Source organism: Salegentibacter lacus (genome assembly GCF_020164555.1).
GTDB classification, from domain to species: Bacteria; Bacteroidota; Bacteroidia; order Flavobacteriales; family Flavobacteriaceae; genus Salegentibacter; species Salegentibacter lacus.
The window spans coordinates 115,343-173,013 of sequence record NZ_JAIQZB010000009.1; the positions used below are offsets into that span (position 1 = coordinate 115,343).

A 57,671-nucleotide genomic window follows, 5' to 3' on the forward strand; every position below is an offset into this window, starting at 1 on the left:
AATATCGAATAATTTGTATATAAAAACACAATAGAATGGAAGATATAATAGCTTATTTTGAGCAGTTAGACCCGGTATTAGCCGCTTTACTGGCTACGATTTTTACCTGGTTACTTACCGCAGCCGGAGCTTCCTTAGTATTTCTTTTTAAGAATATGAATAGGAAGTTGTTTGATGGAATGCTGGGTTTTACGGGTGGAGTAATGGTGGCGGCAAGTTTTTGGAGCTTACTTGCGCCTGGGATAGAAATGAGCCCGGGAGAGGGTTTTGAAAAAACAGTTCCCCCACTCATCGGGTTTGGTTTAGGAGCACTTTTTCTTTTTGGACTTGATAAAATATTACCACACTTGCACGTTAACTTTAAAATGAGTGAAAAGGAAGGAATTAAAACCCCCTGGCATAAATCGGTTTTACTCACCCTGGCCATTACTTTGCATAATATCCCTGAAGGCCTTGCCGTAGGTGTACTTTTTGGAGCAGCAGGAGCAGGTATGGAAGGTGCTAGTATTGGTGGTGCTGTGGCCCTTGCTATCGGGATTGGATTACAGAATTTCCCAGAAGGTTTTGCCGTTGCCATGCCTTTGCGGGGGCTGGGAATGAGTCGTTTTAAAAGTTTTAACTATGGTCAGCTTTCCGCGATTGTAGAGCCTTTTGCGGCAGTACTGGGCGCCTGGGCGGTAATGACCTTTGAGCCAATTTTACCTTATGCACTTTCGTTCGCGGCAGGTGCAATGATCTTTGTAGTGGTTGAAGAAGTAGTCCCCGAATCACAAAAAGGCAATTATACAGATATCGCTACTATCGGATTTATCGTAGGGTTTATGGTCATGATGACGCTGGATGTTGGTTTGGGATAAATTCCTGCAACATTTAGCTTGTGGCATAGTCTTTACAGTTAAAGGCTTATGCAAGAAGAACTATATATTATAAAGAGCAACCCAATTAAAAGATATTATTTATTAAAATCAGTTTTATTAATCTCGGTATTTTTTCTTTTCACAATCTCTGCATCAGCGCAGGAAGAAGTTAAAGTGATAGAACATACTGCTAAAACCTATGTAGGGGAAGCTTTTAATTTTGACGGAAAAACAATTCGGTTTAAAAAGGTGGTTTCAGATTCAAGATGCCCAAGCGATGTAACCTGTGTTTGGGCCGGCGAGGCAAAAATCCTGATTGAGATATTTAAAAATGGAAAGCCGATAGGAGAAGAAATTATTAGTACCCGCTCGCAAAACTTTTCGCTTTCGAAATTCTTTCAGGGAGATTTTTCACTGCATACAATTGCACTTTCACCATATCCTAAGACTTCCCGAAAGATAAAAGCATCAGATTACCAGCTTCAGTTTAAAATAACCGAAACGCATTAATCACAACCACAACCTGAAACTCCACAGGCTTTGGTTTTTTCAGTTTTCTTCTTTAAAAAAGCAGGTTTCCATATGAATTTTGTGGTTAAATATCCTAACGCGATTGCGAAAGTGATAAAAACGAGAATTTCCTGTAATAGTTCCATAATTCTTAAGTCGTTTTTTGAGTTTTAACTTACATTTATTTTAATAATTGAAAAGCTACTAAAGCCACAAAGTAGGCAAAGAGTGTCATCACCACTAATTGTAAAACCGGCCATTTCCAGGTGTTGGTTTCCCTTTTTACAATGGCCAACGTACTCATACATTGCATGGCAAAAGCATAAAATAACAAAAGGCTTACTCCGCTTGCAAATGTAAATAAGGGTCCGCCCAGAATGGGATTTATCTCTGCAGCCATCCTGTTTTTAATGGTTTCTTCTTCATCGCTGCCAACACTATAAATTGTGGCCAGAGTTCCTACAAAAACTTCCCGGGCAGCAAAAGAACTTATTATGGCGATCCCGATTTTCCAGTCATAACCCAAAGGTGCTACAACAGGTTCAATACCTCTGCCCATAATTCCGATATAGGAATTCCTAAGTTTAAAGGAGGCGATTTCTTCTTCTAATTCTACTTCAGAAATTTGAGTATTTTGTGAATATTCTGAAGTAACTATTTCTTCAGCTTTGTTGAAATTGTCTCCAGGACCGTAGCTTGCCAAAACCCAGAGAATAATTGAAATAGCAAGAATAATTTTTCCGGCGCCAAAAACAAACGATTTGGTTTTTTCTACCACATTAATGGCAATATTTTTTCCCATCGGCATTTTGTAATTGGGCATTTCAATCACAAAATGACTTCGGTTTTTGATATTCAGAATTGCGTTTAAGATCCAGGCAGAACCAATGGCTACACCAAATCCTAAAAGATAAAGCAACATTAGCGTAAGTCCCTGTAGATTAAAACCCCAAAAGGCACGGTCTGGTATTACCAATGCGATTATTATTAAATAAACCGGCAAACGTGCGGAACAGGTAGTGAACGGAACCACTAAAATCGTGATTAAACGCTCTTTCCAACTTTCGATATTCCTGGTGGCCATTACAGCGGGAATCGCGCAGGCAGTTCCTGAAACCAATGGCACCACACTTTTACCGCTAAGTCCGAATTTTCGCATTATTCGGTCCATTAAAAATACTACCCGGCTCATATAGCCGGTTTCTTCAAGGATGGAAATAAAGAAAAACAGGAAAGCGATTTGCGGAATAAATATAACGATCCCTCCAAGCCCGGGAATAATACCTTCAGCAATAAGATTGGTAAAAGCTCCAGCCGGCAAAGTAGTTTTTGTCCATTCGCTTAAAAAAGCAAAAGTTTCGTCTATAAGATCCATTGGGTAGCTAGACCAGCTATAAATTGCCTGAAATATCAATAAAAGAATACCAAAAAATATCGCGTAACCCCAAATTTTGTGGGTGAGCACACGATCTAAACGAGAGCGCAGATCCTTAGCAGAACTCGCGTCTACCTTCATCGTTTCCTTTAAAACCCCATTTATAAACTGGTATCTTAAAATGGTTTCTTTATGCTGAAGTTGCTTTAATTCAGTATGTGATTTGGTGTCGAAAAGATCAGAACTACTGATCTCATTTCTGTTAATATTGCCGAAGTTTACATCCTGAGTAATTACCAGCCAAAGTTTATAAAGGGATTGTTTTGGAAATGCTTTCCGAAGACGATCAAAATATTCAGGAGCAATAATAGAAGCATTCACACAAGGTTCATCTGAAATATGACGATAATTGATTATAGCTTTCTTAAGCTCATCAATTCCGGTATTTTTACGGGCACTTACTAAAGTCACTTTTGTTTTTAAACGCTCTTCAAGTAAATCTACATCTAGAGAAATGCCTTTACGTTCCATCCTGTCGGCCATATTTATAACCAGGATTGTTGGAATTCCAAGATCTTTAATTTGGGTGAAAAGGAGTAGATTTCGTTTTAGATTTTCTACATCGCTAACCACAACGGCAACATCGGGATAATCTTTATCGCTTTTATTAAGCAATAATTCTATCACTACGTTTTCATCTAAAGAAGATGCGTTAAGGCTGTAAGTTCCCGGAAGGTCTAAAATATGGGCTTTAAGTCCGCGGGGAAGTTTACAGATTCCTTCTTTTTTCTCAACCGTAATGCCGGGATAATTTCCCACTTTTTGGTTAAGCCCCGTGAGCTGATTAAAAACAGAAGTTTTACCAGTATTGGGGTTCCCTATTAAGGCGACATTTATTTGTTTAGCCATGTTAGCTTATAAGGTCAATTTCTATAAGTAAAGCAATCTCTTTTCTAATGGCCAGGTGGCTACCGTTTATGTTAAGATACATTGGATCTCTAAAAGGAGCCATTTGCAACATTTGAACTTCATTGCCCGGCAAACAACCCATTTCGAGCAATTTTAGTGGAATATTTTCGGCAGAAAAATCTTTGATAATTCCGCGTTCACCACGCTTTAAGTCGGCCAGGGTTAGTCTCACTTTTATTTAGATTGATTTTAAACAAGACAAAAGTAAGGTAAAATTTCAGCAGGAAAAAATTTCAATGAAAAAAGTCGGTGTGCTCGTTAGATGTGACTTAAAGCTCTGATTGGTGAGTTGAAGGTTTTAGAATTATTTATTTATATTCTCCTTTAAGCACTTTAATATCGTGCATTAGGTCCTTTATGGCCTCTGCATCGGTACCATCGTAAAATCCGCGAATACGTTTTTCTTTATCTACCAGTACAAAGTTTTCGGTATGAATCATATCATAAGGCCCGCCATCGCCATTACTTTTTGAAGCGAGATAAGACTTTCTTGCCAATTCGTAAATATGTTTTTTATCGCCCGTAACCAAATTCCATTTTTCATCAATCACCCCTTTTTCTTCAGCATATTTCTTTAAAACCGGCACTGAATCGGTTTTTGGGAAAACAGTATGGGAGAGTAATAAAACTTCAGGATCATCCTTAATTTCCTGCTGTATTTCTATCATATGATCGGTCATTACCGGGCAAATGGTGAGGCAGGTGGTAAAAAAGAAATCGGCTACATAAATTTTATCCTCGTAAAAATCCTGGGTTATGGTATCACCATTTTGGTTGATAAGCTCAAAATCTTTAACGGTATGGTATTTACGAACGTGCTGCACTGTAGAATCTACCAATTCGGCATTTACCATATCTGGTTGAAAAACAGGCAAACGTTCTTCTGGGGTTAAGAGCGTATAAATACTATAAATTATAATTACCGAAAGTATAAACAGGACAATGGCAAATTTTTTGAGCCAGGAAAAAAGATCACGCATACTTGGAAAATTTATTGCAAAATTAAGGGCTAACAATCAATTAGTCGCAGTTTAAAACTTAAAATTTCCGCTTCCTAAAACAGGAGGGCTTTTAAACTTTTTTAGGAGATTATAAAAGTTTACTTTTGTGCGATTTAAAATTTGAAGCATTACGCATGGATCCATTTATAGTTAAAGCCATACAGTTACTGTTAAGCTTGTCTTTACTTATAGTTTTACACGAACTTGGGCATTTTATTCCCGCCAAAATATTTAAAACCAGGGTAGAAAAATTCTTTCTCTTTTTTGATGTGAAATTCGCGCTTTTCAAGAAGAAGATCGGCGGAACCGAATATGGTATTGGATGGCTGCCCCTGGGTGGTTATGTGAAAATATCGGGAATGATAGACGAAAGTATGGATAAGGAGCAAATGGCGAAACCACCGGAGCCCTGGGAATTTAGAAGTAAACCGGCCTGGCAGCGACTTATTATTATGTTGGGTGGAGTTACCGTAAACCTGGTACTTGGGTTTCTTATTTATATGATGATTATGTTTGTTTGGGGTAAAAATTATGTTGGCCCCGATGAAATGCCCGAAGGTTTTGCAATTGCTGAAGAATTTAAACAATATGGTTTTGAAGATGGCGACCGTGTATTACAACTTAACGGCGAAGACTTGCAAAACAGTACCGATGTAAACAGGCATTTATTTATGCGTGATGTAAATACTATTACGGTATTACATCAAGACGGCGAAAAGGAGACTATTGAGGTGCCTGAAGATATTGGAGAGCGAATGTGGGAAGAGGGCGTTATGTTACCTTTTATTCCTATTCAAAATCCGGTTATAGAAAAAGTTGCCGCCGATAAAGCTGCAGAGATTGCTGGTCTGCAAAAAGGTGATAGTATTATTTCTGTGAACGAACAGGAGATTGGTTATTGGCATGAGATAGGTAAGATTACCAAGGAAAATAAGGAAAAAGAATTGGAGTTGGTCTTTATGCGAGACAATGATATTAAAAGCATTATGATCACACCAGACGAAGAGGGAATGTTAGGGTTTAGTATAAAATCTAACTATGAAATAAAACAGCAAAAATATGGTTTCGTTGAAAGTATAAAACAAGGTTTTGATTATGGTTACTGGACACTACACGATTATGTAGCACAATTTAAATATGTTTTTACACAAAAGGGCGCTACACAATTAGGCGGATTTGGCGCTATTGGAGATATGTTTCCCGATACCTGGAACTGGAAAGGATTCTGGCATACGACAGCCTTGATTTCTATAATTCTGGCATTTATGAACATTTTACCAATCCCGGCCCTAGATGGTGGACACGTAATGTTTCTTTTATATGAAATGATAACCGGAAGAACTCCTAACGATAAATTTATGGAAGTTGCCCAAATGGTTGGCTTTTTTATCTTAATTGCATTGGTGCTTTATGCCAATGGAAATGATGTATATCGCTGGTTATTTGAATGATAGAATTGGATTGAATTTTTGAAACAAAAAAACCTAAAAAAAATTCAATTTTTGTTTTGCGGTGATTTAAAATTTGGTTTATATTTGCAACCGCAAAAGAGCGAAACACTCCTCCTTAGCTCAGTTGGTTAGAGCATCTGACTGTTAATCAGAGGGTCCTTGGTTCGAGCCCAAGAGGGGGAGCTTAGTAAAGACAAGCCATTCAAGAAATTGAATGGCTTTGTTTTTTTACTGGGTACAACATAGGTACAACATTTTTGGATCAATCCCAATTGTTGTGTTTATGCAAAAATTGTAGTTAATCTGTACAGGAAGAATTCCACATTTTTCACTCCTCTGAACTGAGCCCTAAACCCTTTTATTTTTGCATTAAAGGATTCTGCTGATGCGTTTGTACTTCTGTTGATAAAGTAATTGAGTATAGACCTGTAGTTTAGAGTTATGGTGTTGGCAATGGTATTAAAGGCCTTAAATCCTGTATCCTCCACATCCTTGTACCAATGGGTGAGTTTTGTATATGCCACTTCTTTTGATTTTGCTTTGTTGAATATATTTCTAAGTCTTTGTGTAAGCTTAACTCGAGTAAATAAAGAATAGCAGTTTACTTACCGATTACAACCCTGTAAAATTATATTGGTTAATTGGGAAATTAATAGGAAGAAGATATATTAAGAAAACTCTAAAAAAGTCCTTAACCTTCAAATTACACCGAAAGATTTATTATGATGTAGTTTTATTTTCCATCCAATTAATGCGAAGGACCTAAAACGTTTTATTATTTTTGTATAAATAGTAGTAAAAACTCAATACCTACTGCTATTATTCTCAGAAATAATAGTTTTATCATGAAAAAAAAGCGCTACTCACTTAAAGATATTGCCAATAGTCTGAACGTTTCTGCAACCACGGTTTCTTTCGTTTTAAGCGGTAAGGGAAAAGAAAAAGGAATTTCAGACGGCTTGATTCAAAAAATTACAGACTTTGCAAAAAAAATTGATTATAAGCCTAATCAGGTTGCTCGAAGTTTGCGAACGGGAAAATCTAAAATAATTGTTTGCATGGTAGAGGATATATCCAACGTTTTTTTTGCCAAAATAGCGCGTTTAATTGAAGATATCGCATACGAAAAAGGTTACAAAGTATTGTTTTGTAGTAATGAGAATAAGGATGAAAAAGCCAAAGAACTGATCTCCTTGTTTAGTGATAGACAGGTAGATGGTTATATTATTACCCCCACCATTGGAATTAGAGATACTATAAAATCTCTAATGGATGAAGAGGTCCCGGTGGTTTTATTTGACAGGTACTTTCCCGATTTGGAAACAAATTATGTGGTAGTTAATAACCAGGACTCTGCTTATAATGCAACTATCCACCTTATAAATAATCAATTTAAAAATATAGCGCTTGTAACCACTGACGTCGAGCAAACCTCTATTTCTCAACGAATTAAAGGGTATAAGGAAGCAATTAATGAATATGGATATAATCAATGTGTTTTATCAGTTTCATATGAAGAGAAATCACCGGAAAATAAGAAGAAGATTATAAGAAACTTTTTTTTAGAAAATCCGCAATTGGATGCCGTGCTATTTGCAACAAATCATTTAACACAAGCGGGTTTGGAAGTTTTTAAGAAAGATTTCCCAGACCGAATGAAGAAACTCGGAATCTTAACATTTGATGATAATGTGTTTTTTAAGATTCATACCCCTTCTATTTCTGCAGTATCCCAACCACTCAAGCAAATGGCAGAAGAACTTATGAATATTGTGTTAAATTCAATGAAAAAGCCTAGTCGCTCTATACCATTAAGACAAGTGGTATTCCTTACTGAGCTTAAGATAAGGGATTCTTCATTTGTGGTAGATTAATATAAGTTTAATGCAATTTTTCAACTCCATTTTTGCTGAATAATTATTTTTTTTCGCAAAAAAATTGTTTTTTGTTTTTAAATCTAAATCGATTTAGTAGATTAGCAATTCTTAAATGAATCTTAAAAACTAATCAATATGAAAAAACAATTATTTTTAGATCGATTTTCTTTTTTTCAGGCAAACCTCATTATGCTCGGTCTGGATAAAAGAAAATTCCTTCTTGTAACGTGTTTAATATTTTTTCTTTTTCAAGCGGAAAACACGTATTCTATTAATACCGAAATTGTTCTGCAAGAAACAGTATCTGGTACAGTGACTGATTCTAATGGTATGCCACTTCCAGGTGTATCAATAATTGAAAAGGGTACTAATAACGGGGTAGTAACTGATTTTGATGGAAACTTCGAAATAGAGGTTGGTCAGGAAAATACTGTTTTAGTGTTTTCCTTTATGGGATTTCAGACTTCTGAAGTCAATGTTAATGGTGGAGAGAGTCTAAGCATTCAGCTAGAAGAAGATACAGCTAGTCTTGATGAAATTGTAATTGTGGGATATGGTGAAACAAGACGCCGTGATCTTACTGGAGCCATCAGTTCTATGACTACCGAAACAATAGAAAGAGCAAATAAAGTCACGGCTTTCGAAGCTATACAAGGCCAGGTGGCAGGTGTAAATGTTCAAACGGCGGGTAACAAACCTGGCGAAGGTTTTAACGTCCGAATTCGTGGTGCTAATACAATAAATTCTGGAGAGACTATTGGTAATGCAGGTTACAATGCAGGGCAAAATCCATTGTTTGTGGTTGATGGAATGTTCGTTAATGATATTAATTTTCTGAACCCTAATGATATCAAAAGGATGGATGTTCTAAAGGATGCCTCGGCTACAGCAATTTATGGGTCTCGAGGAAGTAATGGGGTGATTCTTATTCAAACAAAAGATGGTGTGAAAGGTGAGTTGAAGGTAACCTATGATGGTTATATTGGAGTAAAACAACGTTATAACCTGCCTGATATTTACACGGGTGAAGATTTTGTGCAGCTTCAGAGAGATGCCGTAGTTGGTTTAAATTATGCTTCTGGTAATTTTGATTTTACTCCGGATGATGTAGACCTAACAAATTTTATGAGGCCTAATGAACTCCAAAATGTTGCCGATGGTAATTATACAGATTGGGTAGAATTAATTCGTAATGATGGATTTCAAACCAACCATTCAGTAGGTTTGAGTGGTGGGAGTGAAAAAACTGTTTACGGCGGTGGTATTTCTTATACAGAGGATGAAGGAACCTTCGAAGGGGAAATGTTTGAAAGAGTCAACGCTCGAGCAAATTTATCTTCTAAACTTTCTGACTATGTGACCCTTGGAATCAATAACTATGCAACCTATTCTAAGCGAGATGTAGGTAGTCTTGAAGGGTTTAGAAGCGCTTATAGACTCAGACCCACAGCTACTCCTTTTGACGAAAATGGAGAGCCTATCTTTTTTCCCTTGGAAGGGGAGACCTTTATAACTAATCCTTTGTTCGAACCTGCCAATATGCTTAGGGAAGTAAGAACTTTAAACTACTTAGGTAATTTTTCGCTAAAAATTAGTCCATTTGAAAATTTAGATTTCACTACAAGTTTCGCGCCCAATATTGAATTTTACCGTTCTGGTGAGTATAGAGGACGTTATTCAAAATCTACTAGTGGACAAATTGGTAATACTCGCGCAGAGGTGATTAATGGTAACAGAATATCTTACACTTTTGACAATGTTGTAAATTACAGTTTTGAACTTAATGAAGATCATGCCTTTGAAGCGATGGGTGTTTATTCACGTTTTCTGGATAGGTATGAGAATAATCTAATGCAAAGACGAGGTTTTTCTACCGATGAATTTTTGTTTTATAATATCGATGCTGGTCCTGATGTTCGAAATGTAGAAGGAGATTTTTCTCAGCAGACATTGGAATCATTTGCAGGACGTCTCAATTACCGTTTTAAGGATAGATACTTGTTCACCATAACCGGGCGATATGATGGTGCATCTATTCTTTCCGATGAGAATAAATGGTCCTTTTTTCCTTCAGCGGCTTTTGCTTGGAGAGCAATCGAAGAGGATTTTATGCAGGAACAGGATTTGTTCAATGATCTTAAACTGCGCATTAGTTATGGGGAGACAGGAAATAATGGTTCGGGGGGTGGATTAGTTCCTCTAGGATCTCAATCTTTAATTCAGACCGGCTTTACGAATTTGGGGGATATTACTACTGAAACCGCTTCGGTAACAAATCTTCCCAATCCGAATCTGACTTGGGAGCGTACTGCGGAGTACAACTTTGGTCTTGATTTTGGTCTTCTACAAGGAAGAATAAATGGTTCAATTGACTTGTACAGTCGTGAAACTACAGGCATTATTTTTTACAGGCCTTTACCTCTAGTTAGTGGGTACCCTGGTATCTTCGATAATGTAGGAGCTGCTACAAACAAAGGTATTGAGGTGGGACTTAGTTCTGTTAATATTGAGTCTGAAGATTTTAATTGGACTACCTCAATAAATTTTGCGAGAAACGTAAACGAAGTCACCGAGCTTTATGGTGGGTTAGACGAAATCCTTTTCCGAGCCAGGGATGCCAATCATATTCATAGAGTGGGAGAGCCAATTGGTTCAGTTTATACTTATGTTTTTGATGGAATATGGCAGATGGACGAAGCAGAAGAGGCACAGAGCTATGGGCAGCAGCCTGGACAGGTCAGAGTGAGAGACCTTAATGGTGATGGTGTTATTGATGCTGAAAATGATCGAACAGTGGTTGGTGCAAACATGCCAGAATGGACTGCAGGAGTTACCAATACTTTCAATTATCGGAATTTGGATTTCTCCTTCTTTGTCTATGCAAATCAAGGAGCAACATCTCCCAGTTATTTCCATCAGCAATTTGGAGCGCCTGGGGGATCAGGTTCGTTCTTTAATGGATTAAAGACGGATTATTGGACTCCAAATGACCCATCCAACGAAGTCCCTCAACCGGGAAATGCGGGGCCTTTTGCTGAAGTTTTAAATTTTCAGGATGTTTCTTTTGTGAGAGTAGGTTTTGCTACTCTCGGGTATACGTTTTCTAAGTCAGTAGTGGATGCTCTAGGAATTAAAGAAAATGGGTTAAGGATTTACGCCACTGCTCAGAATCCTTTTGTTTTTACCGACTATGAAGGTTGGGATCCGGAAAATGCAGCGAGGAACAGTTATGGTTCTGCTTATCTAGCCAGAACTTTTCTTGCTGGATTAAATTTTAACTTTTAAAAAATTAAGAAAATGAGAAAAAATATAATTTATTTTTGGATGATTTGTGCGACTTCTCTATTCGCATTATCAGCTTGTCAGAAGGATTTTTTGGAGGAGGAAAACAGGAGTGCATTGGATTCCGAAACCATTTTTGCTGATCCTGAATCTTTTAATTTATTAGTTGCTAATGTCTATGAAGCTATGCGCCCTGCTACGGGTGCTTATGACCGAGGCCCTGAGAACATCGGTTTTCATGACCTTAATTTTACGGGTACCGATATCTTTACAAGACAAACTGCTATATTGGGTACGGATGAATTAAATGATTATGTGAATTTAAATCCAGTTAACCCTGCTCTTGAACAAAATTGGAAGAATTATTATGCAGTTATAGCAGCTGCCAATTCAGCGATAGACCGTTCTGAAGAAATCACAAACCTTTCAGAGGAAACAAGGAGTATTGGAATTGGGGAGGTTAAATTTATGAGAGCTTACGCTTACTTTCATCTTGTAGAACAATTTGGAGATGTACCTCTGGTTCTTAATGAGATTAGAGGTGCCCAAACAGACTTTTCCAGAGCGCCTGAAGTGGAGGTTTATATGCAAATCACTCAAGACTTGAACGATGCTTTAGCTGTTGTAGATGAAAACCCAGAACAATATGGAAAAGTATCAAAGGATGCTGTTAGACATCTTAAAGCACTCGTTTTACTTACAAGAGGGTATAAAAGCTTTGCAGGGTCCGGGGACTTTGAGGAGGCCGCTTCCCTTGCTGAAGTTGTTATTGATAATCATTCTCTTGTTTCCGAATTTGAAAATCTGTTTGCGTTAGAAAATCAAAGAAATTCTGAAATTATTTGGTCCATACTGTATGGATCAAATCCAGTCACTCAAGGAATAGGAAATAATAGACATCAATTATTCAAATTTGCATATGATGTTTATCCGGGAATGACCAGGTCTACGAACCTGCACAGAGGAATCGGACCGGCCCCAACGCCTTTCTTCTATTCACTTTTCGAAGAGAACGATGAGCGGGACGAAGCTACATTTAGAAGAGTTATTTATGCGGAATTAGATTATTTGGATGCCGAGGAAAACGTTGTTATTGCTGCGGGAGATACTGCAATCTATTTTCCTGAAAGACAATGGTCCGATGCTGAGAAAGAAGCAGTGCCTTATCAAGTAATAAATCCTGATGAGTATTTCGTAAATGATGGAATAACCCAGGTACATTTCCCCATGTTTAAAAAGTTTGATGATCCTGGAGTTCCTTATACCACTGGGGGGCAAGCTTTTCTTGGCGAACGGGATGCTGTTATCTTCCGCTCTGGGGGAACCAGGTTGATAGCTGCCGAAGCCTATTTCATGGCTGGTAATCCTGACGAGGCGGCCAATCATCTTAATGCAATTAGATCCCGTGCTGGAATTACAACTTTACTGGAAGCAGGTGATGTTGATATTGACCTTATTTTGAACGAAAGAGCTAAAGAACTGGCAGGGGAAACCAGTAGATGGATGACCCTTAAAAGAACAGAGAATTTAATAGAAAGAGTGCTGACTTACAATCCTCATGCTGCCCTTAATAATGCCATTACAGAAAAGCACTTGGTAAGACCAATTCCACAAAGTGAAATACAAGTCACAGAGGGACAAATTGAGCAAAACCCGGGGTATTAAAATTTAAGTTTGGTTAGCTAACAAGACCCGGCAAAAGAAGACCGGGTTTTGTTTAACCAGAACAAGCAATTGAAGAGCAATTTTAAGCTTTTTCTCAGTAAAATAAGCTTCACGAAATATTTTTTCTTAATTACCAACAAAGTATCATGAAAAAAATCTCCCGCAATACATTTTTAAAACAAACTCTGGGGGCTAGTGCTCTAACCATGGTTTCTCCTTATGATCTGTTCGCCAGTATTGATAGGAATCCTGCTGTAGGCTTTTCTTCCAGTGATGAACTTTACAATCAGTTAGTATCAGCAAACGACAGTAGTGTAAAGGAAATCAAGCATTCTCTTAGTGCAGATATAGAATTTCTTAGGAGAGATTTAGGTTATGATTTCGCTATTTTGTCTGCATCCTATAATGAGCCTAAATCTCAGTTTCATTTGGATGATGAATTGACACAAATAATGAATAAAATCATCGAATTTCTGCTGGAGGTACAATGGCCGGATGGAACTCTTGATTTTGGTAATCTTGGTTCGCCGCCTGATACTGCTTTTATTTTAGAACCCTTATGTGCGGGAACTTCGATCTTATTGAAGAATGACAAATCCGAACTCAGAGAATTAAAAGCTAAGACCAAAGAATTTATCACCAAATCCGGAGATGCGCTCTCCGTTGGTGGAGTTCATACCCCTAACCATAGATGGGTGGTCTCGGCAGCACTAGCAAGGATTAATGCCCTTTATCCAGATGAGAAGTATACTAAACGAATAGAAGACTGGCTCGGGGAAGGAGTATTCATAGATAGTGACGGACATTACCAGGAGAGAAGCAGGAATTATTCGGAAGTCATCAACAGAGCTTTTATTACTATGTCGAGGCATCTCGAAATGCCAGAGCTATTAGAGCCGGTGAGGAAAAATCTTGAGATGACCTATTACTATTTAGAACCGAATGGGGATTTAGTAACAGTTGATTCTAGAAGGCAAGACCAATTCTCCTCAAAAGACATCTTAGATTATTACCATCATTATCGTTATCTGGCCATAAAGGATAATAATGGAGAATTTGCCGCTATTACTAAGTATATAGAGAATTTAGTGGGGTTTGAAGATCGAATCTTAAATCATTCCTTATTTTATTTTATGGAAGAACCTTTATTGAGACAGGAACTTCCCAAACTGGATCCCCCTCCAATACATTATGAGAAATTTTTCGAGACTACCGATTTAGCCAGAATAAGACATGATGATACCACCGCCACTATCTTCGGTGGAGTAGACTGGCCATTAATTATTGCATCGGGTAGATCAACTAGCCCTAATTTTTTCTCTTATAGAAAAGGGGAGGCAATTTTGAAATACATGAGGATGTCGGCCAACTTCTTTAGCACAGGATATTTCAGAAGTGAAGGATTGAGAAAGGAAGGTGATAATTACATCTTATCAAAAAAAATAGAGGTACCTTATTATCAACCTCTGCCGGAAGAAAAGAGGAGAGCTGACGGAGATTATGAGCTTTCCCGTAGTATTGATGGAAGATTTTGGAATAAAATGGACTTTGAGGACAGACCCCTTAGTAATGTAAAAACCTTGGAGTATGTGGTTACGGTGAAGAATAATGATGGAAAAGTAGATCTGCTATTTGAAGTAGGCGGGACAGATGATGTCAACGTTACCATCGAGCTTTGTTTTAAAGAAGGAGGAGAGCTTTCTGGTGTAACCAAAGCAAAGGATCAAACAGACAACAGTTTTCTTCAAAAAGGAATGGGTGAGTACCGGTATGGTAAGGATATTATTGTTTTTGGTCCCGGTATAGTGGAACATGAAAGAGTTAATAACCTGGACGGAGAAATGTATACTTCTCACTTTGGGAGTTTAAGAACAGAGGGTGAACATGTGTACCTTACCGGGAAAACTCCTTTCAGTCACAAAATAACACTTCAGTAATGATTTTCTTGTACAAAAAGATGGCCTGGAACAAACCTATATATTCAGCACTTTTTAGTGCAATGCTTATTTCTGCTTCAACATTTTTTGTTTCCTGCCAATCGAGGCAGGGAAAATCAGAGGATGATGTCCAAAAGAAATTGGAAATCAGGTTGAAAAACTTGTCTCCCATTGCTTTGGAGGAAAAAGCGATAAGCATTCCACGTGATTCCCTACGTCAGATCGATAAGAGTAATGTCTATCCTTTGGTGCTTGGTGAGAAGGGAGATACGATTCCGGCACAACTGGATGATCTTGATGGGGATGGAGAATGGGATGAGTTGTTCTTCCTTTTAGACTTTGCTGCTAAAGAACAAACCAAAATATCTTTAGATTGGATCTCTGAGAAAATAGATTTTCAGAAGCGCACGAATATAAGATTTGGTGTTCGGGACTCTCTTGACAGCCAGGTGAAGCCTGCTAGCAGTGACACTTTCTATGCTGATGAACTTCCTGGCGTAATGGGCTATCAACCTTACCAAACAGATGGACCGTCCTGGGAAAACGATAAGGTGGGTTTCCGGCACTATCTGGATGGAAGAAATTCTAAGGATGTTTTTGGAAAGAAAATATCTGCAATGTCACCTGATAGCGTTGGTATCAATAAAGAGGGTGTTACTGAGGATGACTACCATGTAATGGAAGATTGGGGAAGAGATATTCTCTCTGTTGGAAAATCCGTAGGAATAGGTGGTTTTGGATTAAAAATAGGAGATACACTTGCGAGAATAGGCGTAACTCAAGCCGATTCACTTAACAACGTGGACCAAACGAGATTTGAAATTTTATCTGACGGTCACATTAGAGCTTTGATGCAATACGAATATAAAAACTGGCAACCGGAAGCGTTTGAACGAAGTTACGAGGTAAATGAACTTTCATCGATCTGGCCCGGTATGTATGCTTTTAAAAATCAAGTAAGCTTTAACGGCTTAAAAGGAGATGAAATCGCTGTGGTGGGATTGGTGAATTCTAATACAGAAAAACCTTTGACCAGTCTTAAAGTAGGAGATTATACAGTGCTGTTCACTCATGATAAGCAGACGTATGATAAAGAATGGTATCTTGGACTGGCTTTACTTGTGCCCAATGAAATTTTTATCGGATACTCGGAAGCTCCTAAAGAAGGCCGTTTTTCGCAGACTTATGTAGCCGAATTAGAATTGCAAGACACTAAACCTATCGAATATTTCGCGATAGCTGCCTGGGAGCTTTCTGATCCCGGTTTCGCAAAGGAATCATACTTCAAGGATTATCTTATTGGTTTAGCCAATCAACTAAGTGCTGAAATCGAATTCTCAGTTCAATGACCTTACTATAATCAACAACAATCTAATAACTGTATATGTTTTTTAATCAAAAAAGAAATACTTCAATTTTCCTTCTAGTAATGAAAGGAGTGGCCGTTCTGCTCTTGTGCATTTTCCCTGCGATGGCACCAGCGTACGGGCAGGAGAATGAAAAAATGACCGATTCCAACACTCCATTACACCTAATAAAACCAGGCTATCCAATTCCTTATGGAGAAGTTTCTAAAAGTTCTATTACCTCAGATCTGGAAAAAATTCATAGTTATCTGGATAGGGTGACTCCTTTTGAATTGAAAGACCAGAATGGACAGCTGGTTCGTGCAAAAAAAGCTGATGAAAATTCAGAATGGGAAAAAGGGGATTTTCGACTTTTTAGTTATGAATGGGGTGTCACTTACGCAGGGATGTTATCTGCCTCAGAAGCAACAGGTGATCCAAAATTCAAGGAATATACCTTTAATAGATTAGCGGCCCTTGCTGAAGTTTCCCCCACATATGCTAAGCAGTATAAAAAGGATCCTACAGCTAAAACACCTATTAAATCGGTTATACATCCGGAAGCGCTTGACGATGCCGGTTCCATTTCTTGGGCAATGATTAAAGCTGATCATGCCGGATTGGATTCCTCTTTGGATGAGATGATTAATAACTTCAGCGAGTTTATTATGAAGGAGCAATATCGCCTTCAGGACGGAACTTTTGCAAGGAAACGTCCTGTGCACAATACCGTTTGGCTAGACGATCTTTTTATGAGTGTGCCTGCACTTGCAAGAATGGGGAAAAAAACAGGTGACGATCGGTATTTTGATGAAGCCGTGAAACAGGTCCTTCTTTTCGCAGAAAAAATGTATAATTCACAAAAAAATATTTTCATGCATGGATGGGTACAAGGTACGGAAACCTATCCTCAGTTCCATTGGGCAAGGGCCAATGGCTGGGCAATTATGGCTATAGTTGAATTATTAGACGTCCTGCCTAAAGATCATACAGGGAGAGCAGAGGTCCTGAAACTTTTTAAAGATCATTCAGTAGGTCTTGTGAAATATCAGTCAGGAAAGGGTTTTTGGCACCAGTTAGTTGATAAAAATGATTCTTATTTAGAAACCTCGGCAACGGCCATTTTTACTTATGCTTTTGCTAAAGGAATTAACAAGGGATGGTTGGATCATAGGGTTTTTGGGCCCGTGACCCTTTTAGGTTGGTCAGCTGTGTCTACACAAATTAATGATACTGGACAAGTAGAGGGCACTTGTGTTGGTACGGGCATGGCTTTTGACCCTGCTTTTTACTACTACAGGCCTCAGAGCCCATACGCTGCTCATGGATATGGTCCCACCATTTTGGCAGGTGCAGAAGTAATAAAATTGCTCGATCATTATGAGTACGAAATAGAGGAAACTGCTGTTCAGTTTTTCGACTAGAAATTTGATTAATCTTTGATTTTGTTAATTACAATTAAATGAATAAAACGATAAAACTTTCAAATTTTGAGTTTTATAAAACATAGAAATTTCTTTTATGAAGTGCTTGCGATTTATATTTTTTACTGTTTTGATTTTCGCATTTGGATCGTGCGAAAAAAAGGTTCACGAAAAAGAACAAATCAGGTTTGCAGTGATGGCAGATATTCATTTTCAGGATGTTTATGGAGAGTTACAAGATATAGAATACAAAGGCATTGAAAATAAAGGAAATAAAAAGTCAGCAATTGTAAGGTCTATGGCTGCTCAATTACACTCCACGAGATTATTTAATGAAAATTATTTTGCTTTTCTGTCGGCTTTGGATGATGTAGTTGAAAAAGGTATTAAATATGTTATTCTACCAGGGGATTTTAGTGATGATGGACAACCATTTAACGTGAGGGGCCTTAAACAAATATTAGACAAGTATTCTGAAGAAAAAGAAATAAATTTTTTTCTAACTACCGGGAATCATGATCCTGTCGGTCCTTTTTCTCAAAAAGCTGGAAAGGCAGACTTTCTGGGAGAGGGAGGTATGAACCAACCCATAATGAGTGAAAATAACTTATACTCTTCGAATTCAGATTTTGAGCACGAACCGTTAATCTCTGAAGATATTCGAAAAATGGGGTATAAAGGAATAACTACAACCCTAAGTGCCTACGGGTTTTCACCAAAAAGAGAGTATTTGTATTGGGAAACTCCCTTTTCCGAATATTCTTTGAACTCCTACAGCTATAAAAAAGCAAAAAAAGCTGCTTCTTTAGATGAAAGAACTTATTCCATGCCGTCTGGGAGTTCGTTAATTCCCGATGTAAGTTATTTAGTAGAACCTGTTGAAGGAGTTTGGTTATTGGCCATTGATGCAAATGTATATTTACCGAAAGCAAATAGAAATCGAAATAATAAAACTTCAGAAAATTACTCCGGATCCAGCATAGGATATAATAATGTTTTATCACACAAGAAACATCTCCTGCTGTGGGTAGGAAGAGTAACTCAAAGGGCCAAAAAGGAAAATAAAACTCTTATTGCTTTTAGTCACTATCCAATGGTGGATTTTAATAATAATGCTTCGCAAAAAATGGAAAGTTTTTTTGGTGAAGGAAAAATGCAGTTGCACCGGGTACCAAATGAAGAAGTTGCTGAAGCCTTTGCAAATGCTGGGGTTAGGCTTCACATTGGAGGGCATATGCATATTAATAACACAGGAAAACGAACAACTAAAAAAGGAAACTCCATTGTGAATATTCAAACACCTTCTTTGGCAAGTTATATACCGGCCTATAAAATTCTTACTATTAAGGAAAATAAGGCTGTAGAAGTGGAAACGAAAATATTAGATTCAGTTCCTGGATTTAATGAGTTCTTCGAATTGTATAAACAGGAACATGATTTTTTGAAGGGGATTGGAACTGAAAATGTTTGGGATAAGGAAATCCTTTTATCTGATAGTTATATAACCTTTACAAAATGGCATTTGAAGGAGCTTACTAGATTAAGATTTATACCAGAAGATTGGCCTATAAAATTTCAAACTTTTTTTCCTGAACTTTCTGGCAAAGATTTATTGGTGTTTGCATTGATAAAGAGAAATATTTCTCTGAAGGAGTTTGTTGAGCTCAAAAAATTTTCCCAAACCTCTACTGAGCTTGAAAAAGCTACTAAAAAAGCAAAAGAAGAAATTAATCATATAGGTTTGGAATTTAAAGATCTGAACGAATGGAATGGCTTAGACTATATATATGATTTTTATCGGTTAAAAAATGCAGGCGAACTTGCGAAACAGGATATAGGAAGGGAAAGGATAATGCAATATAAACTTATTATTGAAGCATTTAAACAAAACAAGAATAAAAAGTCTGTTGATGATTTTGAGGCATTGGCATCTATTTTTGAAGCTTTTTTAGAAGGCTTACCTTCAGATCACTTTGAAGTGAATATAGAAACAGGAAGTATTAAAAATTTTAATTCACAAAATTAGATATTTAATCATGAAAGTCTCTAATACGATGTTTTTAGTGTTTGAAAAATAACCTTATAACACCCAATTGTAGTATATGAAATTTATAAACAATAAAGATAAGTCTAAAAATAACTACCGATTCGTCATCGAAGAATTGTTAAATTAATTACTAATTAAAAATATATCATTATGAAGTCTGAGTTTTCTAAAAAAGAAATTGCGCCCTTGAGAAGTATTGAAGATTGGGAAGATGATTTAATCGCCCGTTATCCAAATCCAAAATCAGCTACCAAAAAGAAAGAAGAATACCGAAACTATGAAGATTCCGAGAGAGTAAGTACGGTGAAAGAATTCTACCGGCTCAACCACACTTACCAGACCTATGATTTTGTAGAAAGCAAAGAGAAAGAATTTTTGAAGTTTGATAAAAGGGAAATGTCTTTTTGGGATGCAATAGACTTTTTGAATACCTTAGTTGATGATTCAGATCCTGACACCCATCTGGATCAGCTTCAACATCTATTACAGACCTCTGAAGCCATTAGAGCAGACGGACACCCCGATTGGTTTATTCTAACCGGTTTTATGCATGATTTAGGTAAGGTGTTGTGTTTATTTGGCGAACCGCAATGGGCTGTAGTAGGCGATACTTTTCCTGTGGGCTGTAGACATTCGGAAAAAATAGTTTATCCCGAATTTTTTGAAGCTAATCCCGACTCCAAAGATGAACGATTCAACAGTAAATACGGTGTGTATGAACCCAATTGTGGACTTGATAATGTAAAGATGTCCTGGGGTCATGATGAGTATCTTTACCACATGATGAAGGATTATCTTCCTGAACCCGCTCTCTACATGATTAGGTATCACTCCTTTTATCCTCAACATAGAGATAATGCATATGATCATTTATTAAACGACCATGACCGTGAAATGTTTAAATGGGTTGATAAATTTAACCCCTACGATCTCTATTCTAAAGTACCGGTACCACCAGATGCAAAAGCACTTCGCCCTTACTACGAAGATCTGGTTGCTAAATACCTGCCTGCTACTTTAAAATTTTGAATATTTTTCAGAAAAAGGAGTAGACTTACTTTATATTCACGTTTTTATAAAAACCCAAATTTATTTAATTTGAAAAAAATTATATTATATTTCGTTCCATTCTATAGTTTTCTTCCAAGGTGCTAATTCTTTTTACTTTTATAGGTTTCACTGTTTTTGTAGCATTCTTTTCATGGTACAAATTACGTAAGGATAATATAAGTACTAAAGATGGTTATTTCCTGGGAGGAAGAAGCTTAACAGGCCTGGTTATAGCTGGATCAATGATCATGACCAATATATCTACTGAACATCTTGTAGGTATGAATGGATCAGCCTATAAAAATGGTATGATAATTATAGGGTGGGAAGTAACATCGGCTATTGCTTTAGTTATTGCAGCGCTTTATTTTCTACCTACTTATTTGAGAATGGGACTGACAACCATTCCAGAGTATATTGAAAACAGGTTTGATGGTTTCACTAAAACCGTAGTAGCCCTCCTCCTTATGGTTTCGTTTGTTGTAACCCTATTACCTATTGTTCTTTATACTGGAGCGATTAACCTTGAAAGTATTTTTAACGTTTCCGAAGTTTTGAACACTAGCAAAAAAGAGGGTATCTGGATAACGGTTCTTGGAATCGGAGTCCTCGGATCTTTATATGCCATTTTGGGCGGTTTAAAGGCTGTAGCTTTTTCAGATTCCATTAATGCGGTTGGACTAATTGTAGCGGGATTAATGGTGCCGCTTTTTGCGCTATGGGAGATCGGTTCGGGAAACATACTGGGAGGTCTTTCTGAAGTTTATGAGGCAATTCCGAATAAATTTGCAGTTATTGGAGAGGAAACCTCTGTGTTGCCTTTTAGTACGCTTTTCACGGGATTGATGATTAATCAAATTTACTTTTGGGGAATGAACCAGACAATTATTCAACGTGTATTTGGTGCAAAAAATATGGCAGAGGCACAAAAAGGCCTATTGTATGCCGGAGTTTTAAAGATCCTGGTACCTTTAATTATTGTTCTACCGGGAATTATTGCATTTTACTATTTTGGAAATAAATTTTATGATCAACAAGATTTTATCTATCCGGAATTAGTGAAAAAAGTTTTTCCGAGGAGTTTGGTTGGCTTTTTTGCTGCAGTGGTTCTTGGAGCAATATTGAGCACATTTAATAGTGTATTAAATTCTTCTGCAACCATTTTTAGTTTAGACATATATAAAAAGCTTATCAATAAAAATGCATCAGATACAAAATTGGTTTATATAGGAAAGATTAGTTCAATAATTCTGGCAATATCCTCCATTCTAATTGCACCTATGGTAGGAGATGCACCCGAGGGCTTATATCAATTGATGCAACAACTTAATGGTATATTTTTTATTCCCATTGCCTCCATATTACTTGCTGGGTTGTTTATACCAAAAATTTCAGCAACTGGAGCAAAGGTGGGCTTAGTCACTGGTTTATTATTTTATCTGCTTACAACTTTCTTCCTTGAAATTGAAATCCACTTTATTCATATTTGGGGAATAGAATTTATTTTAAATTTAGTGGTTATGTATTTAGTATCTTTAAAATATCCCAGAAAGAAGGATGAAAGACAAAATTCTTCACCTCGTGTATATATGGATATGACCCCATGGAAATACGCAAAACCACTTTCATTCGTTCTATGTGCAGTTACAATTTTAGTCTATTATCTATTAGGAAGATAATTAAAGAATTTAATGACGATTGAGGGATATACGTTCATATAGAATTTCTCTAACAAGCCTTCATGAAGTGCAGGTATTTCTGTTTTTTAATCACCTTGATTAGTGAATTTAGTTAAACCCCATATTGCTTAATCAAAATCACCAACTATTTCTATTTTAGAACTGGAAAATATGGTTCCTGAATAACATAATTTTTTATTTTGAAAAAGAGTAATAATTTAATAATTGCTACTCTGAGAAAAGTGGGTTCGGCCGAACATAAAGATTATTTTCAAATGAAACCCGATAAGACGAAATGAAAAAAGAGCTTTTTTGATAATAATCGGTAGTAATTATTTGTGCTCCGGAATTACAGGCCGCTTTAAAACGATCATAGTCATTGGCACGTGCTTCATTGGTATTTGAGTCTGCACGAGTTCGAATAATGTACCCTCTCCTTACCAGTTTTGGTATTTCTGGGTCAAAAGGATCATTTCTAATTAGAGTGGCAGCTTCAGGAGTGCCGGGGTTGGCATTTACAAATAATACCCTACCCTTTAGGGAAGGAGTGTCTTTAATGTAAAGTTCTCTCTTGTCCTTAGTATCATCCAGAATAAAAAGAAATTTTCCCATAGCATCCTTTAGGGTCGGCCAATTACCATCTAGAATTGCTTTTTCGAGGGTCTCATAATTGCCCCTTACTAAATCTGGAGTAATTATTTTCTTGACTCCTAATTCCCTTTTGATGACGCTATCTAATTTTTGAAAAAGTGCATAGGTGAATTTCTCTGGAACGATATTTAGCTTTAATAATTCCTTATCCTTAGCCTCCAAAGTGATAAAGACGGGAGTATGTCCAGGGTCATCATCAGACCAGTTTTTAAGCTGCTGTAAACAACCTTGAAAGGTAAGGCAAGAACTTCTAAAATCAATATCTGGAATGTGCAGAACTTTAAAACCCGGATGAGACATCAATCCATCTGGATCATAGGTCCCACGGGATTTCGAGGATGAACCCAATGGTGATGCATATTTATTTCCTAATGTATCTGCATAAATATCAATTTCAAGGTTCCTTAACCCAAGAACTAATTGATCTGGAATACTAATATGCTCATATTCCAGTGCCAACAGTGCCGTTGAATCTTTTTCCAGTAAATTTTTAAATAAATGGGCGTCTATAGCTTGTTTATAACTGTTATGAGAGCCTATAACTTGTATTTTATTTATGGGTAGACTATCTTCTTGACCATAATTATTTAGAGATATGATAAGGAAGAATGTTAACAGGAAAAGCTTAGGAATTCTCATGGTATAACTTTTATGGATACCGAAAACTAAAATAGTTTTTTTATTTTTTAATATTCAAAGATACCTCATCATTTACAACGAAAGCGACTGATCGAAATTAATTTTTTCGATTCCTGCGTTTTCATTGAAATTAAGACTGTCGATTCTTAGTTGTCTTAAAACATAATCTTTGTTTTGAGGAAATATCTGGTGGTATAGGATAAAATACTGCCCGTTTTCTTTGAATACAGTATGATGCCCAGGCCCAAAAACTCCTTTTTTCGAATCGCTTTTAGCTATTGGGCTTGTTTCTCCTTCTTCAAATGGCCCAAATGGAGAATCACCTACTGAATATCTGATTTTATAGGTGGAATCAATAGCTTTACCATCCGAGTACATAAGATAATATTTGTTTTTTCTTTTTAGCATGTGAGGAGCTTCAAAATAATTCGCAGGAGTAACATCTTTAATTTCTCCATTGAAACTTATCATATCTTTATTAAGTTTTACAGCAAAACACTTTCCATTTTTCCAATCAAATCCAGACCCCCAATATAAGTAAGCTTCCCCATTATCGTCTATAAAACACTGGGCATCAAACATGTGAAAATCTGGAAACAAGGTACTTTTAATTAAAGGACTCTTGTCAGCTTTTGCGTTCTCCCATGGACCTAGCGGAGATTTACTAACCCCCACCCAGATTTCACTTCCTACGGAAATATACATGTAATATTTACCGTTCCTAGCTTTAATTAAACCTGGTGCCCAGACCATTGTGTCTATTGAAGTAGGGCTTGTACATTGCTCTTTGGTAGGCCAATTCAGCTTATGAATATTGAAAGTTTGAAAATTTTTTGTCTCTAAAACCGCTAACTCCTCGCCGCCCCAAGGGTCTATAGTTGCATAAATGTAATAGGTGTCTCCTTCCTTAATTATAGAAGGATCTGCATAATACCCATCATGAATTGGATTGGTAATATTTTTTGAGCTAAGTTGTTTTTTAGATTCTGTTTTAGTTGAGGTATTCTTACATCCAGAATGAAGGAAAAAAACTCCGAGAAGAATAGAAAATATCAAGAGTGTCCTTTTCATAATATTAATGGTTGTTCAATTCCATTTCGAATGGGGGATGATCACAAAGACAAATTAATAGAAATAAAAATATTTCCTAAGAGTCACTCAAAAATGGATTTTTTGTGAGTCTCGAGAAGATTCTTTTAATTCCTGAAATATTAAATGAAGCCTTAGCCGAGCATACCAAATTTAATAAAAAAATAAAGTTGTTTTGGCTGAAAACATTAATACTCTCGCTTTTTTTTTAAATTTATCTGTTTTTCTAGATGATGCGAAGATTTTTATTTTATTTTATTTTCGATTTCAAGTTTACATCTTGTTTGACACGACAAATTATTAATTCAATTTTATAAAAATTCATACACCAAGAATTGTACAGAGGTCATTTAAGGTAAAAAAATTACTTTAGGATTGATTTCATACTATTTTTGTTGAAATTTTTGCTCATTATATTTAAATAGAAAATGTAACAGGTTCCGGGAGAATCTTAAAAATAGGCAATTTCCTTATGAATATTAAATTACTTTATTATTCCATTGTGGTAGCAATGGCAGGTTTTCTTTTTGGTTTTGATACAGTGGTAATTTCCGGGGCAAATCTTCCGCTTAGGGAACTTTGGAATACCTCAGACTGGTTTCATGGTATATTTATTATGTCTATGGCTTTATGGGGGACAGTGGTTGGGGCCTTAATAGCTGGAATACCAACTAATAAGTTTGGAAGAAAGAATACTTTAATTGGAATAGGAATTCTTTACCTGATATCTGCACTTGGATCAGCACTTGCTCAGGAGCCTTATTTTTTTTCTTTTTTTAGATTTATCGGTGGTTTGGGGGTTGGCATATCTTCTATTGCAGCCCCGGCTTATATTTCAGAGATTTCCTCAGCTAAAAACAGAGGTAAATTGGGGACTCTCTATCAATTTAATATTGTATTTGGTATTTTGGTTGCTTATATTTCCAATTACTTTTTAACGGGATTTGGAGGAGAAAACGATTGGCGGTGGATGTTGGGGATTGAAAGTATACCTGCAATTTTGTATACTCTTTTGGTGTTAGGAATTCCAAAAAGTCCACGCTGGTTAGTAACTCATAAAAATAAGCCTCAAGAGGCACTAAAGATTCTGGAAAAAACAGCATCAAAGGAAGAAGCCAAAAAAACTTTAGAAAATATTACTATTGAAGATAACAGGAATAAAGCTAATGATGTAGCTGGTTTATTTTCCAAAAAGTATAGCAAACATCTATTATTAGCTTTTTTGATAGCATTCTTTAATCAACTTTCAGGAATAAATTTTATCCTTTACTATGCACCTGAGATTTTGGAGAAAGCTGGTTTTGCTACCTCTGCTTCTTTACTCAGTTCTATTGTTATAGGATTAGTGAATTTGGTATTTACTTTTTTGGGAATGTTCCTTATTGACCGGGTAGGTAGAAAGCAGTTGATGTATATCGGATCCGTAGGCTATATTATTAGCCTAAGTATGGTTGCTTATGGTTTTTATTCAAATGCTACGGCAATTTTTAAATTATTTTTTATTCTATTATTTATAGCATCGCACGCCGTAGGTCAAGGAGCCGTTATTTGGGTATTTATCTCCGAAATTTTCCCTAATAAGATTCGTGCTTATGGACAAGCGTGGGGCAGTGGTACTCATTGGGTTTTTGCAGCCCTGGTTACGCTTTTTGGTTCGGTTTTGATTAATACCTTTGAACCCTGGATGGTTTTCAGTTTTTTCAGTGCATTGATGGTACTTCAATTGCTATTTGTATACAGAATGATGCCGGAAACAAAAGGAAAATCTTTGGAAGAGTTGGAGGAAATGCTTTTAAAAAAATAAATCTTCATTATTCCGGGATAACCGAAAACTAAACTCCTGAATTTTATAAATAACAGAATTATTATAGACGTGTCGCTTGCTTATCATTTAAGTGGTTTCCATTTTTGCTAAATATCGAAAATCTGAAAAATTAATTTGTCTATTTCTGAAATACTTTTCACTTTATTTTGCTTTTAACTATATTTAATAGCCTGAAGCGTTGGTATCTATGGAAAAATTTATTCTCGAATCTGGAAAAGCACTGGCTAGATTAAGATCTGGAATAAATGATTTCATTGAGGACAAAATAGAGGGAAATGTCACCAACCTAATTCTTTTTATCCTGTCTTTTTTTATTCTTTTCGTCACCAGCTTCAGTTTAATTTTTGGTGTCAAAACCATAATAGATGGTTATGTCTATTTTCTAATCCTTCTTATAATACTGGCGGTAGTTTTGGTTTGGCTGGCCATATTCTATGAATCAGATAAACACCTGGAGACCGATCGGCATAATTTTAAGGTGGAACCCATTGATAAATACCGGATAAGGTTTGAATACATCAACCTTGATAAAGACGCTAAAGAGCAGTTCTTTAGATTGCTTAAAGGCCGAAAGGTTCAGGAGAAGATCAATTTTACCGTTGGGAATAAAAGTGGGGACTCCGCAAACCATCGTATCCTTTTTGTATTATTCGATGAATTGTTAGTTGGGGGCATCCAGGATTTTTCCGGAGAACGGAAACGTGACTTTTTCCAATTGCTGATGAATTCCTTTTTGATGAACAATGAACCGCTTAAAGAAAATACATTGAAGACCAGTTTTTCCGCCTGGAAAAACGACCAGGAAAAAATAAATTCCCGAAACCAGCGAAAATTCATCCGACAGATGCTTGCTAAAGAATAATTATAGCATATTTCCCTTCTTATTTGAATTACTCTATTGATTTATAGGTATTTGCTTTCCTAAGTTTGTCCTGTACAAAATCGTAAAAGGCCTTTTACTCATTTCTAATTTTAACCATATAGTTATGAATGAGCAGGAACAAGTAGTGGGTTTATTGGAGGATATTAAAGTACTTCTGTCCCACACCAAGAAAGTAATGAACGTGGAAGACCTGGCACAATATACGGGTCTCTCCAAAAGTAAGATCTATAAGCTTACCCATTTAAAGCTTATCCCAATGGGGAACAACCCGAACATCCGTCAGAAGTTTTTTGATAAGGAAAAAATCGATGCCTGGCTCCTGGGAGAACCGGACCTATCCGATGCCTTCCTGGAGGATCAGTTCAACAAGAACCTATTGAAGAACCGCAAGTAATCACTTGCTATTTACTCAACCTTAAAAAAACATTATGATGAAAAATTCATCCTATATCCGTGTGGGTACGAGTTACTATAAAATAGTAGTAATGCCCACAATTGCCGGGAACTTCAACGAAGTTTTGATTCCCTGGAATATCGAGACCTTACGACAGGACCACGGTAAAGGTTTTGTTGGAAGTATTAAAAAACATGAAGGCTTTACCTGTATTCCGAGCCACCTGGATTTTAAACAGGTGCATTACGGGTTTTATAATACTTACGCTCCCTTGTCCACTTTGCCCAATAGCGGTAAAGTGGATTTTTCACTGCAGTTCATCAAACACATTTTTGGCAACCAATTCGAATTAGGCCTTGATTACCTGCAACTCTTATATACAAAGCCCATTCAGATGTTACCTATACTATGCCTGGTTTCTAAAGAACGAGTTACCGGAAAAACTACTTTTCTAAAATGGCTCAAAGCTATTTTTGAAAATAACCTCACTTATTTAACCAATGATAGTTTCAGTAGTCAGTTTAATACTGATTGGACGCATAAACTCCTTATCTGTATTGACGAGGTTTTATTTAATAGGGAGGAACTCACCGAACGAATTAAATACCTCAGTACTACCGACTTTAATAAACTGGAGGCTAAAGGTAAAGACAAGCGGGAAGTTGAGTTTTTCGGAAAGTTTATCCTCTGTAGTAATAATGAAGATAATTTCATTAAGATCGATAGCGAAGAAACCCGCTTTTGGGTTTTGAAAGTTCCATCCCTACAAAAGGAGGAAACTCATTTTTTAGACCACCTGAAGGCAGAAATCCCCGCTTTTTTATATTACCTGCAGCAGCGGGAATTAGCTACAACTCATAAAACCAGGATGTGGTTTGCTCCAGAGCAGATAAGAACTGATGCACTGGAGAACCTGATGCAAAATAATCGGAACCGGGTGGAAAAAGAATTAGCAAGTATGATCCTTGACGCAATGGAAACTTTTGATTTGGAGGAAGTTGATGTTTGTCCTTTGGATGCATTGCAGGTTTTAAATCGAACCCGTGTTAAAACCGATTTAACCCAATTGCGGCAGATATTAAAGAAGGACTGGAAATTAAATAACCAGGATAATTCCCTAAAATATCGAAAGCTATATATGTGGCAGGAGGGTGGCCTCGGACTTATCGATGGTAAGGGACGCTATTACACGGTTAAAAAATCATTCTTATTACAGCATTTCAGGGAAGATATAAAGTGATGATTTGATGCGTAATTGATGACACTGAAAAGCTGCTAATTCAGAGGCTTTAGGAGTGATTAGCCCGGAATTTAGTGATAACAGTAAACAAACCCTCTAGGAATATACTTTTATTATTTATTCTTTTTTTGATGAATGATGACAGATAGTAAAATAGCCCAGTGATAGCAATGGTTTTGCCCCGCATCGTTTTGTCATCACTTTGTCATCAAAAATAAATCGATGCTGAAATTTGAATGGATTTGATGGAATTTGAAACGAAAACAGCAAAAAAATGGAAAACATAGAAACATCAAAAAGCTGGGAAAAAGCCCGTAATATTTGCATCGTAAAAACGCTTGCAAAATTAGGGCACTTTCCCAGCAGGAAAACGGAAAAAGAAGCTTGGTTTCTGAGTCCCCTGCGGTCAGAAACGCAAGCCTCGTTTAGCGTCTCTTTACATAAAAACCTGTGGTATGACTTCGGAATAGGAAAAGGTGGTTCCATCATTGACCTTATTATGGAAATGAAATCCTGCACCGTAAAAGAAGCGTTGGAATACTTAATTAATGATATGACTAAACTCTCCTTCAGACCGCCAAAAACTGAAGATCGGTTGAGACGAACAGAAATTCGAATCCTGGATGTTGAAGCTATCTACCTGCAGGGATTAATTGATTATCTAAAATCCCGTAATATACCTCTGGAGGTTGGCAATAATTACTGCAAACAGATTTGGTATCACTGTAAAGGGAAACGGTATTTTGCCATTGGAGTTCAAAATCATCTAGAAGGCTGGGAACTTCGAAATAAATATTTCAAAAACTCCAGCAGTCCTAAAACTTTTTCCCTGTTTGAAAATGATTCCAAACAGCTACTCATCACGGAAGGGATGTTTGATTTTCTATCACTGGCTACCATAGATGAAGGCTTAGTACAAAGCTCAGATTGTATCATTTTAAATTCCCTGGCTTTTATAAAGCGGATCGAAACTTTAATTCCAAAATATGAACGGGTTTTACTGTACCTGGATAATGATCCCGCTGGTAAAAAAGCAACTGCTTCGCTTTTAAACCAGTTCGATAATACGATTGATTGCAGTGATTTCTACTCCGGATATGTAGATCTCAATGAAAAATTGATCAATGAAGGAAGTTGGAAAAAAGGAGAAAATTTAAAAAGAAAGATAAGTGGGTAAATAATAAATGCCTATCGGAAATTTCAGTTGAAAGGGAAAAGCAAGATGTGTCATTGTAATGACAATCTTGCTTTGCGCCCGGTGGTTGCAAAGGTTTTAAAAAGAAAAAATGAAAAGGGAATACATCCAGGTTCGATGCTCGATCTACGAGAAGAAGCTGCTTCAAAGAAGAGCAGCCAGGGCAGGAATTTCCCTTTCAGAATACATACGAGCTACCGCCTTTGATAAAAATATTGTAGAACGAATTACCCCAGAACAAGTGGAAACTTACCAGATGTTGGTACAGTACAAAAACAACTTTACCCGCATCGGCAATATGTTTAGAAAACGGGATCCAAAGCTGGCTAAGGAAGTGGAAGATCTTGCAAGGGAGATCAGAACGCACTTAAAAAACTTTAAAAAATGATAGGCAAAGGACACGCCATTTCCGGCACCAGGGTATCGATATCCTATGGCTGGAACCAGGAGAAAGAAGCTGAAGTCGTGCTCAGAGAACACGTGGCCGGAGAAACCCCCGCGGAGATAGCCGAAGAGTTTAGGATTATCCAGTCGCAAAATGAACGCTGCATTAATAACACATTAAGCTTTATCGTAAGCCCCACCATTGAAGACGGGAAGGATCTAAGCAAAAAAGACTTGGAAGATCTCGCTAAAAGGTTTTTGAAGGAGATGAATCTGCAAAACAATCAATCCATTGGTTTTGTACATCGGGATAAAGCACATACCCACGTTCATATCTATACCAACAGAATTGGCTTTGACAGTAAAGTCTATAATGACAGCTTTATCGGAAAACGAAGCCAAATAGCGGCTGATAATGTGGCCAGGGAATTAGGGTTTAAAAGGGTTCGGGAAGTACAGCAGGAAAGGCTTAATGAGTTAAAGGGTCTGCGACAGGAAATCAAAAATATTCATGACCGCGTACTGCAATCGAGGCCAAAATCCCTGGATGAATATATAAACAAAATGAAAGCACAGAAGGTGGAAGTGATCCCAACAATCAATAAAGCGAATCAACTGCAGGGCTTCCGGGTGGAATATAAAGGAGTAAACCTTAAAGCCAGTGAAGTGGACCGGTCGATGAGCGGGAATAGGCTAATTCCCCAGATCTCACAAAACAGGAGTTTTACCAGGCTAAAAGAAGTACCAAAAACCTTACAGGTATTGGATAAGACAGTGCAACTAAGCAGCAATCTTTCAACCAAAATAGCTAAAGAGTTAATAAAAGGAACAATAAAAATAATAAGAGATACCGGAATAGGTATGGGATATTAAAATTTTAAGTGATGAAAAAACTAGACGAAATTATGGAACTAATGGCCGATGAAATGAAGGATTTTAAAACGGCAGTGCTGGAACTTCAAAAACTTTCGGAACAATTGGTTATGATGAGCATTCCTATCAGCACGGAAGCTTTGGAAAAGAACCTAAGCATATTCTTACATAAGCAGAAAGCGGAAAAAGAAAGAACAGATGAGATTCTAAAGGAAATAGACCGGAAGTTAAAACACGCCAGGATCATACCCAATTATCTATTGATCCTTTTTGGAATACTCGGAATTCTGGCCCTGGGCTTGGTGGGGTACTTTGGATATTCCAACAATAATAAACAGCAGGAAAACTTTGAGGTTTACAGGACAATTATGGAATCACAGAATAAGTCTTATGAAGATTATTTTGCAGCAAATCCCGAAATCCACCAGGCATACTGTGAGTGGATAGAGGCTGGATACCAGGATTTGTAATGACAAATGCTTTGCATGAAAAACCAGTAAATTTGCGTCAAATGGCCTGAAACTCCCAGTAAAACCGTTGAAATTTGCGGCAAAATTTTAGTGAAAAATTAAAACAATTTTTTTAGATCAGTGGATAATGAGTGGATATTTCAGGAAATGGGCTCAAAGGCTCTGATAACAGGTTGAAATTTACTGGTTTTGTAAATATAAGTAGGTAGCGCCCTATGCTGTTTTTACTTTACGCTTAACTTCCCGTACACTATAAAAACAGCATAGGATCCTGCGCAAAGTTATGGCAGATATGGGGCAGGATTAGGTTTAACCAACATTAAAGAGAACTATACTTCAATTTAAAATCCCCAGGGATTCTCTTCCCCTACAAATGGGCTTTCGTAGGTGAACCATTTAGTAGTGTTAGACGTTTCTCCATCAATATTCATTGGAGTAAACCTTACTTTATATTTTCCTGTTTTAGCATAAGTAAATGCTCCACTTGGGAAAGGCTAAATGCTGATGATCGGTGCTAATCCTGTGACATTAATACCACCGGAATTCTTTCTCATTTTCTTCAGTGGCGAGATATAAGATTGACAATTACCTTGATCATCATTTCTTTATCGCCTGGGTGGCTTTCAGCAATTAATAAGGTCAATGCTACCAGGGCATTGTCCGGGATTACTTTATTCCCGGTTTGGGTATAAAGTATCTGGTTTCGGTCCAGAAACCAGACAAATAAAAATGCAGCAATCCGTTTGTTCCCATCGGAAAATGAATGATTCTTGACCACAAAATATAGTAAGTGAGCTGCTTTTTCTTCGGTTGTGGGATAGAGGTCTTCCCCTCCAAAAGTTTGATATATATTTTCTAAAGAACCCTTAAATGAATCGTCCTTCTCCCGGCCAAAAAGTCCTTCGAATTTTGTTTGCCTTCCTAATTCATCTATTGCTTTTCGAGCTTCGCTGTAGGTGATTTGAAATACTTCTCGACTTCCTTCCTCAGGTACCTCCAGCCGCTGGTGGTCATAATCATCTAATAAATCCAGGGCGCGAGAATACTGTGCAATAATTTTTATTAAACCTGCAGATTCATCAGTATTAAGCTCGTGTTCAGAAATAACTTTTTCCTGCAAGCGAACTACGTTTTTTAGTTCTTCGAGCTGCCGGGTTTTTTCTCGAAGTATTTTTTCATTGATGGAATATCCCTGTAGTAAGAATTCCTTTAGAACTTTATTAGCCCATTGTCTAAATAGAATACCGCGTTTAGAGTTAACCCGATAACCCACAGATATTACTACATCTAAATTATAGTGCATTCTATCTCTGGCTACTTCTCTCTTTCCTTCCCGTTGAACCGTTCGGAATTTCCGAACAGTTGAATTATCATCTAACTCACCAGATGAGAATATGTGCTTAATGTGTTCACTAATATTAGCCTTACTGGATTCAAATAATACGATCATTTGAGCTTGTGTAAGCCAAACCGTTTCTTCTTCAAGCCTAACATCAATTTGAGTTTGCCCGGCCTCTGTTTTATAAATTAGTATTTGATCCTGCTGCGATTCCATAATCCTTTCAGAATATAAATTATTTGTATCTTTTTGATTTCGAAATGAATATAAACATTTTAATTATAAGCTTATTTAAGAGATAGTAACAGCTCGAGGCAAAATTTTCTTCATATAATACCACCCATTTGCTATGCAGGAATGTTTAATTTCCTTTCCAGGTTTTCCCATAAGTAGACCATTTTTATAATAACATTGAATTCAGTTTAACGATTACCTTCATGCAATTACTGAAATAAAAAATCTGGACTACTATCAAAAAATAGGAGCCCACGCCGTTGTATATGCTTTGCGCATTTAGTGAGTGCAATTTTTTAACCTCACCTTATGGATGTACAAGCACCCTCTAAAATCTTCAACCTATAATCTTACAATGCATATGATTAATACTATACCTGGTTTTAACCTGCCTCTCCTTACAAGCCCTGCTATTTGATTATGCTTTTAAAATAAGTGAGCCCACGGTTGTATATGCTCTACGCATTTAGTGAGTGTAATTTTCAACCTCACCTTACGGGTTTACAAGCACCCTCCTAAAATCGTCAGTCTGTGATAAGTTCAATGCCTGCCTTTTCAGCCTTGTATTTTATTTTGGCCATCAGTTCATAATAGCTCCAGTTTCTAAGCACAAATTCCTCCTCTTTGGCAATTCCAATCTTATTTTCTTGATTCACTAAAATTAGCGTACCCGCCTGATGTTTGATGCAAAAGTTGATTAATTTCCGACTGTAGAGATGCAGCCTATTAGTCACGTAATTCTTTTCCATCTCGTGGAACCTTTGTACTGCTTTGGTTTTTCGTTTTCGTCCTTTACCTGATCTTGCATAGGTAACCCCTTCCTGTGCCCTTTTCCGGGCGGCTTGTATGGCAAGCCTACGATATAGAAATTCTTCCCGGGAGCCAATGTTGAGTCTTGTCTTTCCGGTCTTTACTATAATCGGGTATTCCAGCGATAAAGAAGCTTCCGCGATCACATTAGGCTTTAAGCGATGTTTTTCTTTTTCAATTTCAAATGTGGCCAGCAAAAAGGTTTTGTCATTTTTTAATTGAATGTGGGAAGTACATAGCTTTGTCTCTCCTGCCACCACCCGCTCCAGTAGCTTTCGCTTATCAGAATAATCCCTTCCTAAATAGGTCTTTAGCGGAATGGAAAACAAACGAAAACAAAAGGCTTTTTTCTCTTCATCATAACATAATCCTTTAATGCCCTCCATATCAAATGGAAAAGCCATATCCCTTCTAAAGTTCATCAGCGAGCGTTCCCCCTTCCAGTATGCTACCTTATTTTTCTGGAACGTACCCATTAAATTATGGTTGATGTTACCTAAAATGTTGGTAGGAATTTCTCCTTTATAGCGATCGGATACTACCCGGTAGGTGGTATTGATGCGGGAGCGGTTCAGGATACCGGCTTCATCTTTCTTTTCATCGGCCAGTTTATACTTTATTCCGTCGGTTAAATAAAAGAATTCCTGGATCATTTCCTGAACGTAGAGATGACTAATGATAAGATTGGCGGCCTTAAAGCTGCGGTTGCGCCACTGGTAGAGTTTATCTAGGGCCTCCTTTCTTTCAACTTTTGTAGGCAAATCGACAAGCAACTGGATCTTTCGAGTGAGTTTTATTGTATCCTGTCCCATCGCTAAGCCGATTGCTGTTGTTGGTGTTTTTGCTGCATCAGCTTATAGGCGGCCATAAATTCCTGGTGGACCTCCTTTTGGGAAAGATTAAGCTCTTTCGCAATGGAAGCAAAGGAGTACTGCTTCTCATTACGCAACTGCAAGACCTTTTCCTGTTCCGCGGTCATTTTCCTTTGAATTTTTACCGCTACCAACGGCTTTGGTTTTGTTTCCAAATTGCTCCCCTGGTGGATAATGTTTTTAATATCCTCGATAGCCTTTTTTACTTCGTTGCTGGTATGGGTAATACTGCTACCCATTACCTGGCCAACAATTTTATAGCGAAAATCATACTTCAGACAGAGTTCTATAAGGCGCTTTCTTTCATTGCTGAGTAATGGAAAAACACGTCTTATCCTATCAAAGGCTTTCTGTTGCACTTCGTGGTTCAGTAGATGCACATCATCTTTCTCTGGATCAAAGCCGTACAAATATTCTTGGTAGTTCTCATAACTTTCCAAGGAATTGACGGTTCTGAAAAACTTATTTTTAGGACGAGTATAGTAGGTATAGCATTCCCTTTTCATTACCGTTCGTAGGAAATAGTAAATATGTTCAGGTCGTTCTATGCGATCTCTTTTCTCCCATAATATGAGGAAAGTATCCTGCGCCAATGTTTCCACAGCAAAATCATCATCCAGAATTTGCCTACCAACCCAGAATATAGAGCGGTGGTACTTTGTGTAGATAAACTCCAAAGCATCGGGATGTCCTTGTTGTAATAATTCAAAAATACGCTGTAACATAATGTGCCCTATTAATTTTATTAGTGATATAAATGAAGATTCTTCTATCCAAGTTTAGGTCTTCGCATAAAACCAATTTTAAAATTCCTCGATAAATGACTCATTTATCTGAATTTAATGCCTTTTCTACCTGCTCCAATTTTTGATTATATTCTGCTATTAATTCATCTGCGTAAATTGGAGTCCTATCACCATTCAGACAATATCGTATGTAACGAGGGGTAACCTTATATTTGCAAGCAAGGGCGTTTACTACACCTGTGTTATAAGTTTTCTTCATAAATTACGTAAGTTTGCCTGTTCATTGGTTTGTTCCTTTTTTCGGAACAAAACCAAATATATAAACAAATTGTTTACAAAACAATTATTTAAATGCTTTTTATAAACATTTCGTTTACTTTTTATGGATAAATCAAAAATGCTTGATGAGATAAAGATGCATTATGGCTTTAAAAGAGATGCAGAATTAGCAGATTTTTTAGAAATAACTAGACAGACTTTATCGAACTGGAAATCAAGAAATTCTTTTGATGCAGAATTACTATATTCTAAATGCACGGAACTAAATCCCGCTTGGCTACTAACGGGTGATGGTCCTATGCTGCAAAAAGACTCCACTAATTCAATTATTAAAGAAACCGATCCAGAAGTTTTGCGAGATAAATTAGTTAATCTTCAAAATCAATTGGATGCCCTAGAAAAAGCGAATAATGCTTTAGAAGACGCCAATGAATCCTTAAAAGAGACTAAATCAATACTGCAGAAACGAATTACAGAGCTTGAAGGTAACTAAAGCTTACTAGTGCCTTCAGAGGGTTATTTATTTTTTCTCTATAGGATTTAGAAAAGTAATTTTTCTATTACTACATTTTAACCCTACTACCACTCTTTATGGTTTTCCGTAACCTCCTTTTGTTTTAATGCTTTATCTTAGCAGGACTGTGTTAATCCGTGGGAATAGGATATTAACTTTATAAGTTGCTGGTTTTATGACTAGTAAGCTAAAGCATAAGAAACATAAAAAAATGAAATATGAATGGTAATAACATTGAGGAACTAGATGACCCCGTTATTGATGTAGAAGATAACGAAGATTTATCCTCCCCTCAAATTTATGGGATTTCTAGTTATGGTGCAGATTATGATGTTGATGGCCTTGTCAAAAGGCTGAGAAGAGGAGATATTTTTATTCCACCTTTTCAAAGAGATTATGTATGGAATCAAGCTGAAGCTTCTAGACTTATTGAATCTTTATTACTTGGATTACCCGTGCCGGGTGTTTTTTTAGCGAAAGAAAGTGACTCAAATAAACTCTCAGTTATTGATGGACAACAAAGATTGAAATCATTACTATTTTTTTATGAAGGTTTTTTCAACCCAAAGGAAGGTGATGCAAGAAAACGAGTGTTTAAACTTAAGAATGTACAAGATAAATTTGAAGGTAAGACGTATGAAGAATTAGAGGAAGACGATCGAATTAATCTTGACGATTCAATTATTCACGCCACAATAATAAAACAAGAAACCCCGACGGATGATAATACTAGCATATATCATGTTTTTGAGAGGTTAAATACGGGTGGACGAAAACTTACTCCTCAGGAAATAAGGTCAGCAATCTATATTGGCAAATTAAATGATTTAATCGCAGAGTTAAACGAATATCCCACTTGGCGAGAATTATTTGGAAAAAAAAATAATAGATTAAAAGATCAAGAAATGATTTTGCGATTTTTTGCCATATACACCTCACTTGATTCATACAGTAAACCCTTAAAGGAATTTCTAAATAAATTCAATGGAAGATACAGAAACCCTACGGATACAGAGTTAGATAGATTAAGAACAATTTTTAAGCGTACAACTGATATTATATATGAGAGAATTGGCAAGAATGCTTTTAGACCAGACAGAGTTTTTAATGCTGCTGCATTCGAGGTATTAATGGTAGGTATAGCTAATAGAATTGAAGGCAATATAGACTTCGGAACATTTTCCGAGAATATAGATAGTCTATATAAAAATCAAGATTTTGTGGACTCCATAACAAGAGCAACTTCAGACGATAAGGTTGTTGAGGAGAGACACCGACTGTTTAATGAATATATAAATCAATATGTTCAATAATGCCGAACTGACCACACAGTACAATCGAATTCATCAATTAATAATTAAAGCAAAGGAATTTGAGCCTGACGATGAATTAAGATCGCACATGACCAAGTATATATGTGTTCTATGTTCAGGGTTTATTGAAAATTCGGTCTTTCACGTATTCAGCGATATAGCAGAAAATAGTTGCAGCCCTTCTGTTGTTTTGACATATACAAAGTCTCAACTTTATAAAATTCAAAATGCAAATAGTGAAAAAATACGAGCTTTAGCCAAATCTTTTAATCCTGATTGGCATGACCCGCTAAGAGATTATTTACAAGAAGAAAATAGGGGCGCAGCAATAAATTACATTCTTAAAGATAGACATAATATAGCACATGGAAGGGATTCAGATATAACCATAATCAAATTGGAGAATTATCTGAATAAGACAGTTGAAGTCATTAAGTACATTGAAAACAAATTAAATAAAAAAGAATCCAGCACTTGAAATATTTATAATGGATGACACTCATACAAACCGTCAATCGAAGGATCTTCAGAATTAAAATTAATTAGAAACTCACAGGAATGTTTCAGTGTGAGAAAATACTCTTGATTACCACCAATAAAATCTGAATAACTTTTTGAAGTGAAACCGATTTTTTAATCCCTCCTATAAAATTAAATTTTACCTTTGAGTGTATTTCGTGATATATTTTTTGTAGATCATAGGAAAGTTAAAAATAGGTGGAACAGTATTGATTCGAACACCTTTGAATAGTTAATTGTTTTTTTAAAAAAATTATATTTGAGATTATGATACAGTCACCAAACCAATTCAAATAGGAAATAAAATTGCTTATATTAGGGACTGTTTGGTCTGAAATAAGTAGAAGAATAAATACCATCAGCCAATAGAATAATGTCTCATTTAGAACCGAGTGAAACTCTGAGTGTGGAAAACATACTTAATAAATATTCTTTCACGATTTTTCAAAACTGTAATTGCATGCTAAATAATTTGCCTGAATAATTATACTATTTTTAAATATTCAATAGCCACCCAATTCATTTGATCTATCTGGAAAAACTTCCTACTTATCAATTTTTTATTTTAACTCACAAATGACAGATTTAAGCCAAAGAGAAAAAGATTTTTTAATAGAAAAGTTGCAAAAAGACGAGCAATTGCCTGATGATTTTAAGTATAAACTATTCCCCACTAAACATAAGGAATATGAATTGGTGTACGCTGGTAAAATGCGCAAAGAGGATATTCTTGCAGATGAGGATGGGGTAACAGCAGCACCCTTGCAGATTGAAAGGACTTATAATGGCAATCGTGAGTCTTTTGCTGATGGTTGGAAGAATATGATAGTCTTTGGTGACAATCTTCAGTTTCTTAAAACAATCTATAAGAATGAAGACCCACTAATCAAAAATAAGGTAAAAGATAGGGTTAAATTAATTTATATAGACCCACCATTCGCAACGGAATCGGATTTTAATGGTTCAGAGGGACAAAAAGCCTATAGTGATAAAACTAAAGACTCTGAATTTGTTGAGTTCATTAGAAAAAGGTTAATTGTAGCTAAAGAAATTCTTCATAAAGAGGGTGTTATTATTATACATCTTGATTATAAAAAGGTTCATTATATAAAGACTGTTGCTGACGAAATATTTGGAGAGAATAATTTTAAAAATGAAATTATTTGGCAAAGGTCAGACCCACATAATGATGCTAAGAAAAAGTTTGGGAATATCCATGATACAATTTTAATTTATTCAAAATCGGAATATTTCAAATATAATTGGGAAGATATAACGATTGATTTGAGTGATGCTGCAGTGAAGGAATATTCTTATATGAGTCACCATGGCGAAATAAAGAAAGCTATTAGTCCGTTACCTGAAGGTGCGCGATATGTAAAATTAGAAAGAGCTTCTTGGAAAGGCAATAATCCTGATAAGATTTTTGAATGGCGTGGTGTCAAACTAAAACCTGGCTTACAATGGATGGGTACTTATGATGAAATGGAAAGCTGGCTTGATGATGGTACTCTTTTTCTTCCCAAATTCCCAAAAGGTGCTCAAAGATGTAAAGTTATGTTTTTAGATAAAAGACAAGATGAAGGTCAGGTAGTTCAAGATATATGGCAAGATGTGGGAAGGATGAAAGGTGGCAAAGGCCTTTATCCAACCCAGAAACCTGAAGGTTTATTAGAAAGATTTATTCTTGCTTTTACTGATGAAAATGATATTGTATTAGACTTCTTTATGGGTAGCGGAACTACTTGCGCTGTTAGTGAAAAATTGAATAGAAAATGGATAGGCTGCGACATTGGTAAATATTCTTTTTTTACTGTTCAAAAAAGAATGCTGACCATTCAGGAGAGTAAAAATTTAAAAGGCAAAAATAAATTATATAAGAAGCCATCAAAAGCTTTTCATACAATAAATACTGGTATATATGATATTGAAAAACTTTTCAATCTTAAACATAATGAATATGAAAATTTTGTTCTTGATCTTTTTGAGGTAACCCCTAAATCAAAAAAAATATCGGGAATCGAATTTCAAGGCGAACGTAAAGATGGCTATGATGTATTAATTTGGAAATACTGGGAACACAAGGATGCAGCAGTAGATGAAGATTATTTGCTAATTCTACATAAAAATATCGGCAAAAAAGTGGGTGATAGAATTTATTTAATTGCTCCAGCAAATTCCGTTCAATTTATAGATGATTATTATGAGATAGGTAATGTAAGATACTATTTTTTAAAAGTGCCTTATCAAATTATACAGGAACTGCATAAAGAAAAATTCAAAAAATTTAGACAACCAAAAAGTTCTAATAATGTAAACTCACTAGAAAATGCAGTAGGCTTTCATTTTATTAGACAGCCAGAAGTAAAATCCTTATTTAAGGATGGGGTAATTTTTATCGAGCAATTTAAGGCCTATTACCCTGATGAGGAAACCCTGGAAGATATTCCTGGCCTCGAAGCGCTTGCAATGGTTGTAGTGGATAAAAATTATAACGGCAATGAGTTTTTGATGTCAGATGTATTTTTTGCAACTGATATTATTGATGAAAAGGGCCAAGCTCATATTTCAATAGAAAATTATGGTGCCAAAGTAAGCGCAGTTTATATTGATATCTATGGCAATGAATTCCGAGAAGTATTCACTACCAAAAATGGAAAGGGATGATTCAAGAAAAAAAGCGATATGACACGAAAGATTTAGTTCTGAAGGTTAATAAATTTTACAATCAAAGCGAGTTAACACTTTCACATTGGGATAGATTTTTGGACGGACTCTGCGGCACTAGAGAATACCAAAAAGAAGCTATAAAAAATTCGGTCATCTATTTAGCTTCTAAAGAGTATTCAAACATTGAGGATTTAGTTACAAAAAACCACTATCAAAATCCTCAATTGAGGGAAAGATACCCTGAATTGACTGATTATCATCGTAAAATTCAGTTACCTGGAAAATTATCTGCAACAATAGACCTTGCTACAGGTACAGGTAAGAGTTATGTGATGTACGGCATAGCTCAAATATTAATGGGTACAGGTTTGGTAAAAAGAGTGCTTGTTTTGTGTCCATCTACTACTATTGAAAAAGAATTGCATAAAAAATTTTTTGATTTAGCTGCAGACACAAAGCTGAAAGAAACAGTTCCTGAATTTGCAATAATAAAAAACCCCAGTATTGTTGACGGAAATGTTACAGTAGAGGAAGGAGCTATTTGTATTGAGAATGTCCACTCTGTTTACGAAAGAACTGGCTCCTCAATTGAGAATAGTTTTGGTTTTAAACAAGGCTCGGACACGCTTGTTTTGAATGACGAAACCCATCACATTTACAATAAAATTTCTGGAAATACCATGGAGGCAAAAGGCCTCAAAGTGTGGAAAAAATTTCTATTAGATGAAGGCTATGATTTTAAATATATGCTTGGGTTTACCGGTACCGCCTACATAGGGAATGATTACTTTAATGATGTTATATACAGATATTCATTGCGAGAAGCAGTGGATGAAAAATTTGTGAAGAAGATTAATTATGTTTCAGAAGATGACAGCATAAACGAAGACCAAAGATTTCAGAAAATCTATCAGAATCAAAATCAAAATAAGGTTACCTATAAAAATGTAAAACCTATTACAATTCTGATAACCAATAATATTACAAATGCAAAGAGACTTGAAACACGCTTAGTAGAGTTTTTAATGCTTGAAGAAGGGGTAGAGGAACGTGAAATTCGTGACAAACTTGTCATGACTGTTACATCTGACAAAGCGCACAAACATAATCTTATACGCTTAGAGGATGTAGATATGCCTGAGTCTACAGTAGAATGGATTATCTCAGTATCGATGCTAACAGAGGGATGGGATGTTAAAAATGTTTTTCAAATAGTCCCTATGGAGGAAAGAGCATTCAATTCGAAATTATTGATTTCTCAAGTTCTGGGCCGCGGATTAAGGGTGCCACCACAATACACTGGTAATGCAGAAGTCACAATTTTTAATCATTCTTCTTGGGGATCAAAAATTAAAGGATTGGTGGATGAAATTCTTGAATTAGAAATGCGCTTGGAAAGTTCTAATATTACGAAAGGCGATAGAAGTAAATTTCATTTTGAACTCTATAATATAGATTACAACAAAATAGAAAAAGCAGTTGAGAATAATAGTAAGAAGAAAGAGTTTAATTACAAAGGTTTTATAACTCTTGAATCTTCGGTTGACCGAGTAAGTCAGGAGACCACATATACAAACCTTAGTAACGAATTTAAGGGGGTCGAGTATAAGATTAAAAATCGAATGACGCCTATAAAAGAAATTGTAGATAAAATATATTACGAATTTCAGACCAGAGAATGGGAAGGAGTAACACTTAATCTGCAAGAAGGACAGTACACCAAGAATGACCTTCCACCTAAGAAAGAAATCACTAAATTGATTCGCCGTTCAATGGATAAAGTTGGGCTTGAAGGTGACGAGTTAAACGAAAAGAATAAAAGAAATATTTTCTCATCTTTCAATACCCTGTTAAGGCGTAAGAATAAATCACTTGAATTAGTAAGAATAGCCAAAAAACCATTTATAATCTCCACTAAGGAACGAATTAAAGAAACTTTGTCCGTTGGTAATTTACGATATAATTCTACTGTCATGTATTCCAATAATTACCTTGAAGAAGTTACTGATGCAGATGTCTTAAATTTTTTAAAGGACGTAATAGGTGATGAAACATTGCCTCGTACTGCAGTAAGACAGGCCAATAGCTATGATTTTAGAACACCAGTTGATTTAGTTTTTCTCAATGCGACCCCCGAAAGAAAATTTGCTGAAAAATTAATTAAAAATGAAAATGCAAAGGTTATAAGTTCCTGGTTGAAATCAACAAACCAAAGTTTTTATACAATTGAATATTCATTATCAAGTAAATCAGGAAATCATACTAAACAAGGAAAATTTAACCCCGATTTTTTTATTAAAACCTTTGAAAAAGGGATGGAATACATTACCGTTGTAGAAATAAAAGACGATCAGGATTATTCTGATTTGAATAAGGCTAAATTTAAATGGGCAAATATTCATTTTCAGGAATTAAATAAACAATTAGAAGAAAATGGTATTGTTCAACGTTATAATTTCCATTTTTTAAGTCCTGAAAATTATGATGATTTCTTTGAGTATTTGAGAAATGGAAAGTTAGTGCAGGGTTTATTTACTAGTAACCTAGATAAAGAACTGGCTAGTTCTGGTAAAAATGAATATTGATCAAAATCAGTACCCGGCCTATAATCAACAAATTTGAGACCCAAGGGTATTGGTAAGGTTTAATAGATAAATTAAAAGATGGGTATTCTAGTAGCCCATTACGGTATTATCGTATGGAGAGCTATAAGGGGAATAAGTAATACTTTTGAAAGAAATTAAAATTAACTTAAAAGTGAATAAAAGTTTTAAAATTAACTTATAAGTGAATATATTTGCACGTATAAAACCTATAGCAAGATATAATAAGGTGAGTTATTATTCTCTTGTGATTAATGATAATAATCTGTCTCTGTTTGAAGAATTTGTAGCCGTTCAAACGGAATCAAACAAGAGTAAGCTTAATCATATCCTTTCTTGGATTAAAATTATAGGAATTAAATATGGTGCACAACCCCATCATTTTAGATCTGAAGCAGCAATTGCAGATACTTCTGCATTACCCCCTAAAGGAGTTAAACGGGAACCGGCATACATTGAAAAAGGAAAGAAGGCCAATAATATGCTTAGGTTGTACACCTTCAGACTTAATGAGAACGTTGTATTTTTATTTAGTGGGGACCTTAAAACCTCCCGTTATGCTCAAAATTGCCCAAATGTATCATCCCACTTCAGTTTGGCAAATAAATTAACTGCCGCAATACAAGCAGCATTAGAAGAGAAAGAAATCCGTTGGATTGAAGACTTCACACAAATTGAATTTGAACAAGACTTTAAACTAGAGCTTTGATTATGAGTTTTCCTAAGAATAATATTATTGATAACTGGTTAGAAGAGAATGGCGATCCGGAAATAGAAAAGTTGACAGAGCGCAATCTGGCAATTTCTAATAAAGTTCAAGCCATTTTAGACCAAAGGGATATTAAGCAAAAAGAGTTTGCTGAAATGCTAGGTAAAAAACCTTCCGAAGTCTCTAAGTGGTTAACGGGGTTACATAATCTTACATTAAAAAGTATTACCAAGATGGAGGTTGCTTTAGGTGTAGATCTAATAAGCATTGAACCGGTAACAGAATACAGATATGTGTATTTAGGATCTGTAAAGGGTGAAGGTTTGGAAGAAGATATCAATGATTATGAGGAAAACTCAGAATACCAAGAAGCAATATAATGAGTAAAAACTCTCCTATAATTCCGGAGGAAATTGAGCTTTTCCATATAGAGATTTTAAATAGTAAGATCAAAGAAGGGAAAAAACCTCAGAAACCATCGTACGATATTGATGTAGCTCATAAAACTGCTCATAACTTAAAAGATGAAAGGATTAGAATAAAACTATTAATAAATTTATCTGATCAGCAAAAAAAAGAAGACGGAAATCAGTTGGACTTTGAGACAGATTTTCATTTCAAAATACAAAATTTGAAAAATTTCTATGATATTAATGAGGATAATACTCCGCGTTTTTCTGGAAATTTAATCGCTACTTTATTGGGTATTAGTTTCTCCACGGCTAGAGGAATGCTTTATGAACGTTTGGCGAATACAAACTTTCAGGGTGTGATACTTCCAGTAATTTCACCAATAAAAATGTTAGGTACTAAGACTAAAGGCACATAATAGTAGAAAAATATCTTCAATATTAACTAACGACTTCTTATCGTTCATTTTCTCAAATTAGTCTAATTCTGATTGCTACGGGCTGAAAAGGCTTTCCCATTCATTCACGTTTCAGAAAGAACCTTGCAGCATTATTCTCCAGATAGGACTAGGGATATTAATTCTTCCGAACAGTTGAAACAGAATGGGATTTGTATATTTGTTCATAAATTTACACTGTTCACGAATCGTGAACAGATGAAAAACGTGAACAAATGAAAGAAGAGCTCGTTTACAATGCTTTAAAGAACCTGGAAGAACCAAGTCATATCTATGCGAAATATGGAACTTCACAAAATTTAGATGGGTACCTTATCTTTCATTTTCCGTTCAATAACGAGGCTTTGAAGATGGTGATTGAAATTAAGAAAGAATTACGTCAGCATCAAATTCCCCAGCTTTTGGAAAGAAAACGGGAGTATAAAAATTTTTTACTCGTAGTGGGAAGACTTCATCCGGCAATAAAAAAACGCTTGCAGGAAAAAGGAATAGCTTACCTGGAAGAGAATGGAAGCGCTTTTATAAATCACGCAAACAATTATGTTTTTATCGAATCTAAAAAGTCATTAAAAAATAAAAAATATCATAACCACAAGGCTTTTACAAAAACAGGACTAAAACTGGTCTTTAGTCTTTTAATTCATCCTGAGTTAGTAAATGCCAGACAAAGAACCATAGCAGAAAAGAGTGGTGTGAGTCTGGGAACAGTGCCTAAAGTGATTAAAACTTTAAAAGATCAAGGCTTTTTAATCGTTCACAAAAATAACTATCTCTGGGAAGATCGTAAAGGTTTATTAGATCGCTGGACTAACGATTATGACCAACATCTAAAACCTAAATTATTTCGGGCTCGTTATGAACTACGGAAAGATTGGCGAAACCTCGAATTAACTCAGGGAGAAACCCAATGGGGAGGAGAGCCTGCAGGTGATTTATTGACCGGTTATTTGAGGCCGGAAGAATTCATATTGTATAGCAACGAGTCTTCGGTAAACCTGATGAAAAATTACAACCTTAGACCTAATGCTGAAGGAGAATTATTCGTTTATGAAAAGTTCTGGAAAGGAGATTCAGGTCCTGTTGCACCACCTTACCTAGTTTATGCAGATCTATTTCTAAAAGAAGACAAACGCTGCCGGGAAACCGCACAAAAGATTTTTGATGAGTATATCCAAACAGACCTATAAAGAACTTGCCATTCCTTATTTTAAAGAGGTTTTTGAAATTATCGATGACGTAAAAACATACCTCATTAGCCACCTCTTCCAATTTTTTAAAAAAATGGGCCAGCCAGGAAGATTGGGGTCTTGATTTGGCTCAGAAAATCCTTTTTGAATTTAAAAAAGGGATTAAAGAATGAAGTATCCAGGTGAATCAAAAATGCTTAATTATAAAGTCATAAGGAATTTGCCTTACATAATAAGAAGTAATTAAAAAATATAAATTTGTACTTCCATTTTAAATGAGATCTGGATATAGAACCATTACAACAGTACTTCCAGAGCTTTATCCACTACCTGAGTATCTAATTCTTTTAAATATGCCTGGGTCACCGTTAGGTTTTGATGTCCTAAAGATTCGCTAATCACATCAGTAGCAACTCCTTTTTGTTTTAGGCAGTTTGCAAAACTATGGCGGGCCACATAACTGCTGACATTTTTTGTGATCTCACAAATTGTAGCTAGTTCCTTTAGATTTTTATTGTAGATCCCTAACATTTTATGTTTTCGATCTGCAAGTTGGGTAGGAGTGTAGTTTTCACGATACAGTAATGGAAATACATATTTATTCCCATACCCATTAATTCGGTAATAGTCTAGAATTTCTCTTACCGGGGGCATTATGGCAATTGAGAAATTTCCTTTGGTTTTAGCCCTGGTGTAATAGATCACATTTTTTTCTACATCTTTCCATTCCAGACCCATCATGTCGGCAAAGTTCATCCCCCTGGTATAGAAACTAAAAACAAAGTAGTTTCTGGTATCAACTAAATGCGGATGATTACTCAAGTCCACATTGACAATGCGCATTATTTCATCAAAATCCAGGGCACGTTTAAAACCTTTGCCTCTTAAACCTGAAATTTTATATTTTTTAAAGGGATATAAACTTTCTTTCACAATGCCACGCTCTATGGCTTTGTTGAACAATGCCCTTATAGCTCTCATTTTTACGCCAACACCTCCGTCGGTTCCACCTCGGGATCTTAAGAAAGCATCATATTTGCTCAAAAAGGTAGAGTTCACTTCGCGAAAACTAAGTTTTTTGCTCTTATGAAATATTTGCACCGAGGTTTTGGTATCCTTATAAGACTTCGCATTTCCTACACGACCAGCATAGGTCATCTCGTCAACTATTTCATCAAAAAACGCAAAGACATCATTTTTAACCGGGTTGAAGGTAATTCTATAAAGCTTATCAAAATCTTCAAGTGTATAATCAGGATTTTGAATTTCAATTTCCGATGCTACCTGGTATGCCCGATCCTTAATTTTTACCAGTAACCGGTTATACGGAAAATGATTTTTCATCTTTTTGTTAAAGGTCCCTGTTGAAGCTGACCATTCGGAAATCTCTGCACTAAATGGGGTTTTATAATATTTAGTTTGCCGATCTTTGGTCACACGCAAGAAGATTGGGTACAACCCATCGGTTAATTTCTTTGTTCTCTGTACAATTTTTATAGTAATCATGCGGCTTAAATTGGGTACAACATAGGTACAACAAATGGGCAAATAAAGGTAAATATTGTAAAACTAAATGACAAGGAAAAAGTTGTAAAATATTGATTATCAATACATAAGAAGTTAAATGAAATTATCTGAAACACCAATTTCGCGGCTGTTAATCAGAGGGTCCTTGGTTCGAGCCCAAGAGGGGGAGCTTTCTTTTTTTACTGGGGACAACACTTTATTTTTCTTTAAGTATGTAGTTGAGAATTTTCTTCAATATTTAAAAAAGAATCACACCTTATCTTCCTCTTCAACTAAAAAACAGATTTGTGCTATTTGCACTTTTATTTCAATTAAACAGAGCATTTTACGCACTATAATTAATAGTTTCTACACTGAATTTTCTTTTGTTTTAAAAAATTAATTTCTCTTTTGATATATATATATATAATAATTGTTATAATTTTATGTAATGAATTTTATCATTTCCATAGGGCTCTCCTTTCTGTTTTTACTCCAGGGGTTTACTATTAGCCTCAAGGATTTTATACAGATTGGTGATATGGTAGAACACGTTGCCTTTCACGCCGACACTTATGGGGATAGTTTTGAAATTTTTCTGTCTAAACATTATGGTGAACTAAAAGAAGAACACACTACAGATAATCACGAGGAAGAAGAGGATCACGAAAAACTTCCGTTTAGTCATCATTCCAATATTCAAAATTTTATCGTTTTTGTTATTTTGCTCAACGATTTTTCTTCTACTAAAGTAATTTCAGAGCCTGCTTCCTCATCTATCTTTTTTTATACAGAAACCTATTCTTCAATCAGAGAATCGAAAATTTTCCAGCCTCCTCGAGTAGCATAAAACTTTGATTTTTAAAATTCTTATCTGCAAGAAAATCTCTTGTAGTTCATTTATTTTATATACAGGTTTATGCTTTCAAAAATTATAAAATTCAGTTTAGAGAACAAGCTTATTGTTCTTCTGTTTACCCTGTTTATTGCGGGTTATGGTATTTATTCGCTCACTCAAATCCCTATTGGTGCAGTGCCGGATATTACAAATAACCAGGTGCAGGTAATTACTACTTCACAAAATCTTTCTACGCAGGATATGGAGCAATTCATAACCTATCCAGTGGAACTTGAAATGGCAAATTTACCGGGTGTGAAAGAAATACGTTCGGTTTCTAAATTTGGACTTTCGGTAGTCACCATTGTTTTTGAAGACGACATGGGAACTTATCTGCCCCGGCAGCTAATTGCCGAAAAAATTGAATCGGCTTCCCAGAATATCCCCGAAGGTTTTGGAACTCCCGAAATGGGTCCTATTACAACAGGCTTAGGGGAGATCTATCAATACATTCTTGATACAGAACCCGGTTACGAAAACCGCTATTCTGCTACCCAGCTCCGCACAATCCAGGATTGGATTGTAAAACGACAGCTTTCCGGAATTCCCGGTGTGGTAGAGGTGAACAGCTGGGGAGGAAAGCTTAAACAATACGAGGTAGCCATAAACACAGGAAAACTAATGGCTATGAATATAAATACAGCCGATGTATTCACTGCCCTTGAGAAAAATAACAGCGTAGCAGGAGGTGGGTATATCGAAAAGGTTAACCAGGCTTATTTTATTCGTGGTGAAGGACTTGTTACCTCCCTGGAAGATATAGAGAACATTGTAGTGACCAAAATAGGAGCTAGTCCTGTTTATATTAAAGATATTGCTACCGTTGGTTTTGGGAATGCTACCCGGTATGGTGCGATCACGGGAAATGGAGAGGGCGAAAAAGTGCTGGGGCAGGTGATGATGCTTAAAGGCGAAAATTCCAACAAGGTGATTGAAGCCGTAAAGGAACGGGTAGAAACCATATCAGAAAATTTACCTGAAGGGGTTTACATTAACGGTTTTCTAGATAGAAGTGTTCTTATTGGTAAAACCACTTTTACGATTGCCGAAAACCTAATACTAGGCTGTCTTATTGTAATATTTGTTGTGGTTCTGCTATTGGGAAATTTAAGATCTGGGCTGGTAGTAGCATCGGTCATTCCACTTTGTCTTCTATTTGCCCTTTCCCTAATGTATATTTTCGGCGTAGATGCCAATTTAATGAGCCTGGGAGCTATAGATTTCGGTATTATTATAGATGGGGCCGTAATTATTGTAGAGTTTATAGCTTTTAAAATTACAGATAAAAAAGATGAACTTCAAAATCTCGAAACTGAAGAGAGAAGAATTGCCAAGGACAGGATTACTTTTTCGGGAGCATCAAAAATGATGAATTCAGCGGTATTTGGTCAACTAATTATACTTATTGTTTTTATTCCTATTCTTTCTTTGAGCGGAGTTGAAGGAAAGATGTTCAGGCCAATGGCACTCACCTTTAGTTTCGCTCTTATAGGCGCGATGATCCTTTGCTTTACTTATGTGCCCGTGATGTCTTCTTTGTTTCTAAAGCCTTCTAATTTATCTGAAAAGAATATTTCTGTTCGTCTAATGCGTTTTTTAACCCGGATATATGATCCCGCCATCCGTTTCGCGCTGAATGCTAAAAAACTGGTGCTGGGACTTGCTGTACTTATCCTCGCAATTTCTATATACATTTTTAATAGTATGGGAGGGGAATTTGTTCCTACGCTAGATGAAGGAGATTTTGTGATTCAACCAGTTCTGAAGACGGGAACTTCTCTTAGTGAAACCATTAAGTTGACTACCCAAATAGAGAATATACTTCTGGATAACTTTCCTGAAGTAGACCAGGTGGTAACAAGAATAGGTGCTGCAGAGGTGCCTACAGATCCTATGTCTATGGAAGAAAGCGATGTAATTATCGCTTTAAAACCAAAAGGTGAATGGGTAAGTGCAGAAAGTAAGGATGAATTGGCGGGTAAATTTAAGGAGGCCCTTGCCGTAATTCCCGGAATGGACGTAGAATTTACACAGCCTATTGAAATGCGCTTCAATGAATTGATTACCGGGGTAAGAGCCGATATTGCTATTAAAATTTTTGGAGAAGACCTTACCGTTTTAAGCAATAAAGCTAATGAGATAGAAAATCTGATTAGCGATGTGGAGGGAGCGGCTGATATAACAGTAGAAAAAGTAGAGGGGCTTCCCCAAATGAACGTAAAATACAACCGGTCGAAAATTGCACGATATGGGCTTAATATAGCCGATCTTAATGATCTAATAAGCATGGGGTTTTCCGGAAAGACCGTAGGAAATGTCTTTGAAGGAGAAAAAAGGTTTGACCTGGTAGTAAGATTAGATCAGGCCAACAGGAAGGATCTTGAAAGTCTTCAGAACTTGTATGTAGATACACCCACAGGAGATAAAATCCCGCTGCGGGAATTGGCTGAAATCTCATACCAAACCGGTGCTGCCAAAATTTCCAGAGATGATACACGCCGAAGGATTGTAGTGGGTATAAACGTCCGTAATCGCGATTTGCAGTCGGTTGTAGATGACATTCAGATGCTTATTAATAATAATATTGAATTACCGGTAGGGTATAGCATCTCCTACGGCGGACAGTTTGAAAATCTTGAAAGCGCGAGGAAAAGGCTACTTATAGCAGTGCCTATAGCGCTTGTTCTAATTTTTATACTACTTTATTTCGCCTTTAAATCGGTTAAAGAAGCACTTATAATTTATTCCGCCATACCACTGGCTTCAGTTGGCGGGATTCTACTTCTATGGTTAAGGGATATGCCTTTTAGTATTTCAGCAGGGGTAGGTTTTATAGCCCTATTTGGTATTGCGGTGCTAAATGGAATTGTGCTTATCGAACATTTTAAAGAATTAAAAAAAGAAGGGATGACACATAATAATGATCTTATAATCTCAGGAGCTAAAGACAGGCTACGTGCGGTACTTTTAACAGCTTCGGCAGCTGCCCTGGGTTTCCTTCCTATGGCTGTTTCTTCCAATGTGGGAGCTGAAGTGCAAAGGCCTTTGGCTACGGTAGTGATAGGAGGATTGGTGTCTGCAACTTTACTAACCCTTATTGTGTTGCCTGTATTATATTCAATTTTCGGAAATACCACTCGGCCAAAATCAGGTGGGACTAAACTTTCCAGAGGTACGATGGTTTTGTTATTATTAACTGCTATTCCTGGTTTCTCGCAGGAAAAAAATCTGAACCTGGAACAAATAAAACAACTGGCCTGGGAGAATAATGCTGGTTTAAAAGCATCGCAGCTTAGTACCAAAGAAGCTGAAGCCTTGATAAAAACAGCTTTTGATTTTAGTAATACTGAAGTTTATTACCATTACGATCAAAATAATCTGGCTGTAAACAATGAACCTCTGGAGGTGTGGGGTGTACAACAGGATTTTTCCTTTCCTACAGTTTATACCTCAGCCAGGTCAAGAAATAAAGCAGAGTACAGACTTAAAGATCTGACTTATGAACTTACAGAAAAGGAGTTGGAAGGCGCAGTAGCTTCAGCATATTACCGATTGCAATATGAGATGGAGCGGGAGCAGGTGTATGCTTATTTAGACAGCATTTACAGGCGTTTTTCCTATTCTGCAACAAGAAGGTTTGAACTGGGAGAAACCAATTACCTGGAGAAGATCACTGCTCAGGCAAAACAACGGGAATTACAAACAAGTTATGGGCAGGTGGGTGAAGCGGTTAATATAGCCCGGCAACACTTGCAAAGATTGGTACAGGCAAATGAATCACTCCATATAGCTAAAATTGAACTGCCAAAACTGGAAATAGAAAATATGGGAGTAGAGGAGCACCTGTTACTGGATTACCATCAGGCTAGAGTTTCACTTTTTGAAGCTGAGGCTCGATATCAGAAACAAAAACTACTGCCCGATATAAGTTTGAATTATTTCACAGGAACCAATTCAGGGTTAAATAATTATTTATACGGATACCAGGTCGGACTTAAAATTCCGATTTTATTTACAGGAAAAGCTGCACGTATTAAAGCTGCGGGCTTTGCAGAGAAGCGAGCTTTACAAGAAGCTGAGGATGCAAAGGTCTTTCTGGAATCAAAATACCTGACCCTGAGTGCTGATCTTAGGAAATATAGACAGTCGCTTTCTTATTACGAAAATGAAGGGAATGAACTTTCAAAAGAGATTCTTAAAACTGCCAATTTAAGTTATCAAAATGGGGAAATTGATTTCCTACAATATATTCAAAGCCTGGAAAGTGCGAATGAAATTCTACTTTCCTATCTGGAAAATCTCAATGCTTATAATCAAACCGTAATTGCCATTAATTATTTAATACCAAAGGAATGAAAAATCTCAAATATATAGTATTCATCTTCTTATTTCCAGTAATCATTAGCTGTAAGAATTCTGAGGAGAGTGAGGAACAGGTCTCAAAAGATAGTCCTGGAGAAATCGTGGTTTCCCAGGATCAATTTAGCAGCAGCGCGATGGAATTGGGGTTTCTTATAGAAAAAGATTTTCCGGAAGTTGTACAAACAACAGGAGAAATAGATGTGCCGCCGGAAAACCGGGTTGCAATCAGTGCTTTTACAGGCGGATATGTAAAACGTATACCGCTTCTGGTTGGAGATGAAGTCAAGAAGGGCCAGTCACTGGTTACATTGGAAAACCCAGAATATATTGAAATACAGCAAGAGTATTTAGAAGTAGCAGAGCAACAGAATTATCTTAAAGCAGATTTTGAAAGACAGCAAACCCTACTGAAGGAAAAAGTAACTTCAGAAAAGAAATTTCTACAGGCAAAAAGTGATTATAAAAAAAACCTTGCTATGTATAACGGTTTAAGGCGGAAATTACAAATGCTTAATATTAATCCAGCCAGTGTGGAAGAGGGCAGGATAACTTCAGAAATTACAATCTATGCTCCAATTAAGGGAAGTGTAACTGCTTTAGATATAAGCAGAGGTATGTTTGTTTCCCCTATGGATCGTATTATGGAGATTATTGATAAAGAACATATGCACCTTGAGCTTATTGCATTTGAAAATGATATCATGAAAATTACCAAAGGGCAGGAAATAATTTTCAGAATTCCGGAAGCGAAATCAGAGTCTTTTAATGCTGAAGTGTATTTGGTAGGCACATCAATTGACAGGGAAACGAGAACAGTAAAAGTACATGGGCATTTACCCGATAGTTTAATCGATAAGTTTTCTGTGGGAATGTTTGTAGAAGCGGATATTTTAACTAATCAATCTACTCATTTCGCATTGCCTGAGGAAGCGGTGATAACTCAGGATGAAATCTCGTATGTACTAAAACTAGAAGAGGAAAATGAAGATGGATATATTTTTAAAAGGCAGCCTGTTCAGGTGATAGGAACTTCTAATGGTTTTATCGGGATTGAGAATCAGGCCGGGTTTACGCAGGATGATCGCTTTTTAATTAAGGGAGGTTTTAGACTCATTGAATAATAGGATTCCGGAAAATATGGAATATAGATTAACTGCAAAACATACATTTTTCTTGCTTGGGAATTGAGATTCCTATTTTTGACAGAAGAATATGAAAAATCTGTTGTCCTTAAAATCTCAAAAAGGTTACCGATTAGGACACTTTTTATATCCGTTTAAATGATACAATTTGATATTGTGAAAAAAGAAAAACCCCGTAAACAGTGAGTTTTACGGGGTTTTGTTGTTATTTGTAGGCTTAAAAGTGCTCGAGGCGGGAGTGCTTTAATTCTCTCTCACCCCGTATTTACAAAGCCTTTCGGTTAGGGCATTTTAGAGTGCCCCCGAATTAGACACCTTTAACTTAAAATTAACTATAATCTACTTCTTTTTAAGCTCAGTAGTCTTTCCTCCCTGTTCCAACATCATTATATCAGTAGGGATAAAAGTAAGTTTAAGCATGATCTGATCGGCTTTAAAAATGTTTTCCCCTGCGGCATCCAGAGGAACCGGTGGTTGGCTAGTTCCCTTTCATATTTTATTATCCCATTTATATAAGAATTCCCTACTAAATTTGAACTCAGTTTTTAAATTCCTAGAGAGAAAACACCATTCAAATACTTAAATCTCTAAGAAATCGGTATTAGCGTCGGTATAATTTTAGGATAAAAATTTATCATTTCACCTCTATATCCCATTTAATAATAAACAATCTATCCCTTAGATTATTTAAAGTCAAAAACAGTTCCTTTTCTTCGGGAAGCTCTCCATAGACTAAGTTTTGAAATTCATCCAAGTATGCTTTTTTTAGCTCTGTCCGTAGCATATTTGAATCACTAAATATGAGAGCTTTAGAAGGATGGGATGCTAGCCAAGCATTATCATTCTTATAACTTTTCACATCATCATTTGCAACCTTTATAATCATATCCTCAAACTCCTTAGAATTAAAAAAATCTGCAAATTCTTTTTTGAGTAAGAGTTTATGCAAATCATAAAGATGCCTTATTTTTTTCTTTAAATCTTCAACGGGATTTTCACTATATGAAAAACGTACAAGGCTCATTATTTTTTCACAAATTGTTCTTGTAGGTTCCAGTACTAAGACTTCAAAAGGCAAAAGGCCATACTCCTTTGCAATATCGACTTGATCATTATCAACCATCATTTCCCCGATAAATGAAGAGATTCTCTTTTTTGTATATGGCTCAAAATATCCCAACCAGGTAGCCTCCACTATAATGGCATCTCTAACCTGACCGTAATCACCATCAAACTCCTTAGAATATGAATGGGCAGTTTTACGGTTCATACCCATTTTTTGGGTTAGTCCTTCAATATTGATTTCCGGTAAAACCTCCTTAACTACTTTACTAATTTCTCTAATTTTTGTAGTTAGTTTATTATTGGATTCCCCCTCATTTCGTAGAACCACTAAGTCAATATCTTCAGAAAATCTTTCAATGATCTTATAACATTTTGACAAAGCTGTACCTCCTTTAAATATAGTATCCTTTCCTATCTTATTATTATAAATTGTATAGAGTGCATAGGTTACCCAATAGTCTTTTTCAACATATATAGGCAGTATTTGCATCCGGTCAGAAGTAAATTGTATGGCTTGCTTAAACAGCTTCTTGTCCTGATGAAGTTTCATAAAATGTTCCAGGTATTTGTATTAGACAATACTTTAGAAGCCCCAGGAACTTTATACTTGGTAATTGGATTCAACGATACTTTTAAAGGATTTGTAATAGATTCTTCCTTTACTTCTCCTAACATTGCACCTAGTAGAGCTCTTGTGGAGGGTGGATATTTTAAAGATAATCTAACTAATTCTTTCTTATCATTACCGGGCAATTTCCCTACTATTTTTAATAGCCGTTCTAAAGATCCTTTTATAGAACTATCAGGTATTTTTTTGATGTACTTTATACTATCTAAAATTTGAAGTAAAGGAATGTTCTGCCTGGTAATTGTGTTCTTCTGCTTTATAAAAGAAATTGTGTAACGTTCTCTTTTTAGCTTCGGCCTTGTTTGATTTCTCCCAATCTGAATAGTATTACTTACTTGACTGGTCAAACCTAATTTATTATAAATACTATACCCCGTAAGATAACCTATAAGCTTTCCATCATCTTCCAATAGATCTTTAACTACCTGTTCCTGATCTGGCTGTACTTCACCAAATGGAGTTTTTTCCGCCTTATAATATTTTCCTTTTGATAATTTAGAGATTTTACCCGCTTCCACCATCCGGTTTAAAGCTTTAATCACAGCTTCTTTTTTTTTCACCTCTATACTAAAATCCTCATAGGTGAAAACATATCCCTTAGGGAATCTATTGATCGTATTAGCTATATAATCAGTAGTTTTCAAGGATTTATGTTTTTTCAAAGATAATATTTTGTCCAGTTTATTAAATAAAAAACTGGACATTTTTCAAATAAATTTTGGAGATAAGTGTAGATGACTTTGGATTAAATGCCATCTATATGATTTTTATACTTTATTATATTCAACTTACTGAGCCCTTATTCAATCGCTGAAACCTATTGATATCACTAGGGTTATACTCTTTTATATTTCTTCGACTCTTTTCAATGAGTCCTTATTGAGCCCATTAAAATATAGATTATGAGCCCTTTCAAAACATATACAGGACCTGCCCCTGTGGTTCAATACGAGGGTTCTTGTAACCCCGTGAGTTGAATTTCGCTCACTAAATGTGATTAGCATATACAACGGCGTGGGCTCTATTATTTTTAGGATAAAACTTAATTCCTAAAACATAAATAAAAAGTTGTTCCCGCATTTTTCTCGCTGCTTACTTTAATAGTACCTCCCAAGCTGGTCATGTAGCTTTTTACCAAATAAAGCCCAATACCTTTGCTATCTTGATGATCTGTAAACACCTGGTGCAATTCAAATAATTTATTTCCGTTTTCTTCCATATCTAACCCAATTCCATTATCTGAAAATTGAATTTCGATACCGGTCGCACTTCTTTTAGAAACAATGCTGATTTG

General features: G+C 36.2%; 46 protein-coding genes, 1 tRNA gene and 2 pseudogenes (2 of these 49 running past the window's edge). 35 read left to right on the top strand and 14 right to left on the bottom strand.

Annotation, left to right across the window (positions count from 1 at the left end; translation table 11 throughout):
• The 3 genes in view from LB465_RS09150 to LB465_RS09160 are tightly spaced (at most 48 nt apart) and all read left to right on the top strand, a layout consistent with a single transcriptional unit that may run on beyond the window.
• Positions 1-34 carry the end of a metal-dependent transcriptional regulator gene (locus LB465_RS09150; protein WP_224469536.1) on the top strand. The gene continues 623 nt to the left of window position 1, outside the view, so the window shows 34 of its 657 coding nt (coding positions 624-657); its start codon lies off the left edge, out of view; it ends in the stop codon at positions 32-34.
• 1 nt (position 35) lies between these two features.
• Positions 36-857, top strand: a complete 822-nt coding sequence (locus tag LB465_RS09155; protein WP_224469537.1) for a ZIP family metal transporter — start codon at positions 36-38, stop codon at positions 855-857.
• Positions 858-905: 48 nt separating this feature from the next.
• A complete protein-coding gene (locus tag LB465_RS09160) occupies positions 906-1,367 on the top strand; it encodes a hypothetical protein (RefSeq protein ID WP_224469538.1) in 462 nt (153 codons plus the stop codon).
• Here the strand turns inward: LB465_RS09160 and LB465_RS09165 are convergent.
• The 4 genes from LB465_RS09165 to LB465_RS09180 all read right to left on the bottom strand — a co-directional run bounded on the left by LB465_RS09165 (position 1,364) and on the right by LB465_RS09180 (position 4,691).
• On the bottom strand, positions 1,364-1,513 hold the full coding sequence (locus LB465_RS09165; RefSeq protein ID WP_224469539.1) for a hypothetical protein: 150 nt from the start codon (positions 1,511-1,513) through the stop codon (positions 1,364-1,366). The genes LB465_RS09160 and LB465_RS09165 overlap by 4 nt on opposite strands.
• Positions 1,514-1,548: 35 nt before the next feature.
• A complete protein-coding gene (gene feoB / locus LB465_RS09170; RefSeq protein ID WP_224469540.1) occupies positions 1,549-3,651 on the bottom strand; it encodes a ferrous iron transport protein B in 2,103 nt (700 codons plus the stop codon).
• A 1-nt stretch (position 3,652) separates the two neighbouring features.
• Complete coding sequence (locus LB465_RS09175; protein ID WP_224469541.1) at positions 3,653-3,883, bottom strand: FeoA family protein; 231 nt, start codon at positions 3,881-3,883, stop codon at positions 3,653-3,655.
• A 136-nt stretch (positions 3,884-4,019) separates the two neighbouring features.
• Positions 4,020-4,691 carry an SCO family protein gene (locus LB465_RS09180; RefSeq protein WP_224469542.1) on the bottom strand — a complete coding sequence of 224 codons (672 nt, stop codon included), beginning with the start codon at positions 4,689-4,691 and terminating at the stop codon, positions 4,020-4,022.
• Between the two features lie 155 nt (positions 4,692-4,846).
• Here LB465_RS09180 and rseP point away from each other — a divergent pair, with 155 nt between their 5' ends.
• Positions 4,847-6,163: an RIP metalloprotease RseP gene (rseP, locus tag LB465_RS09185; protein ID WP_224469612.1), complete on the top strand. Its 1,317-nt coding sequence runs from the start codon at positions 4,847-4,849 to the stop codon at positions 6,161-6,163.
• 109 nt (positions 6,164-6,272) lie between these two features.
• Positions 6,273-6,346 (top strand) — tRNA-Asn (locus LB465_RS09190).
• A gap of 98 nt (positions 6,347-6,444) precedes the next feature.
• Here the strand turns inward: LB465_RS09190 and LB465_RS09195 are convergent.
• A pseudogene (locus LB465_RS09195) lies at positions 6,445-6,723 on the bottom strand (transposase); the annotation flags it as partial.
• Between the two features lie 285 nt (positions 6,724-7,008).
• Here LB465_RS09195 and LB465_RS09200 point away from each other — a divergent pair.
• The 10 genes and pseudogenes from LB465_RS09200 to LB465_RS09240 all read left to right on the top strand — a co-directional run bounded on the left by LB465_RS09200 (position 7,009) and on the right by LB465_RS09240 (position 22,470).
• Positions 7,009-8,037, top strand: a complete 1,029-nt coding sequence (locus LB465_RS09200) for a LacI family DNA-binding transcriptional regulator (RefSeq protein ID WP_224469543.1) — start codon at positions 7,009-7,011, stop codon at positions 8,035-8,037.
• A gap of 138 nt (positions 8,038-8,175) precedes the next feature.
• Entirely contained in the window at positions 8,176-11,325 is a 3,150-nt protein-coding gene (locus LB465_RS09205) for a SusC/RagA family TonB-linked outer membrane protein (protein ID WP_224469544.1), read from the top strand.
• 12 nt (positions 11,326-11,337) lie between these two features.
• Positions 11,338-12,987 carry a RagB/SusD family nutrient uptake outer membrane protein gene (locus LB465_RS09210; protein ID WP_224469545.1) on the top strand — a complete coding sequence of 550 codons (1,650 nt, stop codon included), beginning with the start codon at positions 11,338-11,340 and terminating at the stop codon, positions 12,985-12,987.
• A gap of 146 nt (positions 12,988-13,133) precedes the next feature.
• Positions 13,134-14,924, top strand: coding sequence for a hypothetical protein (locus tag LB465_RS09215; protein ID WP_224469546.1), 1,791 nt, complete (start codon positions 13,134-13,136; stop codon positions 14,922-14,924).
• Between the two features lie 20 nt (positions 14,925-14,944).
• Complete coding sequence (locus LB465_RS09220) at positions 14,945-16,273, top strand: DUF4861 domain-containing protein (RefSeq protein WP_224469547.1); 1,329 nt, start codon at positions 14,945-14,947, stop codon at positions 16,271-16,273.
• 122 nt (positions 16,274-16,395) lie between these two features.
• The gene (locus LB465_RS09225) at positions 16,396-17,694 is read left to right on the top strand and encodes a glycoside hydrolase family 88/105 protein (RefSeq protein ID WP_224469548.1); all 1,299 of its coding nucleotides are present in this window, start codon (positions 16,396-16,398) and stop codon (positions 17,692-17,694) included.
• A 97-nt stretch (positions 17,695-17,791) separates the two neighbouring features.
• Positions 17,792-18,334: pseudogene (locus tag LB465_RS18490) on the top strand (metallophosphoesterase); the annotation flags it as partial.
• A gap of 90 nt (positions 18,335-18,424) precedes the next feature.
• Positions 18,425-19,720 carry a hypothetical protein gene (locus LB465_RS09230; RefSeq protein WP_394370927.1) on the top strand — a complete coding sequence of 432 codons (1,296 nt, stop codon included), beginning with the start codon at positions 18,425-18,427 and terminating at the stop codon, positions 19,718-19,720.
• A gap of 171 nt (positions 19,721-19,891) precedes the next feature.
• Positions 19,892-20,770 carry an inositol oxygenase gene (locus LB465_RS09235; protein ID WP_224469551.1) on the top strand — a complete coding sequence of 293 codons (879 nt, stop codon included), beginning with the start codon at positions 19,892-19,894 and terminating at the stop codon, positions 20,768-20,770.
• A gap of 119 nt (positions 20,771-20,889) precedes the next feature.
• Complete coding sequence (locus LB465_RS09240) at positions 20,890-22,470, top strand: solute:sodium symporter family transporter (protein ID WP_224469554.1); 1,581 nt, start codon at positions 20,890-20,892, stop codon at positions 22,468-22,470.
• A 228-nt stretch (positions 22,471-22,698) separates the two neighbouring features.
• Here the strand turns inward: LB465_RS09240 and LB465_RS09245 are convergent, their stop codons facing one another.
• Positions 22,699-23,760, bottom strand: a complete 1,062-nt coding sequence (locus LB465_RS09245; RefSeq protein ID WP_224469557.1) for a phosphatidylinositol-specific phospholipase C1-like protein — start codon at positions 23,758-23,760, stop codon at positions 22,699-22,701.
• A 72-nt stretch (positions 23,761-23,832) separates the two neighbouring features.
• Positions 23,833-24,831 (bottom strand): family 43 glycosylhydrolase, encoded by a 999-nt coding sequence (locus LB465_RS09250; protein WP_224469559.1) that lies wholly within the window; start codon positions 24,829-24,831, stop codon positions 23,833-23,835.
• 490 nt (positions 24,832-25,321) lie between these two features.
• Here LB465_RS09250 and LB465_RS09255 point away from each other — a divergent pair, with 490 nt between their 5' ends.
• From LB465_RS09255 to LB465_RS09290, 8 genes are all read left to right on the top strand, one after another.
• On the top strand, positions 25,322-26,653 hold the full coding sequence (locus tag LB465_RS09255; protein ID WP_224469562.1) for a sugar porter family MFS transporter: 1,332 nt from the start codon (positions 25,322-25,324) through the stop codon (positions 26,651-26,653).
• Between the two features lie 208 nt (positions 26,654-26,861).
• Positions 26,862-27,536, top strand: coding sequence for a hypothetical protein (locus tag LB465_RS09260; protein WP_224469564.1), 675 nt, complete (start codon positions 26,862-26,864; stop codon positions 27,534-27,536).
• Positions 27,537-27,660: 124 nt separating this feature from the next.
• A complete protein-coding gene (locus tag LB465_RS09265; protein WP_224469567.1) occupies positions 27,661-27,951 on the top strand; it encodes a helix-turn-helix transcriptional regulator in 291 nt (96 codons plus the stop codon).
• A gap of 34 nt (positions 27,952-27,985) precedes the next feature.
• On the top strand, positions 27,986-29,191 hold the full coding sequence (locus LB465_RS09270; protein ID WP_317198430.1) for a primase-helicase family protein: 1,206 nt from the start codon (positions 27,986-27,988) through the stop codon (positions 29,189-29,191).
• A 274-nt stretch (positions 29,192-29,465) separates the two neighbouring features.
• Positions 29,466-30,368: a toprim domain-containing protein gene (locus LB465_RS09275; protein ID WP_224469569.1), complete on the top strand. Its 903-nt coding sequence runs from the start codon at positions 29,466-29,468 to the stop codon at positions 30,366-30,368.
• Between the two features lie 109 nt (positions 30,369-30,477).
• On the top strand, positions 30,478-30,774 hold the full coding sequence (gene mbpA / locus LB465_RS09280; protein WP_224469572.1) for a mobilization protein MbpA: 297 nt from the start codon (positions 30,478-30,480) through the stop codon (positions 30,772-30,774).
• Positions 30,771-31,643, top strand: a complete 873-nt coding sequence (locus tag LB465_RS09285; RefSeq protein WP_224469574.1) for a relaxase/mobilization nuclease domain-containing protein — start codon at positions 30,771-30,773, stop codon at positions 31,641-31,643. The genes mbpA and LB465_RS09285 overlap by 4 nt, the downstream gene beginning before the upstream one ends.
• 11 nt (positions 31,644-31,654) lie before the next feature.
• Positions 31,655-32,113 carry a DUF6730 family protein gene (locus LB465_RS09290; RefSeq protein ID WP_224469576.1) on the top strand — a complete coding sequence of 153 codons (459 nt, stop codon included), beginning with the start codon at positions 31,655-31,657 and terminating at the stop codon, positions 32,111-32,113.
• A 559-nt stretch (positions 32,114-32,672) separates the two neighbouring features.
• Here the strand turns inward: LB465_RS09290 and rhuM are convergent.
• From rhuM to LB465_RS09305, 3 genes are all read right to left on the bottom strand, one after another.
• Positions 32,673-33,668: a RhuM family protein gene (gene rhuM, locus LB465_RS09295; RefSeq protein ID WP_224469578.1), complete on the bottom strand. Its 996-nt coding sequence runs from the start codon at positions 33,666-33,668 to the stop codon at positions 32,673-32,675.
• Positions 33,669-34,210: 542 nt separating this feature from the next.
• Entirely contained in the window at positions 34,211-35,308 is a 1,098-nt protein-coding gene (locus LB465_RS09300; protein WP_224469580.1) for a hypothetical protein, read from the bottom strand.
• Between the two features lie 2 nt (positions 35,309-35,310).
• Positions 35,311-36,093, bottom strand: coding sequence for an RNA polymerase sigma factor (locus LB465_RS09305; RefSeq protein ID WP_224469582.1), 783 nt, complete (start codon positions 36,091-36,093; stop codon positions 35,311-35,313).
• A gap of 403 nt (positions 36,094-36,496) precedes the next feature.
• Here LB465_RS09305 and LB465_RS09310 point away from each other — a divergent pair, with 403 nt between their 5' ends.
• The 9 genes from LB465_RS09310 (at position 36,497) to LB465_RS09350 (ending at position 46,776) form a co-directional block, all read left to right on the top strand.
• Positions 36,497-36,886, top strand: a complete 390-nt coding sequence (locus LB465_RS09310; protein ID WP_224469585.1) for a helix-turn-helix domain-containing protein — start codon at positions 36,497-36,499, stop codon at positions 36,884-36,886.
• A gap of 239 nt (positions 36,887-37,125) precedes the next feature.
• Entirely contained in the window at positions 37,126-38,220 is a 1,095-nt protein-coding gene (locus LB465_RS09315) for a GmrSD restriction endonuclease domain-containing protein (RefSeq protein WP_224469587.1), read from the top strand.
• Positions 38,210-38,698, top strand: coding sequence for a HEPN domain-containing protein (locus LB465_RS09320; RefSeq protein ID WP_224469589.1), 489 nt, complete (start codon positions 38,210-38,212; stop codon positions 38,696-38,698). The genes LB465_RS09315 and LB465_RS09320 overlap by 11 nt, the downstream gene beginning before the upstream one ends.
• 617 nt (positions 38,699-39,315) lie before the next feature.
• Positions 39,316-41,406: a site-specific DNA-methyltransferase gene (locus tag LB465_RS09325; protein WP_224469591.1), complete on the top strand. Its 2,091-nt coding sequence runs from the start codon at positions 39,316-39,318 to the stop codon at positions 41,404-41,406.
• Positions 41,403-43,994: a DEAD/DEAH box helicase gene (locus LB465_RS09330; RefSeq protein WP_224469592.1), complete on the top strand. Its 2,592-nt coding sequence runs from the start codon at positions 41,403-41,405 to the stop codon at positions 43,992-43,994. The genes LB465_RS09325 and LB465_RS09330 overlap by 4 nt, the downstream gene beginning before the upstream one ends.
• A 202-nt stretch (positions 43,995-44,196) precedes the next feature.
• Positions 44,197-44,721: a hypothetical protein gene (locus LB465_RS09335; RefSeq protein ID WP_224469593.1), complete on the top strand. Its 525-nt coding sequence runs from the start codon at positions 44,197-44,199 to the stop codon at positions 44,719-44,721.
• Between the two features lie 2 nt (positions 44,722-44,723).
• Positions 44,724-45,101, top strand: coding sequence for a helix-turn-helix domain-containing protein (locus LB465_RS09340; protein ID WP_224469594.1), 378 nt, complete (start codon positions 44,724-44,726; stop codon positions 45,099-45,101).
• A complete protein-coding gene (locus tag LB465_RS09345; protein ID WP_224469595.1) occupies positions 45,101-45,550 on the top strand; it encodes a hypothetical protein in 450 nt (149 codons plus the stop codon). Before LB465_RS09340 ends, LB465_RS09345 begins: the two co-directional genes overlap by 1 nt.
• 254 nt (positions 45,551-45,804) lie before the next feature.
• Positions 45,805-46,776, top strand: a complete 972-nt coding sequence (locus LB465_RS09350) for a type IV toxin-antitoxin system AbiEi family antitoxin (RefSeq protein ID WP_224469596.1) — start codon at positions 45,805-45,807, stop codon at positions 46,774-46,776.
• Between the two features lie 297 nt (positions 46,777-47,073).
• On the opposite strand, the gene LB465_RS09355 is transcribed toward LB465_RS09350, so the two are convergent.
• Complete coding sequence (locus LB465_RS09355) at positions 47,074-48,282, bottom strand: site-specific integrase (protein ID WP_224469597.1); 1,209 nt, start codon at positions 48,280-48,282, stop codon at positions 47,074-47,076.
• 451 nt (positions 48,283-48,733) lie between these two features.
• On the opposite strand from LB465_RS09355, the gene LB465_RS09360 reads away from it, so the two are divergent.
• The 3 genes from LB465_RS09360 (at position 48,734) to LB465_RS09370 (ending at position 54,663) form a co-directional block, all read left to right on the top strand.
• A complete protein-coding gene (locus LB465_RS09360) occupies positions 48,734-49,132 on the top strand; it encodes a hypothetical protein (protein WP_224469598.1) in 399 nt (132 codons plus the stop codon).
• A gap of 69 nt (positions 49,133-49,201) precedes the next feature.
• Positions 49,202-53,536, top strand: a complete 4,335-nt coding sequence (locus LB465_RS09365) for a CusA/CzcA family heavy metal efflux RND transporter (protein ID WP_224469599.1) — start codon at positions 49,202-49,204, stop codon at positions 53,534-53,536.
• Complete coding sequence (locus LB465_RS09370) at positions 53,533-54,663, top strand: efflux RND transporter periplasmic adaptor subunit (RefSeq protein ID WP_224469600.1); 1,131 nt, start codon at positions 53,533-53,535, stop codon at positions 54,661-54,663. The genes LB465_RS09365 and LB465_RS09370 overlap by 4 nt, the downstream gene beginning before the upstream one ends.
• 655 nt (positions 54,664-55,318) lie before the next feature.
• Here LB465_RS09370 and LB465_RS09375 read toward each other — a convergent pair.
• The 3 genes from LB465_RS09375 to LB465_RS09385 form a co-directional block, all read right to left on the bottom strand.
• Positions 55,319-56,299, bottom strand: a complete 981-nt coding sequence (locus tag LB465_RS09375; protein ID WP_224469601.1) for a nucleotidyl transferase AbiEii/AbiGii toxin family protein — start codon at positions 56,297-56,299, stop codon at positions 55,319-55,321.
• Positions 56,296-57,039, bottom strand: a complete 744-nt coding sequence (locus LB465_RS09380) for a DUF6088 family protein (protein WP_224469602.1) — start codon at positions 57,037-57,039, stop codon at positions 56,296-56,298. The genes LB465_RS09375 and LB465_RS09380 overlap by 4 nt, the downstream gene beginning before the upstream one ends.
• A gap of 380 nt (positions 57,040-57,419) precedes the next feature.
• Positions 57,420-57,671: the 3' portion of a sensor histidine kinase gene (locus LB465_RS09385; protein WP_224469603.1), read on the bottom strand. It continues 834 nt past the right edge of the window; 252 of the gene's 1,086 nt are visible here — the last part of the coding sequence; its start codon lies off the right edge, out of view; it ends in the stop codon at positions 57,420-57,422.

What these genes read in the sequence shown, in the direction of transcription:
- LB465_RS09365 (WP_224469599.1), top strand. Translation starts at nt 49,202, where the DNA reads ATGCTTTCAAAAATTATAAAATTCAGTTTAGAGAACAAGCTTATTGTT.
- LB465_RS09370 (WP_224469600.1), top strand. Translation starts at nt 53,533, where the DNA reads ATGAAAAATCTCAAATATATAGTATTCATCTTCTTATTTCCAGTAATC.
- LB465_RS09300 (WP_224469580.1), bottom strand. Translation starts at nt 35,308, where the DNA reads ATGGGACAGGATACAATAAAACTCACTCGAAAGATCCAGTTGCTTGTC.
- LB465_RS09155 (WP_224469537.1), top strand. Translation starts at nt 36, where the DNA reads ATGGAAGATATAATAGCTTATTTTGAGCAGTTAGACCCGGTATTAGCC.
- LB465_RS09375 (WP_224469601.1), bottom strand. Translation starts at nt 56,299, where the DNA reads ATGAAACTTCATCAGGACAAGAAGCTGTTTAAGCAAGCCATACAATTT.
- rhuM (WP_224469578.1), bottom strand. Translation starts at nt 33,668, where the DNA reads ATGGAATCGCAGCAGGATCAAATACTAATTTATAAAACAGAGGCCGGG.
- LB465_RS09250 (WP_224469559.1), bottom strand. Translation starts at nt 24,831, where the DNA reads ATGAAAAGGACACTCTTGATATTTTCTATTCTTCTCGGAGTTTTTTTC.
- LB465_RS09165 (WP_224469539.1), bottom strand. Translation starts at nt 1,513, where the DNA reads ATGGAACTATTACAGGAAATTCTCGTTTTTATCACTTTCGCAATCGCG.
- LB465_RS09200 (WP_224469543.1), top strand. Translation starts at nt 7,009, where the DNA reads ATGAAAAAAAAGCGCTACTCACTTAAAGATATTGCCAATAGTCTGAAC.
- rseP (WP_224469612.1), top strand. Translation starts at nt 4,847, where the DNA reads ATGGATCCATTTATAGTTAAAGCCATACAGTTACTGTTAAGCTTGTCT.
- LB465_RS09355 (WP_224469597.1), bottom strand. Translation starts at nt 48,282, where the DNA reads ATGATTACTATAAAAATTGTACAGAGAACAAAGAAATTAACCGATGGG.
- LB465_RS09270 (WP_317198430.1), top strand. Translation starts at nt 27,986, where the DNA reads ATGATGAAAAATTCATCCTATATCCGTGTGGGTACGAGTTACTATAAA.
- LB465_RS09260 (WP_224469564.1), top strand. Translation starts at nt 26,862, where the DNA reads ATGGAAAAATTTATTCTCGAATCTGGAAAAGCACTGGCTAGATTAAGA.
- LB465_RS09180 (WP_224469542.1), bottom strand. Translation starts at nt 4,691, where the DNA reads ATGCGTGATCTTTTTTCCTGGCTCAAAAAATTTGCCATTGTCCTGTTT.
- LB465_RS09320 (WP_224469589.1), top strand. Translation starts at nt 38,210, where the DNA reads ATGTTCAATAATGCCGAACTGACCACACAGTACAATCGAATTCATCAA.
- LB465_RS09160 (WP_224469538.1), top strand. Translation starts at nt 906, where the DNA reads ATGCAAGAAGAACTATATATTATAAAGAGCAACCCAATTAAAAGATAT.
- LB465_RS09360 (WP_224469598.1), top strand. Translation starts at nt 48,734, where the DNA reads ATGAATTTTATCATTTCCATAGGGCTCTCCTTTCTGTTTTTACTCCAG.
- LB465_RS09275 (WP_224469569.1), top strand. Translation starts at nt 29,466, where the DNA reads ATGGAAAACATAGAAACATCAAAAAGCTGGGAAAAAGCCCGTAATATT.
- feoB (WP_224469540.1), bottom strand. Translation starts at nt 3,651, where the DNA reads ATGGCTAAACAAATAAATGTCGCCTTAATAGGGAACCCCAATACTGGT.
- LB465_RS09225 (WP_224469548.1), top strand. Translation starts at nt 16,396, where the DNA reads ATGGCACCAGCGTACGGGCAGGAGAATGAAAAAATGACCGATTCCAAC.
- LB465_RS09315 (WP_224469587.1), top strand. Translation starts at nt 37,126, where the DNA reads ATGAATGGTAATAACATTGAGGAACTAGATGACCCCGTTATTGATGTA.
- LB465_RS09290 (WP_224469576.1), top strand. Translation starts at nt 31,655, where the DNA reads ATGAAAAAACTAGACGAAATTATGGAACTAATGGCCGATGAAATGAAG.
- LB465_RS09220 (WP_224469547.1), top strand. Translation starts at nt 14,945, where the DNA reads ATGGCCTGGAACAAACCTATATATTCAGCACTTTTTAGTGCAATGCTT.
- LB465_RS09340 (WP_224469594.1), top strand. Translation starts at nt 44,724, where the DNA reads ATGAGTTTTCCTAAGAATAATATTATTGATAACTGGTTAGAAGAGAAT.
- LB465_RS09305 (WP_224469582.1), bottom strand. Translation starts at nt 36,093, where the DNA reads ATGTTACAGCGTATTTTTGAATTATTACAACAAGGACATCCCGATGCT.
- LB465_RS09285 (WP_224469574.1), top strand. Translation starts at nt 30,771, where the DNA reads ATGATAGGCAAAGGACACGCCATTTCCGGCACCAGGGTATCGATATCC.
- LB465_RS09215 (WP_224469546.1), top strand. Translation starts at nt 13,134, where the DNA reads ATGAAAAAAATCTCCCGCAATACATTTTTAAAACAAACTCTGGGGGCT.
- LB465_RS09345 (WP_224469595.1), top strand. Translation starts at nt 45,101, where the DNA reads ATGAGTAAAAACTCTCCTATAATTCCGGAGGAAATTGAGCTTTTCCAT.
- LB465_RS09310 (WP_224469585.1), top strand. Translation starts at nt 36,497, where the DNA reads ATGGATAAATCAAAAATGCTTGATGAGATAAAGATGCATTATGGCTTT.
- LB465_RS09255 (WP_224469562.1), top strand. Translation starts at nt 25,322, where the DNA reads ATGAATATTAAATTACTTTATTATTCCATTGTGGTAGCAATGGCAGGT.
- LB465_RS09350 (WP_224469596.1), top strand. Translation starts at nt 45,805, where the DNA reads ATGAAAGAAGAGCTCGTTTACAATGCTTTAAAGAACCTGGAAGAACCA.
- LB465_RS09245 (WP_224469557.1), bottom strand. Translation starts at nt 23,760, where the DNA reads ATGAGAATTCCTAAGCTTTTCCTGTTAACATTCTTCCTTATCATATCT.
- mbpA (WP_224469572.1), top strand. Translation starts at nt 30,478, where the DNA reads ATGAAAAGGGAATACATCCAGGTTCGATGCTCGATCTACGAGAAGAAG.
- LB465_RS09235 (WP_224469551.1), top strand. Translation starts at nt 19,892, where the DNA reads ATGAAGTCTGAGTTTTCTAAAAAAGAAATTGCGCCCTTGAGAAGTATT.
- LB465_RS09265 (WP_224469567.1), top strand. Translation starts at nt 27,661, where the DNA reads ATGAATGAGCAGGAACAAGTAGTGGGTTTATTGGAGGATATTAAAGTA.
- LB465_RS09325 (WP_224469591.1), top strand. Translation starts at nt 39,316, where the DNA reads ATGACAGATTTAAGCCAAAGAGAAAAAGATTTTTTAATAGAAAAGTTG.
- LB465_RS09205 (WP_224469544.1), top strand. Translation starts at nt 8,176, where the DNA reads ATGAAAAAACAATTATTTTTAGATCGATTTTCTTTTTTTCAGGCAAAC.
- LB465_RS09330 (WP_224469592.1), top strand. Translation starts at nt 41,403, where the DNA reads ATGATTCAAGAAAAAAAGCGATATGACACGAAAGATTTAGTTCTGAAG.
- LB465_RS09210 (WP_224469545.1), top strand. Translation starts at nt 11,338, where the DNA reads ATGAGAAAAAATATAATTTATTTTTGGATGATTTGTGCGACTTCTCTA.